The following is a 57,468-nucleotide window of genomic DNA, read 5'->3' on the forward strand; positions in this document are numbered from 1 at the left end:
AACGGGATGAATGCTTTTATGCTGCTTTTGCACTGCGAGAAAGAAGGGTACAAGATTCCCCGTTTCTGCACCTTCGATTGTGTTCAGAAGCTCAATAAGTCCGGCAAGGATGGAGAGGAACTGCCGCGTGTCTCCGTGCTTCGTGGCGAGAAGTCCTTTCCGGTCATGCTCACCACGTTCACTTGTATCCATAAGGAGACCAAGGAGAAAATCAAGTATGACGATTACAAGAAACTCTCCGATGACGAAAAGGAACAGTACAATGTTTATCCGAAGATGCAGGTTTTCAGGGTCTTCAATGTTGCGCAGACCAATTTGCAGGAAGCGCGACCGGAGCTGTGGCAAAAACTGGAGCAGGAAAATTCGCGTCCGGCAATCGAGGAGGGCGAGCATTACAGTTTTGCCCCAGTCGATACGATGATAAGGGATAACCTGTGGATTTGTCCGATTACGCCGAAATATCAGAATGACGCCTACTATTCCATCACGAAGAATGAAATCATCGTGCCGGAAAAGGAACAGTTCAGATCGGGAGAATCGTTTTACGGGACACTGTTCCATGAGATGACGCACTCGACCGGTGCGGAGGGTGTTCTCGATCGGTTCAAGCCGACTACCTTCGGTTCTCCTGAATATGCCCGTGAGGAACTGGTGGCAGAGTTAGGTAGCGCACTGGTCGCACAGCGTTACGGCATGACCAAGCATATCAAGGAAGAAAGTTGTGCATACCTCAAAGGATGGCTCGATGAGCTGAAGGAATCGCCGCAATTCATCAAGACAACGCTCCTGGACGTGAAAAGGGCAACCTCGATAATTACCCAGAAGGTGGATAAGATAGCGCAAGAACTGGAACAAAATGTCGGCGAGAAGCAGGAAAACGGAGCGGCGGCAAAGGAGAAGACATTTTATTCCTCTGTCGCGTATCTCCAATTTTCGGATGACACGAGGCCGCTTGACGAACTCCGGGAGAAAGGCGATTGCGAGGGATTGCTGACGCTTGCCAAGGAGTATTACGACGGCAACGGCATCAACGAACAGCATACTTATTTATCAGCCACGAACAACAAGGGTGACAGCCTAATTGCCGAGGATGAGAATTTCGCTGTCGTGTACAACGGGAGTGTCGGGGGAACCTACGAGGTGATGTTGAAATTCACGGAGCAGGAAATTCGCGACCATATCCGGCGTTACGGTGTCGATATTGCCGGAGAGACGATAAAAGAGGTTGCCAGGGAGATGGCGGCGGAACAGTTCTCCGCTTTGGCGCATCAAAAGATTCCGGCCTTCGAGATGCCGAACGGCGACGTGCTGTATGTCGAATATAACAAGGACTCCGATATGCTTGATGTCGGGCAGCCCACCAATGCCGGGCTGGTCGCGCAGCATCGTTTCCCTTACGACCACAATATCGGGTTGGATGCCAACCTGCAAGCCGTGAACGAGAAGCTGAACGAACTGGAAGAGTATCGGGCAGAGCTACAAGAGGCTGAATACAGCGTCGGTATGCGCCGGTAAGGATGGAAAGAAAAAGATGCGGAACCGGTTGGCTCCGCATCTTTTCTTGTTTTCGGTTTTTTATTCTTTCAGTAAATCATCCATCATGGACTGCAAATTTGCCATGTCACAATATTGGTTATATCCTCCTCTGTAGTCTTTTGCGTGTTGGGCTGTCCGTATCAGAAACGAATCAAGTTCAACTCTTACGCCGCCGCCCATTCGGGCTAACGTGGAAGAGTGACTGATGTAAACGAACTTGCCGTTGCGCTCGATGAAACATGAGGTATCATAATGTCCTTTTAAGTTGGATGCCACCTGTGCACCGACCGCCGTTGCATATTTGGAAATCTCACGTACCAATGCTGTCTGGAAACTGCGATACTCTTTTGAAACATAGCCTCCTGCATCTGCAAGGATAGCGTTCTGCCATTTGGTATAAAAATTCTGTGCCATATTGATATTTATTATTCGTTCCGCAAATAACTTTTCCACTTCTCGCCGTCAATGGTCAGTTTGCCCATTTCCCAATCGTATTCCACTTCCGGTATATTGGTATAAGGGAAATGAACGGTGTAACCTATCTGTCCGTAAGAGCAATGCAGAGGGGTAACACAAATCTCCCAACCGAAGTAAAGTTGCGGTGTGCAGTATTTCCGCCAGTTGAAACGACCTGCGGCAATATTGCCGCAAAGCCGTTTTAAGATTTTGTCTTCGTTTGTCATTCTGTACCTCCTTTGCTGAGTATGGTGAGTTGTCCGGGACGGTCTGGGAACCAATAGGCATCACTGTCGATATATACGCATCTACCGCCATTCCAAGGCTTTCTGAAAGCTAATACTTCTTTGGGGCCAAATACCACCCCGTAGTCGTTAGTAAACGCCACCATATCGCCTACAGCCAAATCATTGTCTGTTTCCATGACTTCGGAAAGACGGTTGAAAAACTCCATGCCCTCGGCTTCACGCTCTTTTTTCCAGCGCAAAAATTCCTCTTTGTGGCTTCTCGATGAGCCAATAGGTGATAGCTCCGATGCCAAGACTTCAATCTCTGAAGAACCTGTTGCGATTAAAATAATACTGTCGCTATCCACTTTTTCGGGAGTTGAGATAATTCGACATTCTACATCGTTATCGGCAGTGTGCCAATAAAGGAGGTTGCCTTGCTTGATGAAATCGTACTTGCTCATTGTCTTTTGATTTATTGATTTTTTATTTCCCTTTTCTTGAAGTCTTCTGACTTCGCCCAAAAGGGTTGTTTTCATGTGCGTTCCAAACGGGGGATACAAGAACGACGGACAAGGAACCTGCGATGAAATTTTATGAAATACCGTTATCTCCGATTACGGAAAGTTGTCATCAAATTTTATTTCAGGTAGCGATAGCGGTACTTGAACCATGTTCGTCCACCGTACCTTTGCACACGAAAACAAGCCTGTGGCGTATGTCGGGGTAGTGAAGGGATTATACCCTTAAAAAAGGAATATACCGGCAGTGAAACCGGTGGCGGAAGCTCTGCAGAGCATATTTATAAAAGTAACCGGTGAGCCTGTGCAAAAAAGAGAGTAACCACCCGCCTCAAAAGCGGGTGGTTGCCAATGTTTCGGACAAACATCAGAAGTGGTAATCAACAACTCCTCCGATGTAGAGTATCGTTCCCGGTTCAAGCCTACAAACAAACTCCATAAACGCAAAGGACTGTTCGGCAAAAGATTGGCAGCCGTCGCCATCCAAATAGAAATGATAGGCGACATCCAACGGATTTTCCACTGCCTGTTTGAGATAATAGGTCGACCCCCATTCCAACATATTATCTGCCGTAAGAGCATCCGCTCTCTTTTTGATATTGGCGACATACTCCTCTTTCCATTGCTCTATGCCACCATTATAGCGCATGGTGTCATCGGATATAAGCTCGAACATTCCGTTGGGTAAGGCATAATTGACCAAATTGGCAATATCCTCTTTACGGTTTTCCTCGTCTATTTCTGAACAATAGTCATAGAAGCTCCCGTCTCCTTGCTGGAGTGTGTCCTCATTCAGATAGTTTTCTTTGTCTATCGGCTCCGTTGAAATTTGAAAAATCCTGCTGTGCATAATTGTAAATTTTAATTTGTTAAACTTTTTATTTCCCTCTTCTTGAAGCTCTTTCGGCTTCTCGTTGGGGAATGATTTTTATGCAGGACTGACAGACGGATCGAGGCAAATAAGACAAGTGAACGGCGGGCGGATTTTACGGAATACCCCAATCTGCGATTTGCGGAAGGCTGCTGTAAAATTCGCAAAACGTTAGCATTTGCGGCTCTTGGCAATTGACCGAACGCTGTACCTTTGCATAAAAATCACCCGACAGGAATTGCCGACATAAGGGGAGAAGACGAATTAAAAAATAAATGATTGGGCAATGGCATATCGTTATTCGCAACTAAAAAATGGTAGAAAGAGTACATTTTTATATTCATAAAAGCTGTTATCAGAAAAAAATGGAGAAAAAAGAAATTATATAAAAAATAACTCTTAACTTTGCACCAGTTAAGTTTCCTATCGAAGTGTCGATTGGAATTAAAAGGGAATCCCGGTGAAAATCCGGAGCTGTACTCGCAGCTGTAAGTCCTATTAAAGTTTATCGCACTCTTTGCCACTGGTGAAAGCTGGGAAGGCGCGATAAGCGGGATGAGCCAGAAGACCTGCTTGATAAGATATGATTTAGTGACCACGGGATAATTGGCATTAGATCAAAATGAACAGAGGCTCATCCAAAGACCACCTGTATTCTTTTTGATAACCGGTTTCTCATTCGTTGCAAATCTATCGCAAGGAAAACGAATGTGTAATTAAACTTTTTGTTTAACTTTTAATACTTGAGTTATGAAAAAGAATTTTAGGTTTATGGCAATGGCCGTTGTAGCAATGGCCGCCACAGTGTTCACCGGATGTTCGTCCGACGATGACTTCCTTACTCCGTATGAAGAAAGTGCGATTCAAACCCGCGCAACACCTAACCCCGATGGAACGACTACCATCACGTTTGATGATTTTGCCTCTTCGATGATGGCTATGACAACTTCCTACGGTGCTAATTATTATGGAAATGTGGGTTCGTATACCCAAGTAAAAGAAATTGCTGATCCAGATGGAGTGTTCATGTCTGAGATTAACACTGTGACTAATAATTATGGAACATTCAACAATTTCTCTTGTGGTGGATTAGCATTGTCTAAATGGAATTACCGTACCAATCCATCTTCTGCCGAAGGAATTACGATTACCGGTGATACCATACCGAGTGATTGGTGGTATTCCTATAACAATCAAATGAGTGTTTATGATACGACTTCTGTTAATGGCTCTAACGAAGGTGCAGGTCATAGCGGAAATAATTTTGCTGTTGTTTATGGTTATTCTGATGAATATAATACCGAATGGATGGCTCAACCCGAATTCTATTTAACAGGCGAATATACTCTAAAAGGTTTATGGTTCTGTAATTCATCATATACCTATGGTGTAATCATGCATGGTAATAAATTCGGCGCATCCGGTGTAGCTACTCCGCTGTCAGCACAAGTCGATGCAGGCGGAAACCATATTGGGTATTTCCAAGTTGAACTTGAATGTTATGATTTTGCTGGTAATAAGTTAGCTACATACACCAAGGTATTAGCCGATTATAGAAATGGGAAGAACGAAAATCCCGTTACTACATGGACATATTGGCCTATTAATCAAGCTGGAGTAGGATTTGTGAAATTTAACTTTTCAGGTTCCGACACAGGAGAGTATGGCTTAAATACCCCTGCATACCTCTGTATTGATGATATTGTTTTTGAAAACTAATTTTATAACCACCCCTTTCAAGGAAATTTAAACTTGGAAGTGGTGGTTGTCTTTTAATCTAACCAGCTTGTATTCATGGTAATCAAAAATTTATTTTTTTTTACACTCGCTGTATTATTCATATCCTGCAATCGGGATGAGGTTGTCGTTGCAGAATCCGGACAAGCCCCAGTGATTGAACTCGATAGTGAAGACGGTATCTATGCAGTCAAGATTGGCCGGGAACTGGTCATCGCACCGACTTACCGGTACGCAGACCATGCCTTGTTTGCCTGGACCATAGAGGGGAAACTGATTTCCACAGACCCGACCCTGAAATACACGTGGGATGAATCGGGGGAGGTCTTTATTACGCTGCGGGTGGACAACGAAAACGGTCATGCCGAAGAAGAGGTGAAAGTGGAAGTGAGGGATTTGTTGCCCCCGGCCATCAATCTGTATGTGCCGGCCAAAGGATTGAAAGTACAAAAAGGCATAGAGAATACCCTGACTGCCGTGATTGCCCATCGCGACCTTGCCGGTTTCAAGGTGGAATGGGTACGTGCAGGGGTTGTGGTATCCACCGATACGACCTATACGTTTAAGGAAAATCAGGTGGGAGTTTTTCCGATTACCATAACAGCATCCAACGAGGATGGTGAAACCAAGAAAGAGTTGGAGATAGAGGTGGTCGAGAATATGCCTTATGAGGTTGTTTTCCCTGCCCCGTCTTATGAGCAGTCTGTTTCCACACGCTATACGTTTGCCGGGCGACCAGTGTTCTTGCGTCCATTGCTGGACTATTTCGAGAATCCGCAATACCGCTGGAGCATAGACGGTAAGCCCGTGGAAGGTGAAACCGGTCGGGTGTATAAGTTCACCCCTTCGTCCGCCGGAGAATACCGGATAACCGTCTCTGTCACCGAAATGCAAAATAGCATATCCGTGGAATCCGCCGTCACCGTAGTTTGCGTGAACGGGTCGGAATCTTCCGGATATCGTGCTGCTTCAGGTGCGAGTTCGGCCTATTCCAACAGAGTGTATGAATATACGCCGGCTCCCGGACAATTCATCAACGAAACCAATACTGGTGGTTTTACCGGTAGCGAATCGACCCGAGAAGCGGCCGTCGAATATGCTTCCAAGCGTATTGCCAAGCAAAGTTATGTATCTCTCGGCTCCTTTGGCGGTTACATCATAGTAGGGTTTGACCACAGCATTCAGAATAAGGGTGGATATGATTTTGCTATTCAGGGCAATGCCTTTGATTCTTCCAATGAACCGGGGATAGTGTGGGTGATGCAGGATGTCAACGGCAATGGACTTCCCGATGATGAGTGGTACGAACTGCGGGGCAGCGAAACAGGGAAACCCACCACCATTCAAGATTATGAGGTGACCTATTTCCGACCGGCCTCGGATGGTTCACACACTTATTGGATTGACAATTTGGGAAACACTGGCTGGGTCGATTTCAATGCCTACCACACGCAACCTTACTATTATCCGTTGTGGATTACGGCCGACTCCTACACTTTGTACGGTACTCGACTATTGCCACGCAATTCACAAAGTCCATCCACAGGTTACTGGAGTAACTCTCCTTATGACTGGGGGTATGTGGATAATTGCGGTTCCGATATGTTGGCTGGTGATTCGTATGACGGTTCTGGACAGAAAAACGGATTCAAAATATCTAATGCCATGTATCACGACGGCTCTCCGGTAAATCTCCAATACATCGACTTCATAAAAGTTCAGAATGGAGCCTTGGCTAAAAGCGGCGTTTTAGGAGAAATCTCTACCGAAGTATTTTCGTTCCAAGATTTAAACATAAAGTAAAAAACAATAATAACATATTACAAATGAAACCAATCAATTTTAACTTGCTGTTCGGCCTTTTCTTCGGTATTTTGGCTGTCGGCTGTTCCGATAAGAACGAAATTCCAGTTGATGCTGATGATAATTTCATCACATCCGTGGTACTGAGTGTGAATGATAAGACATATGATGCTGTCATTGAGAACAACACAATTACGATGACTGTACCATACACAGTTTCTCTTGATGGAGCAAAGGCATCTTTCATTTACACACCTTCTGCAAAGATATTCCCTGATCCAACATCCATAACTGATTGGAACACTGAACGTACTTTCCGTGTTACTTCTTTTAATGGAGCTACCAATGACTATACTTATGTTGTTGTGAAGGATGAGATAAGAAGTGAGGGTGATGTAGAACTGAAAAAAAACTCAGAAGTAGCTGCTTTTATTGAATCTGGCGTTACAATCATAAAAGGTAATCTTATTATTGGTTCGGACGCAGAAAATGCAGAAAATATCAGTGATATTTCTGGACTTAGTATTATTAAAGAAGTCGAAGGAACCATCACAATAAAGAACAGCTATACCGGTGGAACGCTGACCGGTTTGGACAACATTACCAAAATCGGCGGTTTGTCGATTGGTTCGGAGGAAAACCCGGCTGCGAACGAAACGCTGGAGATGGTCTCCATGACCAAATTGAACGAGGTAACGGGCAATATCCATGTGTACAACAATGGTGTAAAATTCGTTCAGTTTGATCTGCTAAAAGCTATTGAGGGTGATTTTGTTATCAGTTCGTCCACATTGACAACGCTTCAAATACCCGAACTGATAAACGTCGGAGGGGCATTAAACATTTTCGGTATGGGTAAAGGTGCAATTAGCACATTGGTATTTCCCAAAGTACAGACTGTTAAAAATTCGTTAAGCATTAATGAGATTTCGACTTTAAAATCTATCTCTTTCCCTGAGCTTATTGAAACAGGAAGTATTAATTTTTCATCTTTGCCTATCGAGTTTGAAAAATTATCAATGCCCAAACTTTCTGTTGTTAATGGAGATTGTTTTATTATTTCGAACTATATTCAAGGAGATTTGTTTTCCACTACAGGAAATGTTTCTCTTACTAATCTTGATGAAATGTCGAATCTGGCAACCGTAACAGGCCTTCTTTCAATTTGTTATTTCTATGAACTTTCATCATTATCAAATCTTAAAAACTTAAAAAGAATAGGATCGTTAAAATTAGAGAAGCTAATAAGTTGTTCTTCTCCTATAGACATTAGTGATGCTGTTTTTTCTAATGAAGATTCAGAGGAATCCATTATACGCATCTCGGAATGTAAGAAACTACAAAAACTTATAACGAAAGATGATCTTTCGAATGTTTCTATTTATATTGATGCCTGGGCGAATAACTATGTTGATTTCAATTTTAAAAAGGTAAAGAATTTATCATACATAACACCAGACAAAAAAGTTTTTACCCTTCCAATTGAAGAGGTACACGGCGACTTTTATTTTGGTGCAGGGATGAAATCTGGCATCGTTGCAAATAATCTCAAATTTGTTGACGGCTATATGCATCTCAAAATTAATATGATGGCATCAAACTTAGAATTTTCAAAACTTGAAAAAATTGGCGGTCAATTTTTTATGGAGGGGGCACTTAATACTCCTAAAATGGTTCATAATTTTAGTAATTTAAAATCGATTTGTTGCAATTCAAATCCATCATATGCAAAAGAAGGTAAGTGGTCAACCAACGACCTTCCATATGGAGGATTAGATATCCGTTCTACAACCACTTATGAGCTTTTTCCTGTGCTTGAAAAAGTTGGAGGAGCGGGAATAACGATTCATGGATTTTCCGCTTTCTCATGCCCTGAATTAGTCTCTATAGCTGGATCTTTAAGTGCAGATGCTGCTTCCAAATTAACATCTTTTGATATGCCGAAGCTTAAAAGTTTATCAGGAGTGAATTTCGTTAAGCTTACTTCTTTTTCTGATTTTTCTATATTTGAGCCTTTTATCAAGGATAATCAAATTACTGAACCAAATTGGATTGTAAGTGGCTGCAAATACAACCCCACCTACCAAGACATGATAGACGGGAAGTACAAGCCCGCTGAATAGATAACCAAACAATAAATTTTCTGCCAATCCTCGGTATGCTTGCCGTAAGGTAAGACTACCGGGGATTAACTATAAAAACAACGGTATGACCCATCACCAATTGAAATATCTGCTATGGAGCGTAGTTGTCGGAGCGACACTATCCTTAACCGCCTGCATGAAGTGGGACTACGGCGATGCCGTGGAGGATTTCAACGCCACGGGAGCCGGACTGTTCATTACCAACGAGGGCAACTTCCAGTACGGCAACGCCTCGCTGAGCTACTACGACCCAGAGACCAAACAGGTGCAGAACGAGGTCTTCTTCCGTGCCAACGGCATGAAGCTCGGCGACGTGGCACAGTCGATGACCATCTACGACAACAAGGGCTGGGTCGTGGTGAACAACTCCCACGTGATTTTCGCCATCGACCTGAACACCTTCAAGGAGGTGGGACGCATCGAGAATCTGACCTCCCCGCGCTATATCCATTTCCTGAGCGACGAGAAAGCCTATGTCACCCAACTGTGGGACAACCGCATCTTCATTATAAATCCGCGAACGTATGAAATCACCGGGCATATCCAAGTGCCGGACATGACGATGGAAAGCGGCTCGACGGAGCAGATGGTGCAGTACGGCAAATACGTCTATTGCAACTGTTGGAGTTACCAGAACCGTATCATCAAAATCGACACCGAGACCGACCAAGTTGTCGATGAACTGAAAATCGGCATCCAGCCCACATCGTTGGTCATGGACAAGTATAACAAGATGTGGACGATTACCGACGGCGGCTACGAGGGCAGCCCCTACGGTTACGAAGCCCCCTCGCTCTACCGCATCGACGCCGAGACCTTCACTGTGGAGAAGCAGTTCAAGTTCAAGTTGGGCGACTGGCCCTCGGAGGTGCAGCTCAACGGCGACAGGGACAAACTCTACTGGATTAACAAAGACATCTGGTGCATGGACGTGACGGCGAGCCGTGTGCCGGTGCGCCCGTTCCTCGAATACAGCGGTACGATTTATTACGGCTTGACGGTGAACCCCGCTAACGGGGAGGTGTACATCGCTGATGCCATCGACTACCAACAGCAGGGCATGATATACCGCTACTCACTTGACGGCGAACTGATTGATGAATTTTATGTTGGGATTATCCCTGGTGCATTTTGTTGGAAATAAGAAAGGAGGCAATATGAAAAGACTATATCTGTTATTCGCTTTGGCGGCATGTCTCCCCACGGCACTTTTTGCGCAGCAGACGGAAAGCAAAAAGCGGTCAGGCTGGCATCTCACCATACCGGAAGTCACGGTCATCGGACATCGGCCGATGAAAGAAATCGGCGTGCAGAAGACGAAGTTCGATTCACTCGCACTGAAAGAGAACATCGCCCTCTCAATGGCGGACATCCTGACATTCAACTCGTCCGTGTTTGTCAAAAGCTACGGCCGCGCCACGCTCTCGACCGTTGCCTTCCGCGGCACGTCGCCCAGCCATACGCAGGTGACGTGGAACGGGATGCGCATCAACAACCCCATGCTCGGCATGACCGACTTTTCTACTATCCCGTCCTACTTCATCGACCAAGCGTCGCTGCTGCACGGCACTTCGTCGGTGAACGAAACGGGCGGCGGACTGGGCGGTTTAGTCAAGCTCGGCACGGCTCCCGAAGTCGCCGAAGGGTTCAACGCCCAGTACGTGCAGGGCATCGGCTCGTTCAAGACCTTCGACGAGTTCGCTCGCTTCACCTACGGAAGCAAGCGGTGGCACGGCTCTACCCGTGCGGTCTATTCTTCCTCGCCTAACGATTACAAGTACACCAACCACGACAAGAAGATAAATATCTACGACGAGGACAAGAACATCATCGGGCAGTATCACCCCGTAGAGCGCAACCGAAGCGGTGCGTTCAAGGACCTGCACCTGCTTCAAGAAGTCTATTACAACACCCGCAAAGGCGACAAATTAGGCCTGAACGCATGGTATATCAACTCCAACCGGGAACTTCCGATGTTGACGACCGACTACGGAGATGCAACCGACTTCGAGAACCGCCAGCGGGAACAGACTTTCCGCAGTGTCCTTTCGTGGGATCATATCAAAAGCAATTGGAAACTTGGCGTGAAAGGCGGTTACATACACACATGGATGGCCTACGACTACAAGCGTGAGGTCGCACCTGATAACTGGGCGTCGATGACCCGTTCGCGCAGCAAGGTAAATACGTTCTACGGGCAGGCTGAAGGTGAATACAGTCCAACAAAACGTTGGTTTTTCACCGCTAACGTATCGGCTCACCAGCATTTGGTACGCAGTGAGGACAAGAATATCATTTTGCAGGACGGAGGCAAGGCCATCGTGGGCTATGACAAAGGACGCGTGGAACTTTCCGGCTCCGTATCTGCCAAGTGGCAACCGATAGACCGGCTTGGCATGTCGGTTGTGTTGCGAGAAGAAATGTACGGTTCCGAGTGGGCTCCACTTATACCGGCTTTTTTTATTGACGGCATCATTTCTCCGAAAGGGAATGTGATGCTCAAAGCTTCTGTTTCACGCAATTACCGTTTCCCGACGCTGAATGACCTCTATTTCCTGCCCGGTGGCAATCCCAATCTGAGAAACGAGCATGGTTTCAGCTACGATGCAGGTGTAAGTTTCGAGGTCGGCAAAGAAAATGCCTATAAGTTGAACGGCGGCGTGAACTGGTTCGATTCCTACATCGACGACTGGATTATCTGGCTGCCCACCACCAAAGGATTCTTTTCGCCCCGCAACGTGAAGAAGGTACACGCCTACGGCATCGAGGTCAAAGCGAACCTGGCCGTGCAGCCGGCAAAGGATTGGCTCATCGACCTGAACGGCTCTTATTCGTGGACACCCTCTATCAACGAGGGCGAGAAAATGTCACCTGCTGACCAGTCGGTGGGCAAACAGCTGCCCTACGTGCCGGAGCATTCCGCCTCGCTGACAGGACGGTTGTCGTGGCGGTCGTGGGCGTTCCTTTACAAGTGGGCGTTCTACTCGGAGCGTTTCACCATGTCAAGCAACGACTACACGCTGACAGGACACCTGCCCGAATATTTCATGAGCAACGTCTCCTTGGAGAAAAACCTGTTTTTCAAACCGGTGGACGTTCAATTGAAATTTGCAGTCAATAATCTCTTCAACGAGGACTACCTTTCGGTGCTCTCGCGCCCCATGCCCGGTATCAACTTCGAACTGTTCATCGGCATCACCCCGAAGTTCGGAAAAAATAAGAAGAAATCCGTAAATACAAATTTGTAACAATATGAAAGCATTGAAAAATCTGAGCCTGATATTGCTGCTTGTACTGACATTCACAGGCTGCCATGATAAGAGTTCCAAACTTGCCGATTTCAACCGAACGGCCTATACACCTGAATACGCTTCGGGGTTTAACATAAAAGGTGCTGACAGCAGAAAGAGCGTATTGGTTACCGTCACGAACCCTTGGCAGGGAGCCGACAGCATTACCACGTGCCTGTTCATCGCCCGTGACGGCGAAGCCGCTCCCGAAGATTTCACCGGTCAGGTACTCAACGGGAATGCCGGACGCATCGTCTGCATGTCTTCGACCCATATCGCCATGCTTGACGCGATCGGCGAAACGGGGCGCGTGGTCGGGGTATCGGGTATCGACTACATTTCCAATCCCGATATTCAGGCACGACGCGACAGCGTCGGCGACGTGGGCTATGAGGGGAACATTAACTATGAGCTGCTGCTCTCGCTCGATCCCGACCTCGTACTGCTTTACGGCGTGAACGGGGCCAGCTCGATGGAAGGGAAACTGAAAGAACTGAACATCCCGTTCATGTATGTCGGCGATTACCTGGAAGAGTCGCCGCTGGGCAAAGCCGAATGGCTGGTGGCATTGGCGGAGGTTGCAGGAAAACGGACAGAGGGAGAGAAAGTGTTTGCCGAGATTCCGGTTCGCTATAACGCTTTGAAAAAGCGAGTAACCGATGCAGCCATCGATGCCCCTTCAGTGATGCTCAACACGCCTTACGGCGACAATTGGTTCATGCCCTCGACCGAAAGCTATGTCGCCCGGTTGATCAAAGATGCCGGAGGCGATTACATCTACAAGAAGAACACGGGAAACGCTTCCGCGCCCATCGACCTCGAAGAGGCGTATCTGCTGGCCTCGCAAGTCGATATGTGGCTGCATGTGGGTATGGCGAACACGCTCGACGAACTGCGAGCCGCCTGCCCGAAGTTCACCGACACCCGGTGCTTCCGCAACGGATACGTCTATAACAACAACGCCCGCACGAATGCCGCCGGCGGCAACGACTACTACGAGTCGGCCGTGGTGAATCCCGACCTCGTGCTACGAGACCTCGTAAAGATATTCCACCCCGAACTGGTCGCAGAAGATTTCGTCTATTACAAGCAATTGAAATAAATGCGCTCCCGTTCCGTCCTATTATTTACCGCACTGGCTGCCCTCACCCTCTTCCTGTTTCTGCTGGATTTGGCGGTGGGGGCTGTCGCCGTGCCGCTCGGCGATGTTTGGGCGGCCCTGACGGGTGGCGATTGTCCGCGAGCGACGGCGAAAATCATACTGAATATCCGACTGATTAAGGCGGTGGTCGCGTTGCTGGCCGGAGCCGCCCTGTCGGTCAGCGGTCTTCAGATGCAGACCCTCTTCCGCAATCCCCTTGCCGGGCCTTACGTGCTCGGTATCAGTTCGGGCGCGAGCCTCGGCGTGGCACTCGTCGTACTTGCCGGTGTCGGCTCGTCGATAGGCATCGCTGGGGCGGCATGGCTCGGAGCGGCAATCGTGTTGGTTGTCATCGCCGCCGTCGGACACCGCATCAAAGATATCATGGTAATTCTGATTCTCGGCATGATGTTCTCGTCGGGAATCGGTGCGGTCGTCCAAATATTGCAGTATGTTGCCAACGATGAATCCTTGAAAATGTTCGTCATCTGGACGATGGGATCGCTCGGCGACGTGACCTTCAATCAGCTTGCGGTACTCATCCCGTCGATTATCGCCGGATTGTTGTTGGCCGTAATCACCATCAAGCCGCTCAACCTGCTGCTGTTCGGCGAGGAGTATGCCGTGACGATGGGGCTGAACGTCCGTCGCTCACGCGGACTGCTGTTCCTCTCCACGACGTTGCTGGCCGGCACGGTGACCGCCTTTTGCGGTCCGATAGGTTTCATCGGGCTGGCCATGCCCCACGTCACGCGGATGCTGTTCCGCAACAGTGACCATCGGGTGCTCGTGCCGGGCACCGTTCTTTCGGGTGCTTCCGTGCTGCTGCTTTGCGACCTCGTTTCCAAACTGTTCACCCTGCCGATCAACGCCATCACCGCGCTGCTGGGAATCCCCATCGTGGTGTGGGTGGTCTTGCGCAATAAATCCGTTACGGCATGATAGAATTACACGATTTATCCATAGGCTACGGGGATCGAACCTTGCTCAGCGAGGTAGAAGCCACAATCGAAAAGGGCAAACTGACAGCCCTAATCGGCCGCAACGGTACGGGCAAATCGACGCTGCTCCGGGCTATTGCCGGGCTGAACCGCCGTTATTCCGGTCGAATCCTGCTCGACGGACGCCCCGCCGCCGATACGCGAACCGCAGAGATGGCCCGAACGCTGGCGTTCGTCACGACCGAGCGCACACGCATCGCCAACCTCAAATGCGAGGACGTCGTGGCTATCGGCCGCGCACCCTATACCAATTGGATAGGAAGGATGCAGAAGGCCGACACGGAAATCGTTATGCGGTCGCTCGCCTCGGTAGGCATGGAGGACTATGCGGAACGCACGATGGACAGGATGTCGGACGGCGAGTGCCAGCGCATCATGATCGCGCGGGCGTTGGCGCAGGATACACCGATTATTCTGCTCGACGAACCCACCTCGTTCCTCGATATGCCCAACCGCTATGAATTGTGTACGCTGCTGGCACAGCTGGCACACGACGAAGGGAAATGTATCCTGTTTTCGACCCACGAACTCGATATCGCCATGTCGCTCGCCGATGCGATAGCCCTTATCGACCCGCCCCGACTGGTATGCTTGCCCACCGAAGAGATGCGCCGGAGCGGCTGCATCGAACGGCTGTTCCGCAATAAATGCGTGACGTTCGATACTGCGACAGGTGTGGTAAAAGTCCGATAAACAATGATCCGCATATGAAAACGCAGCAGGAACTTTGCGATATACTCGGTTTCATCGCCGAATACGCCACCTATCAGCTCGGCTCGGGGGTTCACACCTCGCGGGCGGTCCGCAATTCACGCCGGATCGGCGAAGCGCTGGGCGTGGACGTTCAGTTGTCGAGTTTCCAAAAGAGTACGATACTGACTGTGCTCGACCTCGGGAGCGGCGAGTCCGCAACCCGTGTGGTGGCAATCCCGTCGCTCCCCATCAGTTTCGAGCGGAACTCTGATTTGAGTGCCTTGAGCTGGGACGCATTGGACGAGGGCCTCTCGCTCGACGAAATCCGCAGCCGTTACCGGACGCTGGTTGACAAACCGCGCATGGACCCGATCTTCACGCTCGTGTTCGTCGGACTGGCCAACGCCTCGTTCTGCAAGCTCTTCGGCGGCGACTGGACGGCCGTGGGCATCGTCTTCACGGCGACACTCGTGGGCTTCGCCGTCAAACAGCGCATGCAGGCTCACGCAGTCAATCACTTTCTCGTCTTCGCCTGCTCGGCTTTCGTCGCGTCACTCTGCGCCACGGCCGCCTTGCGTTTCGACTGCACAGCCGAGATCACTTTGGCCACCAGTCCGCTGTTTCTCGTGCCGGGCGTGCCGCTCATCAACGGGGTCATCGACATCATGGAAGGACACGTCCTTATGGGTGTCAGCCGGCTGGTCAACGCCATGCTGCTGATCGTCTGCATCGCCGTCGGTTTGTCGGCCACTTTGTTAATGGTTAAAGATTCGCTGCTATGATCGTGACGGATATTCTGCTCGACGGACTCTTCGCCGCTGTCGCCGCCATCGGATTCGGGGCCATCTCCGATCCGCCGATGCGAGCCTTTCCACGCATCGCCCTGCTTGCCGCCATAGGCCACGCCTTGCGTTTCACGCTGATGCACTGTTCCGCACTGGATATCGCCACCGCATCGCTTTTCGCGGCCTTTGCAATCGGTATGGGCAGCCTATGGCTCGGCCGCGGTGTCCGCTGCCCGATGACCTGTCTCTACATCCCGGCTCTGCTGCCGATGGTGCCGGGCATCTACGCCTACAAGACGGTTTTCTCGCTCATCATGTTCCTCCAGTCGCTCGATCGGGCTGACGAAGGGATGCGCTACATGCAGCAGTTTTTTCTCAATGCCACCGTATCGCTGAGTGTCATTGCGCTGCTTGCCGCCGGTGCCACGCTGCCGATATTCATCTTCAAGCGCCGGGCCTTCTCTATGACCCGACGCACACGAAAAAATAGTTAGGTTATGGAAATTTTTTGGAACACGATCGCGGCCTACAATGCCGCAACCTGGCCTGCGCAGATTGTCTTTACGGGCATTGCAACCCTGCTGCTTCTGTTGCTCTGCCTGCGGCCGACAAACACTGTGCGCATCGCCATGAAGAGTTTCATGGCGATGCTCAACTTTTGGATTGCCGGAGTCTATTACATGATCTATTGCCGACCGCGCGAATATCACGGCATGTTAGCACTCTTCTGGGCCATCATGGGTGGAATCTGGATTTATGACCTGCTGGTGAAACACGCCTCGCTCGAACGCACCGGCCAGCACAACGCATTCGCTGTCCTGCTCCTTGCCATGCCGTTGATATATCCCCTCTGCTCGCTGGCGCTGGGCCACGAATTCCCCATGATGACCTCGCCCGTCATGCCCTGTTCGGTGGCGGTTTTCACCATTGGACTGATGCTCGCCTTCTCGGAGCAGGTCAATATCGTGCTGGCCATGTTCCTCTGCCACTGGGCGCTGATCGGACTGTCGAAAGTCTACTTCTTCGGCATACCCGAAGACTACCTGCTGGCGTGCAGTACCGTACCTGCACTCTACATCTTCTTTCGGGAGTATGTCCGAAGCAACGCCGACCGGCCGACGAAACCCTCGGCCCACGTACTCGATGCACTGCTCATTGCGCTGAGTCTGGTCGTCGGCATCTTCTTTACCGTCACGCTCCTGCACCAACTCGACCTATTCACCCAAATCATCTGATTTATACGCGCATGCTCAAACAAATATTTTACCATTGCAATGGACTCGAGCCGATAAACCGGCACATAACTCGATATTACCTTTATAGCCCTTTTCTCGATTTACCGGTTCTGCTGACGAAGGAGATGCGCCTGAGCGGCTGTATAGAACGGCTGTTCCGAAATAATTGCGTGAAGTTCGACACTACAATAGGATTCATTAAAGTGAAGCAATGACTGAAAAATATATCATAGAGAATTTCACGGCAGGCATCGGCGTGGATGAATATATTTCACGTTTCCGGGATGAGAAACGGTTTGTCGAGTTTTGCAGGCAATGCCCTAATTACGGTAACAGTTGGGGATGTCCGCCGTTTGATTTCGATACCGGAGAATTTCTGCGCCAGTACAAGTATGCCTATCTTATGGCTACCAAAATTATTCCTATCGAAAAAGGCATCCCGATAGACAAATCACAAGAGTTAATCAGACCAGAACGAATCAGGATAGAAAAAGAGTTGCTGGAACTGGAGCACAGATACGGAGGCAGGGCATTCGCCTATGTAGGAAAATGCCTATACTGTCCAGATTCCGAATGCGCCCGCAAATGCAACCGTCCTTGCCTGCATCCGGACAAAGTACGTCCCTCGCTTGAAGCATTCGGATTCGATATAGCACGTACCCTCTCGGAACTTTTCGGGATAGAACTGCTTTGGGGAAAGAATGATATTTTACCAGAATATCTTGTGCTCGTAAGCGGATTATTTCATAACTCGACAGAAAATATTATCAGTCATACGAAGCGTAATCCGGATTCAGGAAACCTATAATCTTATTACTCTCATTGATAACGTTATGATAGCCATTCACAAAAAAGTCCCTGCAATCCGGATTATAGATTGAGGGACTTGATGAAAGTTAATGTAAAAACTAAAAGAATAACTCCACTTTCGTATGCCTGTTGGCTTCGACCGGCACATGGTCAGCTATGCCGCCCCTGCTTACCTTGACGATGCGTTCGATCGGTATGCCACGCTTTTCTAATTCTGCAACGATATGATCCGCTCTCAATGTGCTTAATGAACCATTAAGCACGGGAGTTCCAGTCGAACTGTCGGCCGCGCCGGTCACTTTCACGGATAATCCGTATTTCTTGGCCACGCGAGCCAGTTCATCAAGGTTAAGCATTTGGGAAGCATCCGTCAGGTGCGCCGTATTGAGGTTAAAAAAGAAATAGACAGGCGACCCGATGCAATTTCCGGCTTGTATGAGTTCCGTCTTTTCAGAAACGATTATGCCCGGTTGTTCGGAATCATCTCCGTTGTTGCCATATATAATACTTGCAGAATCAAGTGGCGAGATTCCATCCCAATGCCGGTTTTTCAATCTTGCCCGAAGTGAGTTCAATCCGCTGTAATTATTTCTGGGATAACCTTGACGGCGGTCGGTCTCATCGTCATTAACCAGATGACCGTACTTGTCAAGCAAGCCTTCTATTTCCAGAATTTTCAACAATTCTGCGAGCGTCCGTCGGTTGCGGTCGTACCAGTCTTTATAACGCTTGTTTTCTCCGGACAAGACATTGGCATAATCCACGAGCCACTCATTCTGACGAATGTAAGGTGTTGCATCAACCGCGCGTTTCCAACCGACCTTTCCGAGATGAAACGTGAAACCGGCGGTCAGCGATACCATGTGGTCGCCGAGGCGGTTCGGGCGTCCGTAACCATCGAAGTCCTGAAAGGTGGTCGTGCCGGAGAGTTCCAACATGGCACTTACTCGTTTGGAAATCCGATATTCTCCCTGTACGCCATACGAAACAGCAAAGGGATTATTCCCGTTAGAAGCATTGTGCAACAGGCCGACACCGGCAAAGGGAGCAAGATTCCAGCGTACCTGTTCTTGCCGGGCATATCTGCGGCCAAGGACATTCCACAGCAGATCCGCATGGATATGGTGGTATTCCTGATTGGACAATGTTCCATCTTTGAACTGCACACCGCTGTAATTGATACGTGCACCGACGGACGGAGTGAACCATTTTCCGACTGCGAAACTGTACGAGGGTTTCAAGCGTCCGAAGAGGTCTTCGCAGCCGAGAGGTGTGCCGAGAAAGGCGGACGTACCCCCGGCAATGCTGACAAACCAGTTGCCAGTCCGGGATGCCGGAAGTACCACTCCGTCAAGATAGACGGGCTGTATCGGTTGCCGTTCCTCCGAGACATTATAGTACGGTGTATGTTGTACAGTATCCACCTGTACGGGTTGTACACTTGCCTGCGCCTGCAACGTGCAAAGCACGGCCAATATAAAAAAGATCTGTTTCGTCATATTCCAATGATATTATTCGTTATACTTTTTGATTTGTAATAAGGCGTACGCCACTTACCGTTTGGGTTTCTTGCCAATGGCCGGGCGCATCATGCGGCTCGCCATCCTCATGCAGCGGAGTGCCCATGCACGGTTGTCCTCGTCCTCGTCGCGTCCCCATTTCAGGTCGCTGCCGCCACCTCCGCCGCCACGAGTTTCGGCAAAAGTGGTGGCATCATCGACCATACCGAGAAACAGCATCGTCGCGCAGTGCATCACGTCTGTACCTTGTTCCGCTATGGACTGGACGAGCGAGCCGTCGAACAGTTGCCGTTCCGCCACGTCCATCTGTGCCGATACGTTCCTATACTCGCCGACCACATTTTCCAGCAGGACATCCTTGAGCAACGTGTCCACTTTGGAATGTACATCATGGGAGTATTTGTAGGCTTCCTCCTTGAGTTCCCCGGTACGTTCCTCAATGGCATCCATGTTCTCTTTCAGCTCGGCAAGCTGCCGGTCAGCCGTCTGTAACTTCTCCTGCTTATCTGCCAGTTGCCTGTTGATTCCGGCCAGTTCTTTTTCCAGACTTTTCACTTGTGCGGCTAATTGTTCAGCATCACCCTTGTTCGCTTTCAAATCCTGTTCGGCTGCCGATAGCAGGGCCTCTTTTTCGGCTTTCGACTTCTCAAGGTTATCGACCATTGTCGTAAGCCCCTTGACCCTGCGCTCTGCCAGACGGATGTCCGATTGGAGGTCAGCCAGAACTTTTTGATGACGGCTGATATTTTCCTCGATGGTCGTACATTCTTCCGATAGCATACGGCGGTATTCTTCGGTAGTCCTGTGCCGTGCGCCTGTTTCGGATATGCTTGTTCCTCTCGACATTCCCCACCTTGTATTGACTTCGGTGAAAAAGTCGGTATGAAGCTGTTTCATCCTTGCGCTGTATTCAAACTTGTCCTTACCGGCGAATATTTCCTTGTACGCAAAGCGACCGTCTTTGATTGGCAGGAGCGTACAGTGGACGTGCGGATTCAATTCGTCAAGGTGTACGATGAATGCGGCGATGTTCTGCTCGCCATATTTGCCACTCACGAATGAATAGACGTCTTTCGCCCAGCGTTCAATATCGCTTTCTCTTTTGATATGGATATTGTCCGCATCTTTCTCGAAATCCACTTTCTGCGTGCCGAATGCGAGTTCGTGCATCCGCTTACGGGAACCGCCGAAAATGAAGTTCACCACCGTGCGGTACTTCGGTTCTGCCAGTCCTTCGTTGGGGTCTTTGATTCCACGCCTCTCCAATATGTCCGCCATCCGTTCGGGAATGTTGCGGCTCGTGTCGATGGGACGTACCTTGCCTCCGGGTGCAATCTCGAAGTTCAGGTGTTTGCGTGTGGGGTCGTAATTCCCCTTATTCATAGCGTACTTTTCCGCCCTTTCACTGCGATCACGCAAGTGTTCGTTACTTTGGGCTGTGGTGATGCCTTTCGACACCTTCACATCAAGTACCTGTTTTTGATCTGCCATACTCTTTTCGTGTTGTTTCGGACAATCCGTCCTGTCCCAGCTTGCTGCTTGCCCGGACAGCCTCCCGACGGTCGATAGACGGTCGGGGTATTAGGCTCCCCCTTCCCTTTGTTTCGTGGCAGACGGGCAAGCCCGTGTGCCTCCTATAACCGGCAGGATGACCGTTAAGGGATGGAGGCGGATTGTTCGCGTTATACAATCTGTTTTCGACTCCCGGTTCAATCCACCATCGCCTGTGCCTTCGCCAGAAGCGATAAAAAGGGTTTGCGAAGCGATTTGAGGCGTTCTTGGTCTTCGTCCATGTCGAAGTCCGTCACTGATGCCTCGGTGTCGAGAATCAGCCCGGCGAGGTCTTTGGCGGACTCGATGAAAGCTGCCCATTCTTCGCCGAGGTCAAGCCGGAAGAAATCCACAAGCGGCGAACTGTCATCGAATCTCGACTTGTGCAGGATTTTTTGCAGGGCGGCGTGGGCGATGCAGCACAGGGCTGTTTCACGATGTTCCGTGACCAAAGTGCCGGAATGTGCGGAGGTCGTGATGGAATGGGTGTCCGAACAGTGTCCGGCGTCACGGTCGGCAATTTCAGCCTTTGCCAGACTTACGAGTTGTCCACACATTACGCCAGTTTCGGCAGCGGTCGTTTTGCCGATTACCCAATCGGACAATACCTCACGGAGCTGTCCGGCAAAGTCCGGCTGCTCCTGTGCATCGCGGGGCTGTGCTGCCTGACCGGATTGTACGGTCATGGTAATGACCACGCTTTTGGGAAGCTGGATGCGGGTCAGCAAGCCGAATGCCTCCATTGCACTCAAAAAAGAACGGACGGTAGCCCTGTGCCAATGCCACTCCGATGCGAGGTCGGAAACGGTCAGGTAGCACTGGTTGGGTTGCAGCACGTAGTCCTTCTTTCTTAAAAACGGGGAAACGAAACCTGCCAGTGATTTGTCCAACAGGTCACAGTACGCTTCGGTGCGTGTCTTGCGTTCATCCCCTTTCTCCTTGAGATATTCGAATACCTCCCTGTCTGCCAATATGGAAACAGGTATCTTTTGGTTATTTTTCATTTTCATTCGGTTTTAATGATTCATATTGTGCGGATATGTCAGTGTTGCCGCTGTCCGCTTCATGCGGCAGATTTGCGTGATGATTGTCGTGATAGGATTCTGACAGCATTCCGGGATGCTTTGCCCATCCGGAAAGTGTCCCCGTGTCCTTGCATTCGGACATGACCCGAACGGAGGGATAGAACAGGGCTGCCAGAAGAAGATAGGTAATGGTTATCGCCAAGGTGTACAGATGCGGCACAAAGCCGATGACCAGTGCGACCGATGCGAGTGTGACAAATGCACCGGGGCGGTCAAGCAACCTGCGTAACCAGTTGTCCGTCCATCGGAACGAGAACATTGCGGCACAGACACCGGTAGAGAGTAGGATTCCAAACTCACCCATATGTCCACAGGCATATACATAATGGAAAAGAAGCAGGCATATCAGCCATACTTGCACATACAGTTTACGGGCGTTGCCGCTTCGTGCCATTGCCATGTAAAAGGGTGTCATGAACCGCTTGTTGTTCTTGTACAATGACATTGATACCCCGAAAGGTATCGCGCAGAAAATGAGTAGCAGGATATTCAGTAACATAAGTAATAGGGCTTTTCGGGTATGGGAGTGGGGCGCACAATGAGTTCCAACTGGACAATACCGTATGTCGCCAGTCGGATAAGGGTTTCGGCATCCTTGGGCGAAAAGTACATGGCCGATTTCTTGATGCGCTGCTTGAATGTACTGTCTTGCTTTCGGTAGATGGCCAAAGCCTTGTCCAGTTCGTGTTCGGGAATAGTCCATGTCGTACCCTCGGCGTGTATGCCGTTCGTCTTGAAGGCACGCAGCACCAATGTACGGGAAACGAGGTAATCGGTGCGGTCGGTTCTTGAGATGATATGCTCCTTGTAGAGATTGTCATCGGCAACCTCTATCCACGTCCGGTAGGTGTTGATGCAATAGACCATCTGTCGGTATAAACTTTCTCTCATATGAAATTCATCAGCACGTCGGACTTGTCTTTCTTGTATTTCAGGAACCCGCTTTTGGAGTGAAGTTCCAAATCGAGGCATAGGTCCCCGTACATCTGCTCCAAAGAATCATAGATGGTAACAAGGATGCTGTTTACATTACCCTCCGTATCAGTCTTGGCGTTCATCTTGAACATCTGTCCGAAAGCGGGATTCGAGTATGCACAAGTGCTATGACCGAATTTTTCCGTCCGCATCGGGATATGGTGGTAAAGCGTGATCAACTCCATGTCGTCCTCGAACATATCCATTACTTCGTCCAGTTCGTAAGGGGTGCGCAACGGAAACGTAAGCAGCACATAGTCGCCGTAGAACTGCGGTTCTTCCATCGTCGTCACATCGAGCAACTGCGGAAGTTGCAGGGGGACGAATGCCATGAAGTCATTATAAAAATGTCGTAACATATTCATATATTTTTCTGTTGTCATATTTTACAGCGTGTGTATGAATGCTTCCATCAGCATTCCGGGCAGCTCGTCCAAGCGGTTGTCTCCTGGGTGCAGCATCCTGCCCAACTCTCTGAAAGCGTCGGGTGTCTGCGAGGCAAGCATATCGAGTTGCTCTCTTTCTTCGGCTGAAAGCAACGCCAAGCAGAAACCGTCCAACGACGAATAAGGCTGGAGAAGCATCCAGATGTAGGCTTGTGCCTGTGCCGGTGTCTTGACTTTTTGATTGCAGATGTCGTCGATACAGGTTCGGACATTCTGAATCAGCCTGCGGTTGGTGCGCATGGCCAAATAAATCATGGCATTGCGATAGGTGATGTCGTTCCGTTCGGCGGCAAGAAATACCTGTGCGCAGCATCGTTCCGTGTCATGCGTGATGTCGGAAAGATTCTCGCCGTCGAAATCAGGCAGACGTGAAAGGAATGCCCGGTACACAGCATCCTCCTTTTCGATAAAGGTCGTCAGGTCTGCCATACAATGAATACCGTAATCAATCGTTTCAGCAAGGGTAGCTCGATAAGTGGCAAGAATATGTTGTCGGTTTCTCTGACTGACGGGCTGGTTATCCAATGAGGCAAAGAACGGCCGGATTGTTTCAGCCACACGATGCAACTCTTTGTCTTCAAGATGCGGCGAGATTTGTTCTTTTACCCACAGTATATCCTTATAAGTGCGTGTTTGAGACAGCACCATCCGTGAAAATTCCATGCGGATGGAATCATGTATCTGTTCACACTCTTCTCTTACAGTGGAATGAAGCCGGCCAAGCGTATCACATTCGAGATACAGGAATACGGAATCCCTCAATGTTTGCCATTGCTTGAGGTGTCCGGTCAATTCTTTAATGGAGAGTCTTTTCTGCCTGCGTATGTCAGACAGGTATTCCCTGTATGTTCCGGCAGGGTCATTCTTGGCTTTCGCCAATCGTTTGCCATTGCCGTTGTCGCATGATGCGCATAGGAATACGGCAATCGAAACGGCAATTATTTTGGCAAAGATTATCGGCTGTTTTAAGTTCGATTTTGATGTTTTCATACTATATTATTTCGTACTATTTAGTGCAAAACTATATATTATTTTTGATACTTCGCATCCGAAAAACCGTATTTTGCGCATTTTTTAATATCGTACTTAATAGTATGATTACCAATGAAAACAAGTGAAGATAAAAACATGAAAAATGTACGATTTTCGTTTTTTAATATAGTATGATTCAGATACTCGAATAAAACTTGTATATTTGCACTTGTTATCATGAATATTGTATATTGATATGGCAAAAGTCGGTTATATATTCGAGGCGAATTCCTACGATGCGTTTGATGCGGATAAGGAATGGATGCGCCAGTACGGGTGTGTACAAGTGGTTGAAGAATCGGTCGGACACGAGACGCTCAGACCGAGATGGAAACAACTGATGTCGAATCTTGAAAGAGGCGACGAATTGGTGGTGTCAAAATTCAGCAATGCCGTGCGTGGTTTACGGGAACTATCGGCATTGATCGAGCTATGCCGCATCAAGGTCGTGCGTATTATCTCCATTCACGATAAAATTGACACCGACAACAAATTGTTTCCGGACACGACACCGGCGGAAGTATTGGCCATGTTCGGGGCATTACCGGAGGAAGTGGCTGTTTTGCGGAAGTCGTCAGATAAGATTATACGCCTGCAGCAGAGTATCAGTATTCCGATTACCAAAAAAAGTATGAGTAAAACTGAACGGGACAAAAAAATCGTGGATATGTATAACAATGGGTATTCAATCCGTGATATTTGGAAAGAGAGCGGTGTCCGGAGTAAAAGCACCGTGTACAGCATTCTCAATAAATACAAGGTTCAGCTTAACCGAACACCGGGACGCGTGCCGGGCATCCGGAAATAGAACTTATAAATCAAATATGGATATTGAAAATCAGTAGATTACTTGCGTAATTCATTATTTTTTCGTATCTTTAAGTTGGATATAACTATAAAAAATAAGACCTATGGGAGATATTATAATTTTATTGTTGGTATTTTTGGTAGTGGGCAGGCTCTTGAGGGGCGTCTTCGGCGGATTCAGTAAAAGCAGTTTTCGGGATGACAAATAAGTTTGGATTGTTATAACAGGCGGATATTTGTTAATTTTGCACCGTATTCATTAAAATCAAGAACAATATGACAAAAGCGGAAATTGTCGCTCAGATCTCACGGCAGAGCGGAATTGAGAAAACGGTTGTGATGACTGTGGTGGAATCATTCATGGAAAATGTAAAAGAGTCGATGGTTGCGGGAAACGAGGTGTTCTTGCGCGGCTTCGGCAGCTTTGTTATAAAACGGAGAGCTGAAAAGACGGCCCGGAACATTTCGAAGAATACGACAATTAAAATTCCCGCTCACAACATCCCTGCATTCAAACCTGCCAAAGCATTTCTGAATGCGGTAAAAGAGAACAAGTAGAGTATAAAAGTACAGATGGTGCAACAACACCGTAATGAGTAAAACAAAAGCGACCCAAAGGCCGCTTTTGTCGTGATAAGGCAAGGATTATTTCTTGCCTTTTTTCGCTGGTTTGGCCGGCTTTTCAGGAGTCTCCTCCTTCTCGACGGGCGGATAGAACTTGACGGCGACTATCACGATACGGTTGTGTTTCACACCGCTTTGGTCGCTCCATTCTTCGGGCTTGAAATACCCCTCGACGGTCAGCATCGTACCCTTGGTCAGTTGGTCGAACGACCCGGTGTTCTCGTTTTTACGCCACGCCTCAAAATTCATAAAGGCGGAAACGCGTTTGGATTCCTCGCCATTATTCTCCAGTCGGCTTACTGCCAGAGGGAAACGTGCTACACTTGCGTTGGTGAACTGACGGATTTCTGCATCCTTTCCTACGAAACCGGTTACTACGAAATTGTTTTCAATCTTTTTCATAATGAATTGTTTTTAGAAGTTATTAAATCAATTTTACGCTGCCTCAAAAAGTAGGTGCAGTTAAGGGAATGCACCAAGGCCGGACGCATCAATACTCTTTATTTTTGTCCGTAGGCAAAACCAGAAGGCTCGATAAAGGAAGATTGTACGGCTGTGCCATTGGTCAAGACTTCCAAAGTCGTTCCCGTCTGCATACTATCTTTGCATCGGAAAATGATGATGACTTCGGCGGAAAACTATTCTGAAAATGAGCGGAAAGCCGTAGTTGCAGGGGAAGTGAAAGAGCAATCCGTCCACCGGCACAATGGTGCGCGTTTCGGCTGTAAGTCCGCAGAATCGGCAGGGATTTTCGTGTAATTCGGTCGGACTGAATAGAGGTGGCTACAAACAGAACACTGAACTGACAACAGGTGGCGATACCGCAGAAGGGAATATCAACGAAGTGGCGACAAAAGGCGGAACGGGGTATCGGGGTGCTGCCATGTTCCCGTCCGGCAGAAAGAATAGGGGACAAAAGGGAAAAAGGAAAGAACCCTGCTTTTCGGAAAAGCGGACGGCAGCTTTTCACGAATGGCTGGTTTTTACAAAAGGATATGGCGCAGCCAAAAGAGAGAGATAGATGTAAAAAAGGGAATGCGGCGTGGCAGGAATGGAAGATTATCCCGTTCCTGCCTGTATCATCAAAATTCTGCCATGATTACCCGATGCTCGAAAATCTTTTTTTGATTACTGGGACGTCTTTGGCAGACCCATAGGTGATGCTTGCCATAGCCGAAGACGAAATAATCATCAAGACGTGTTTTTTCTTGTAGGCGTTCCATGCCGGTACGCAGTTCCGTTTCATCGGTTGAGAAAAGAATCGTGTTGATGATACGGAAGTAGAGTTCTGTTACCTCGTCACAATAAGGACAAAAGCTATGCTCAATCGTTGCTTTCATGTTTCTTTGATTTTAATTATACTTCTACTACGTCTTCTATTCGACCATACAAGACAGAGCGCAACGCAGTCTTGTCAATGGCGCAATACTCGGTGATATGTCCGTGCTGTTTCACGAAATATCGTTTGAGAACATCGGAGAAATCAAAGAAGTAGCCCATCAATGCGATACCTCTTTTGAAATGGATGCACTCTTTCACGTTTCGGGTAATCCAGTTCTTGTCTTCACGGCTCAACTTGTCTCCGTTATCAAGTTGTTCCCGTAACTGGTAAACCCTGCAGCCTTTCAGCTTTTCTAATTCGGGTACGTCCCATTGGACGAATTTCATTGCTACCTGTTGCATCGCTCTTGGATTTAATCGTAAATAATCACTTCATCACGGTACTCGACCACCTCTTTGCCACTGCTAAGACGTACCACTATTTTATTGCCGAAGTCGCCGACAACTGTTCCCTCGGAGTAGCCTTTATAGGGGGTAAGCAGGGTGCAGTGCGCACCTATAATTTCGCTATCTTTTTCGTATTCGTACATAGTCTTGTCATTTTAGGGTTACAACTTGATATCCCATTTACCCTGTGAGAAGATTCTGAAGCTCACGTATTCGTCTGCAAATTCGTAGGACAGAATTTTGATATAAGTTTTGTCTTTGGCTTCCAACGAAGCTATCAGCCTGTCGATTTCTTCTTCCGGATAAACCCAACGAGAGGTAAACTCCGCATCCACGCTATCGCTGTGTCTATTGACAAAGCCGTCAAAAGTGTCATCCAAGAATGCCTCTATCTTGTCGAGGTCTGCTTTGTTTTCCGTCCTTGCGTAGAAAATGTTTGTTGCATAGTTTGCCATAATCCTAAGTTTTAAGTTTTTTATTTTCCCTCTTTTAGCATTTCAGCTACTTTCGGGCTTGATTGAAAATTATGTCGCCTCAAAAGGTGTTATGGCTCTTTATGCAGGGTTTCACGACCAAATACGACCTCTGCAAAGCGGAGCGTGGAGATTTTGTCGGGAACCGTCAGGCTGTGACCTTGAATACAAGAAAGACATGACAAGTACCTTTGCGACACAATTCTCATCAGGCAGACCGAAAGTTGGGATGCGAGGATAAAATGCCTATGGCAGAAGTTACGATAAAAGGAACTTCCGTAAAATTGGGATGCAGCGAAAAAAGAAAATATCGGTGCGATTATCTTCTCTTTTGACTGTGAATATAAAAGTAAGGGGGAGAACTTCGGTAAAGGTTTAGTTTAGTCTATTAGCTTATATATATGCTAAACTAAAGTAAACTAAATATAGGCAGATATATTGGACTGCCTGTATAGGTGTTTTGAGGGAAATGGTTACCTTTGCAAAAAACAATGTTCCTTGAAAGAAACAGAGATTTGTCCTTTTTTCTTTTGGCTGTGGTTATTCATCCATAGATGACTGCAACAATCACTCTTGGCGAGAGGATGAAAATCGTGTGAAATGACTTGGAAAAATACTCAAAGTACGAACAAGTGAAGAGAAAGAAAGGTAGTGCAAATAAAAAAACAAGAAAATATGATAATTCGTGTTTCTGTTCCTAATTTGTTCCTTGATAAAAACACATCACAATATAAATTGTTAATTTATAAGATATTAAGATGTGAAATTTTGAGATATAACTAAATTTACCAGATTTTCGCTCGAAATGCCTTGCGGTCTTATGTCTATATCATCGGCGAAAAGTTACCCAATCGCCTGCTATTTTCTGAAATACAATTGCAAAGTTAATCAATTATTGCCATTTACAGCCATACTCCGGTCAGTTTTCTTCATTCAATCCATATTCTACCAATTTATTATACAGCGTTGTCCTGCCGATACCCAGTATCTTTGCAGCCATTTTCTTGTTACCGGCTGCTTGTTTCAAAGCACGCAGGATACGTCCTCTTTCTTCATCCCCGCTCTTCAATGTAAAACAAGCGGAAGTAGCGGACGGTTCATTGTCAAGTTCCAAATCGGCTTCGGTTATCATATCGCCTTCTGATTGCAGGACTGCCGTCTGTATCTTCTGTTTCAACTCGCGCACGTTGCCCGGCCACGCATGGGCGAGCAGGGCATTACGGGCAGATGCGGCAAAACCTTTTACTTCACGTTCCAACTCACGGTTTGCCATTTCACGGAAGAACTCGGCCAATGGCATGATGTCTTCCGGGCAGTCGCGCAAGGGCGGCATGGTTATCACATACTCCTGCAAGCGATAGAGCAAATCCTGCCGGAACCGCTTTTCCGTTACGGCTTTCTGCAAATCCTCGTTGGTTGCAGCCACTATCCTCACGTTGGCTGTTTTGTCCTCCTTTGCTCCGACGGGACGGTAACGGCGTTCCTGTATGGCGCGGAGCAGCATCTGTTGCATCTCCATTGTTAGGTTGCCCACTTCGTCAAGGAACAGCGTGCCGCCATCCGCTTCCAGAAAATACCCCGTCTTGTTTGCTTCGGCACCCGTAAACGCGCCCTTGACGTGTCCGAAGAAGGCGGATTGTATCAATGACGGGGACAAGGCTCCGCAGTCCACTGCCACAAAAGGTTTATCGGCAAGTTTGCTTTGTTGGTGTATATGTTGTGCGATATGTTCCTTGCCCGTACCGTTCTCGCCCAGTATCAGCACGCTCATCCGGGTGGTGGCTACAAGGCGCACACGTTTCTTGATTTTCTGATAGGCTTCGCCCTGCCGGACGAATATCGGAATGTTCCATTGTAGTCGCTTTTCATGTTCTTTTTGCAGGGTGCGGATAAGCGGTATCAGTTTATCCTCCAACAACTGTTTCTGTATGTAATCCTTTGAGCCGAGCTTCATACTTTCCACTGCCGTATGCACCTCCCCGTAATTGGTCATAACGATAAACACCTGTTGTTTGTCGTTGGCACGCATCCACCGTAACAACTCTATGCTTTCACCGTCGGGGAGGCGTAGGTCGGCAACGACAATATCATCCACCTCTGACTTTACCAATAGTTTCTTGGCAGTGGCAAGATTATATGCCGACATAGTATCGAAGCTGTCTTTCTTCAGCAGGTTGCAGACATAATCGTTATAGACGGGGTTGTCCTCAATCACAAATACTTTCATCCGACAACCTCCTTTCCTTTTGCGCAAGTTCTATGATAACTGTTCCCATACGAAGCATGGCATCCACGCATTTCCGCAATTCCATTTCGGAACATTCAGATTCTTGATGCAGCAGTTCATACAGGTTCCACAAGGGTTTGTCAGCACGGATAACAGCCCATGAACTTCGCTGACGGTGTATCCATTCGTCCAACGCCTTGCGGTCATTCCTCTCCATGATTTCCCGGACAGCCTGCATATCCTTTTCTGTTTCGGTTATCAAACGGTCAAGCATCGCCCGTTTGTCACCATATGCAAGCAGAGAGGACAAGTCGGGAAGTTCATCCTTGTCCGTACTTATCAAAAGGCATTTGTCTGATACAGCAACCAGTTCGGAAATGGAAAATGGCTTGAACAGGCAGGCGGTAAATCCATTTTCCAACAGCTCCTCTTCGCTGCAACTGCCGGAGGCGGTCGCCACGACAATGGGAATCTCTTTCGAGTTGCTGACACTTGACGAGCGTAACAACTCCAACACCTCATAGCCGTTAATCTCCGGCATCTTCATATCGGTTATCATGAGGTCGTATGTGTGCTGCCGCATGGCTTCCATTGCATCGCCAATAGTGGTGAACGTGTCGCAATGCACACCTATACCAGCATACATTTCCTTTGTCATGGATAATACCATCGGATTGTCGTCCAATACGATGACAGAATAAGGTCTTTCTATATGAGCCAGACTTTCTGCGGCTGTCTGTTCTTCAATACCAATATCGGCAGTGTTCATTGGCAACTCCACAGTAAAACGACTGCCTTCTCCTTTTTCGCTTTCCAAGCGTATAGTGCCGCCAAGCATCCCGACTATCTGTTTCACAATGCTTAACCCCAATCCGAAACCGTCTTGCGTGGCGGCGTTGGAAAGCCGCTCGAACGCTCCGAACACTCGCTGTTGTTCTTCCGCACTCATGCCGGTTCCGGTGTCCTCTACTACAAGGGTCAGCCTATTGCCGTCATAGCTTATGACAAGTGAAACGCTTCCGGCATTCGTGAACTTGACGGCATTGCCCAGCAGGTTGTCGCATATCTGTATGATGCGCTCCTTGTCGCCATTCAGGATAATACCCTCCGGGCACTCGATGGTAAGTTTAAGATCTTTTGCTTCTGCTTGTTGCGTAAACTCCGTTTGCAACAGCTCCGCGATGTTTTCCAAACGAAACGGACGGACATTCGCCTGTTCCTTGCCGCTGTCCAAGCGGAAGAAGTCAAGCAGGGAGTTGAGCATGTCGGTCATTCTCTTGGAGGCTTGCAGGATATTGTCCGCATAACCGCTTATCTTTTCTTCTTCGTTGTCCTGCATCAGTTCCGCATATCCATGTATGGCAGTCAGTGGTGTGCGTAGCTCGTGGGTGATGGTGTGCATCGCTTTCTTGCGTGAGGCTATCAACGATTCGTTTTGTTTTACGGACTTTTGCAGTTGCCCGATTAAATCTGTTGTCTTACGTTTGTACTGCTTGATGCGGGTGGCATAGCGGTGAATGATGATGTATGAAATAATGAGCAACAGCAGCATGACACCCGTTATGATACCTACCTGCAAGAACGACTTTTCACGCATAGCGGATATTTCCGCCTCACGTTCCTGCAAGTCAGCCTGCACCTTGTGGTCCATCTGCTGGATAAGGGTTTGCAGTTGGCGGTTCAGTTCCGCATTGCGGCTGGCAAGGCTGTCGGCATATTCCGACAGACGATGGCTTTGGGCACGTTGTTGCGCTATCATATCACGGTTCAGTGTGTAGAGCATCGTGGTGGTCGTCGTCGGAGGTGCTTCCTGTTTCTTGCCGAACAACCCGAGAAAACCTTTCCTCCTCTGTTTCTTCGGCTCTTCCTGCCTGCTCGTTTGCACTATCACCGGCACCTGCTTGGCTATCCGGCGGTTGATGTCCGCCTGTTGTTCCAGAGCCTCCATGATGGCGCACAGCCGCTTTTCCTTGTCCTCCAGCAAGTGGCGCACGCTGTCTATGCGCACCGATTCGTAATGGCTCTTGAAGCGGCAAAGCATACTATCCACCGTCATCCGTTGCCGCCGGTATGCCGCCACATCCTTATCGTCCCATTCCAGCACCGACTCGCCCAAAAGAGACAACTCCACCACACCCACATACGCATCGTGTGTTTCCTTGCGGAAGCGGTTGATTTCACGGTTCTCCCGTTCCAGCAACTCCAAGTCGCGCCATTCTCCGAGCCACGTGCAGATGATGCCGCCCACCAGCAGGACTATCAACAGATAGCCTGCGGCAAGCAGCTTGCGGAAATGCTTGGTAGTGGTAACGAATTGTTCGCTCATTTGCTGTTTGTGTAAATACCGTTATTTAAAATACGCATATAGGTCGTGGAACTTCGCAGGTTCATGGATGAGAATGGCGGCCATGCTGCCTATGACCGCCACCAGAATTATATATCCGAATAGAATTCTACTCCTCAATGAAACAACCATTCTTCCCTTATTTACAATTGTTATAATTATTAAGGCATCTGACCACCGGCGATAGGTGGAATTTCTGTTAGTATGGGATTTCTCGGGATTGAGTTAAAAATTCTTTGGCCACGTATGGCTTGACTTGGAGGAGCGTTTTCATTTACATCAAGCCGATAACATCTATCGTTAAATGTTATAATTCCCCAAATACCAATGGTTCCTGGGATTCTCGCCAATCCTTCAGTAGGTTTAAAAAGAACAACATTATCTATTATTCGATTTTTAACCGCCAGATTCCATGATGTTTTAATACTATTGTTAGGCGTTGGAATATGAGCAACATACCTAATGCCATTGTGCCTAAAACTGGCCATATAACACCCCGAAAAACCTGAACTTAAAGTATCTATGCCATTTGAAGCAACGACTGCTATTCCATCCGCAATATATATGACACAGGCATAGTCTAATCTAAGAAAACGATAGTTACGGGTATATCCTTTTATTTGAAATGTCAAATTACTTTGCGTGGCAATCGGAGGGGTCAAACCTACATTATAAATATTTTGATAATGAAACCGTGCAATATTTGTCATTACTGCTCGACTGTTTGGCAATCTTAATGCTTGAATCAAATTCATATATTTACTTACTGTTACTTTCGTTTGTTATAGGCTCGATACATGATGCCATTATATCCATCAGTTTAGACAGACCTTCGGTCTGCGGCTGCTGACTGGCTGTCACATGTATCTGGTATTTTGCCGTTTGGTTGGTCATGCGGGTGTTCTCGCGGGCGGTCGTGACTTTGCCGCTGATTTCCGCATTTATAAACCAATGTTTTGCAGAAGCTTTTGCCTCTACTTCTGCGTTGGTAGTGCTTTTTACGTTTGATGTATCGGTAACCTCCATCTGGAAATCGACATCCACGCGATCTATGAGCAGGGAAGGAATAGGCACCAATCCTATAAACGGAGCCTTGACACTTTGTGACATTGTTGTCATTTTTCCATCCTGCTGTATCGGTCTTTCGACATCGAATTCCAATATACGCGCTTTATTGCCGCTTTTACCATCAAATGCAATTTGCTGGTAGAAATTCCATGCTGTCGCTGCCAATTCCTGTTGTGCTTCGGCTGCTGCAATAAGTGGAGCTGCAATAAGTTCCCGCATGGGAAGCCCCTTGAATTTGTCAGTCACGTTTGAATCTGCTTTAAGAACTGGAGAAGTTTCTCTGTTTTGAGTCTCTTCCAATGCAGCGGAGATAATTTCTTTCGCCTGTCCGCTTACATTTTCATTCAAGTTTTCCGCATTTTCTTGTTGCCCTTGGTTCTTTATTTCTTCTGCCATAACATTTGAATTTTAAAATTGTTAGATATTTTTTACAAAATCGTCAATAATTCGGGAAATGCTCTCCGGAGTCTCCTGAACCTTAAAATTGACGCAAACCTCCATGACATCATCCGCATCCGGTTTTATGTTGCTCATCTGCATCTGGAGATTGGCTCTTTGTGGGCTGGATAACAATAAGTTGTTTTCCGGAATCTGTGATTCCACGCTTCCGACCTTCGCCTTGAACTTTATCTGCACATTATCCATCGCAAGATAATGATGGGATATCAAAGCTATAAGTGGAATATCAATAGTCTTGTCTCCAACCATGATTTTTTTCGATTGGAACGTATTTGCGTTATTTGCATTTGTTCCTTCAAAAAGTCTGGTCAGATTTTGTATCTGATGATTCTGCAATGTATCTTGTGCACAGTTTACGGCGTATTGCAAACCATTCATAATATCAGAGAATGAATTGGTTTGAACACTGTCCGGCTCATCGTCATTATTTTTCTTGTCTCTGTGAAAAAGTCCCATGTTTTTAATTTAATTACTTGATTTGTTGCCTTTAATGAGCACCAATCTTGGCAATGTCCGGCTTACAGCTTCCATATTTACACTGGAGTCTATATTATTATTAACAATGCCTTGATGCCAAAACCTATATGGTGGATTCTCCGTGTGTTCCATCACGTCCTCCTTTTTTTATTGGGGTTATACTTCGTTTAATGTTCGTTGCGGACGGAACATTTCCGCCCGCAACGGCTTACTGCTTCCTCAAGGTAGGCAATGCTCCGTTAAGTTCGTAACGCCACTTTGAGCCTGCGTTCTGCAAGGCGGTGTTCATGGCATCAACGGCGTTCTTCCAGGTAACGCCAGTGCCGTCCACCTTCGTGGCTTCGGTGCTTTTCTTATTGTAGCCGATACCTTGTTCATGATTGTTCTTCCAATAGCAGGCGGTCATCACGTTGGCGTAGTTATTTCCCAAAAAACCGCCGATATGTACATAGCCAGTGCTACTACCCGTACTGGTTACGTTGCCCGTGGCATAGCAGGCAAGGAGGCTGCTTCCTGCGTTCATTCCCACCAGACCGCCGCCAGCGATATTCTTTTTGGGGGCTATTTCTATGGTCACGTTGCCCGTGGCATAGCAAGCGGTCAGGGTGGCACTCGAATTCGTCTGACCTGCCACGCCGCCGACATCGACCGTTCCCTTCACTGTGGCCGAGGAGCTGCATCCGGTGATGGAACCGCCTATTTGAACACCCACCACACCGCCGACATACACCGTGCCGCTGACGCTGCCCGACACCGAGCAGTTTTCAATGGTGCCCCAGCCAGATCCTACCACGCCGCCAATACTGCCGCCATATATTTGATTGCTTGTTATCTGTACGCCCTCCATCACCACGTTCTTCACCGTACCAGCTCTATTGAGCCAGCCGAACAGACCCGCAAATTCGTCATTTGTCGTAAAGGTCAGCCCCGTAATGGTATGGCCGCCACCGTCGAAGGTGCCTTTGTATGAGTTGTCGTAGTCTGTGCCTATCGGTGTCCAGTCTTTGCCTGTGAGGTCAATGTCAGCGGTGAGGGTAATGTTTATGTCGGTCTTACCTCCGTTCACTAATTCGGCTACATTCAGCAGGCCGTCGGCGTTATAGACCGTGTAGCTGCCGTTGCTCTCTATGGTATAGCCCAGGTCTTTTGCCGCAGCGAGGGAGACGGTGTAGGTATATTCACCGCCCGCCTGCCAGTCGGTAGCATTCTTCATCTTATAAACGAAGGTCTTGCCGTTAGTGAAGGTGCTGGTAATGAAGGCTGTGCCAGCTGCCACACTTTGCGGGGCGACGATGGCGGTGTAGGTGTTGCTGCCCTTGTCATACGGGACGATTATATCCGGGTTGTCGCCTTCGGTGGAGAGACCCGTCAACTGCACGGATGCCAGCCCCTCGGTGTAGTCCGTCAGAACGACGGTCACTCGCGCCGTGCGGTGGGTGAAGCGGAGCGTGGGGCTACCGTAGATCACCTTCTGTCCGTCGGCTACGATGAGGTCGCTGGTCTCAAAGTCTTTCTGGGCACTTTGGTTGGCTTTTACCTTTACCGCAGGTGGGGTTGTCTCGCCAGCGGTGTAGGGCCACCACGCTGTGACGGTGATGTCGTTGTGGTTGGTCCAGTAGTACGGGTCGGTGGAGGTCAGCGTGGCGCTGGTGGGGTCGGCGGTGGAGGGCGTCACGTTGTACGTCTTCACCATGCCGTCCATCAGAACTGCCACGCTCTGCACACCCGTCCAATTGCCATTCGCGGGGGCACGGGTGCCGGCGATGGCTGTCGCAGCGGGGTTCAGCCCCGTGGCGGTGAAGACGATGGATGTGCCTTCCGCCCCTTCCGGCAGGAAGCCTGCTTCGTCCTGCGTGCAGGCGCCCAATAAGAGGGCGAGCGCTGCAAGTGCAAAAAATCTTGTCTTCATTATATCTGTTGTTTTATTACTCTGGTTCTTTCCGTTGTGGGCGGAACTTTTCCGCCCGACGGTTTACTGCTTCCTCAAGGTAGGCAATGCTCCTTTAAGTTCGTAACGCCACTCTGAGCCTGCGTTCTGCAAGGCGGTGTTCATGGCATCAACGGCATTCTCCCAGGTAACGTTAGTGCCGTCCACCTTCGTGACATTGGTGCTTCCCCTATTGTAGCTGATACCTTGTTCATGATTGTTCTTCCAATAGCAGGCGGTCACGGTAATGTAGTTATCTCCCAAAAAGCCGCCGATATGTACATGGCCAGTGCTACTACCAGTACTGGTTACGTTGCCCGTGGCATAGCAGGAAAGGAGGCTGATTCCGTCGTTGAATCCTACCAGACCGCCGCCAGAGATATCCTGTGTGCGGTCTATTTCTATGTTCACGTTGCCTGTGGCATAGCAAGCGGTCAAGGTGGCACCAAAAATCGTCTGACCTGCCACGCCGCCGACTTTGATCGTTCCCTTCACTGTGGCAGAGGAACTGCATCCGGTGATGGAACCGTCCCTTTGAACACCCACCACACCGCCGACATACATCGTGCCGCTGACGCTGCCCGACACCGAGCAGTTTTCAATGGTGCCCCAGCTATATCCTGCCACGCCGCCGGCATAACCCGACCTGTGATTGCATGTTATCTGTATGCCATCCATCACCACATTCTTCACCGTAGCGGCGCCATTATTGAAATTACCGAGATAGCCGAACAGACCCGCATATTCGTCATTTGTCGTAACGGTTAGCCCCGTGATGGTATGGCCGCCGCCGTCGAAGGTGCCGGTGTATGAGTTGTCGTAGTCTGTGCCTATCGGCGTCCAGCCTTTGCCTGTGAGGTCAATGTTTTTGTCGAGGGTAATGTTTATGTCGGTCTTACCTCCGTTCACTAATTCGGCTACATTCATCAGGCCGTCTGCGTTATAGACCGTGTAGGTCTTGGTGTTGCTGTCGTAGTTGTAGCCCAAATCCTCAGCCTCACCACTCTCGCCGCCGCCGTCAACCCAGCTGCCGATGGTGCAACCCTCTAACGTCAGGCCGGTGGCGTTCACCTTAACGGTGTAAGAATAGCGGTTGCCAGCCTCTAATACGACGTTGTTCTGCGGGCGGAAGTAGAAGGTGCCGCCGCCGAGTTCCACCCGGACGAACGGCTTGCCTGCCACAACGGTCTGCGGGGCAGTCAGTGCCTCGTAGGTGTTGCCGCTTGCGTTGTAGGTCTTGATGGCAGTCGGGTTGCCGTTATCGGCGGACAGGCTCACGAGGCTCACCGTGGCACCGTCCACGCTCGTGAATCCCGTGCCGGGCTTCAGTTCGATTGTCACGCGTGCCGTGCGGTGGGTAAATTCAAGAGTCGGGTTGTTAAATTCCACCTTCCGGTTCTCAGCAGAGATGAAATCGCTGTTTTGGAAGTCAGCCAGTTTGCTTTGGTCTTCTGCCACCTTCACGGCAGGCATCTGTGTGATGTCAGCCTTGTCGAAGGGGCACCATGCCGATACGGTAATCGGGGCGCGGCTGGTCCAGTAGTACGGGTCGTTCTCGCGTGAAAGCGTGGCACTCTTGAAATCGGTAGAAGCCGTTACGGTGTATTCCTTTACCGCATCGCCCATCTTGAGTGCCACGGAAGTGACGCCCTGCCAGTCGCCGTCCACAGAGGCACGGGTGGAAGGGGCTGCCAGCGGCGTTGCTTCTACGGACAATCCGGTGGCACGGATGACGACGGGGTATTCACCTTCGGGCAGACGGTTATCGCCAGCAAGTTCGTCCTGCGTGCAGGCGGCGAGGGCGAACAGCAGTGCGGTGGCTGCGGGGATAAATAATCTATGTCTCATAATTCTTCATTCTAATCGATTAATTATTAACATCCTACAGGTCAGCACCCACATCTCCACCGTCTATATCGTTCCACTTTGCAATGGTGGCTTCGCTGACTTCAAGGACTTTGTTGCGTACCTTGACGGTATAGGTATAGTTGTTGCCCGCCAGCAGTGCGCCATCGGGCATGGTGAGTGTGGCATGATATTCCTGACCTTTGTAATTCACAACCAACGGCAGGGATGCAACTGTCTGCGGGAAGAGGATGATCGATGACGTGAGATTGCCGTCTGCCAAATTCATGGTCAGTTCTCCGGTCTGTGCCCCGTTGTCTGCGGTGGCAATACCGTCGGCCGTGTTGAACGTACCGGTGAGTAACAATCCGTCCAGCGTGTAACGTTCAGGCTTGACCACACTGAAATTCACGCCGTCGCCCGCCTCGAAGGTAAGGGTTATCTGGCTCATGCGGTGGTGGAAGGAGTTGTCTTCACCGCCTTTGGCGGTTTTGTCGGTGAAGCTTACTACCGGGTTGTTTTTGTCTCCCGTGGCTCCTGAAGCAAAGAGGAAGTCGATGGCAGACTGGTTCTGCTGCGCCGTGGCATCGGTTGTGGCTGCGAGGATGCCTCCCGCCGCGTTGTACGGATAGTAGGCGCGGAAAGTATGGGTCTTTGTATCTTCGATATAGATAACCTTTCCTTCTGCCTCAAATTTCCCGTTTTTCAGGATGAAAGGCACGTTGCCGTACTGGGTGTCGTTGCCGATGTCGGTGATGCCGATACGGTCGCCGGCAGTCCAGGTGGTTCCGCTGGCGCGGGTGGCGGGGGCGATGTTGGCGGTAAACTGGGCGGCCACGGGGTCACCGTTCAGGTTCTCGTTGTCGTTGTTGCAGGCTACCAGTGCGAGGGCGAGCATCGCAAGTGCAAAAAATCTTGTCTTCATTATATTCTGTTATTATATTAGTTAAATTCCATTTCAATAATTGCTGCACCTTAGCAAAATCAAAGCAAGCTTTGCTTCTGCGTTCGGTTTGCTAATTATTTACAAATCGGCATTTACATCATCACCTTTCACTTCTTCCCAGCCGTTGATTTCGACTCCGTCCACTTCCATGCCTTCGGGAGTCTCAACCAGCGTTCCGCCGAGGGTCAGCGATTCGCCCTTTCCGGTGTTGAACCCCTTGAGGGCTTCCGTGATGTCGCTTTTCAGCGTCGTGGGGGTCGGGTTGCCGTCCGCATAGCGGATTTCACCCGTCAGCAGTTGTTCCGTGCCGGTCACACCCAGCAACCGCACCGTGGCTTTCCACTTGCCGGCATCGTCACCTTCGGTTATCTTGGTGAAGGGCAGCACGACGTTTGAAGCGGCTCCGTAGGTATCGGTAGCGAAATCGAGAGTTCTGGCTGCACCCGTCAGATGGGCAACAATCTCCGTGATGCGTCCGGCGGCATCCCCCGTCGGTTTGATGATAAGCGTCAGTTCGCGTACCTGCTGCTTCATTGCGGCGGTCAGCGGATAGTCCTTGTCTTTCTCGATGCTCACCTGTTTCGTATAGGTGAAGAACCATCCCGGGGCATTGTTCACAAAGGCATCCGTTCCTGCCCGGTTTCCCGTGGCTGCGGCAATGGTGGCGGTGGTACCATTTACCATGATTCCTTCAGCAGGGTTCCACACCGCAAGGGTGTAGCTGCCCGGAGCAAACAGATGGTTGGGGGCATGGGTGGCGGAAGTCTCCGTACCCGTATAGTCACCCATGGTAACCGTCCATGTGGCAGGTATGTCGATACCCTCACCGCGTGCCGACCAGTCGGCTGTCACCGCAATCTTCCCATAGTCGGGATGCGGCGTGTCATAAAGCGTGTCCTTCACGCAGGAAGAGAGCAGCACGGCGGCTGCCATTCCTACCATATTTATATATTGTCTTGCTTTCATACTCTATTCCTCCGTATTAGAATAACTTCCATACCAATGTCACACCGGCGTTGATGGGGCCACACCAATTTTTTGTCTCGTTGCCACAGCGCACGCGCACACCATCGATGACTTCATATTTTTCGAAATCGGCATTCAGGTAGCCCAAACCGAGGTTGAAATCAAGATCTAATGCCTTGTTTAGTCGCAGCTGATAGCCGGCGGTGATGCCGCCACCCATCAGGTCGCCCTGCTTGCCTGTTTCGGAAAGCTTGTAGTTGAACTGTCCAGCCTTGAACATCGCGCCCAGATGCCAGGCTTTCTTCTCACCCATATAGTAACGTACTTCCGGAGCCACTTCCCAGAGTGCATAGCGGCGGTCTTTGTCACTCCAGCTCCAAGAAGTCCACGAGCCGTTTACGGCAATGCCCCACGATGGACAGATGCGCCATTCAAGTCCTAAATCTGGTGTCAAGGTAGCCCAGCGCAGCAGGTTGGCACGCAGGGAGAGATGATAATCAGTTGTGATTTTGGTTTCCGACAGCGTGTCGGCAAGTGTATTTTGTTGAGCGGTTTTCTCGGCTTCTGCCTTTTCAGCGGCAAGTCGGGCTTCTTCCGCCTTGCGCTGCTCTTCGGCAAGCCGTTCCTGCTCGGCACGCTTCTCGGTTTCTAAGCGTTCGGCTTCCGCCTTGCGTCGTGCTTCTGCTTCCGCATCCGTCACGGCTGTTTCCTTTACCGGTACCGTCAGGCGCACGGTGACAAAATCACCCTCTGTCACATGATTGCGGGTAATGAAGTTTTCTTCCTTGATTTTCGCTCGTGTAATCAGTTCTGATTTCACACGGTTGGCACGAATCTTCGCTGTTGCAAGGTTCTTGACTTCACTGCTCTGCGAATTGCAATATCCGTCAACCAATAGCGGCAGTTTGCCGTCAAGAATTGTTGCTTTGTTGTTTTCGATACATTCCAACAGGCGGGCAAGTTCCGTGTCATTGCCATTCCAAGGCACGTAGAACATGTCCTTCTGCGTAACGAACCGGAAGGTGTAGGTCGTGTCTGCTTTCTGCTGCGCAATGACAGGAAAAGTTAGCGTCATCAGCCACAGAAACAGGGTAAGAAAAGTGATTTTTCTGCTCATATAAACTTGAATTCATTATCTTTGTCATCTCCAAAGGTAATAAATGCCATTCAGCGCCCAAAATATTACAAAAACTTTTTCTGTTGAAATACAGCGTTTTATAAAAAATTGTCGTTTGAGCACTTTTCAAATTGTCGTTTGAGCACCTTTTTGTCGAATTAGCACTTTTTTGTCGCTTGAGCACTTTTTGAAAATGGGCTTCTGAGACCTTTTTCATCGGCTTTTTACCACACAAATTATTCCAGATTTGCTTTTTTCCACTTGCCAGGCGTACATCCTTCCTTTTCGGTAAATGATTTGATAAAGTTACTGCGAGAAAGAAAGCCGGAAGACTCAGCCAGCTTCTGTATATTGATTTCCGGATGCTCCTTCAGTATGTTTTTCGCATACTCCAACCGGAGACCGGTTATCCATTCGCGGAATGTCATTTTATACGTAGTCTTGATATAAGCGGAAAGATAGGTACGGTTCGTATGAAGTATTTCGGACAGTTCTTTTATGGTAAGTCCCTGCTGGACATAGCCGTCTGTCTTTATCCAGTTGGCCACTTTCTCTATAATTTCTGTATAGGACACTGGAACTTCTTTCTCAGAAACTATTTTAGGTTCTGTTTCTGTATCTGTCAGAAGTTCTTCTTCAGACTGTATATCTTGCTCAAAAGCATTTTCCACCTGTTCATAGAACAGCAGGTAGTTCTGATAGCTGTAGAAAAGATAGCTGTAGAACGGTATTGACGACAAAATCCAGATAAAAACATATTTGTCTGGCAGAAATGTCAGCAATCCGCATCCGACACCGAAGATAACAGCCCAATAAGTGAATATGGAAAGCCATTCGATATATGTACCTATATCATCCGCCTGAGTTTCATTGAAAATCCGAATGGCTCTACGGTATGCAATTATGACTCTGCGAGCTAAAACGACTCCAAAAACGACTAACCATACAGCTAAAGCAAATAAAGAGAATTTTTGCATGATTCCGCTTGGCAACAGGAACAACACAACTCCGGAAAGAGTTGAAAATATAATCCATAAAATGATATGTGTCCACACACGCCGTTTGGTAATGTAAAAACGATCAAGCAACATTATCAATGCCGAACTGAACAGAGAATAGCACAGGAAGTATGTGGACATGTTCATCAATATGGCAGAATCCGCATTTTTGAATCGGATACCAAAGAAGAAATGTACCGAATAATTTGCCGAAAGCAGCAGCATAGCTATACCCATAATCTGTCGGGAGCGGAGATAATTCTTGAAAATTTTCTTTTCAGGAGTCTTTGCAAACAAAAAATAAAAGCCGAAGAATAACATCAACGGCAGTGCGGTATAAAGTGAAAAACTGTATATAGATATAGATGGCTCCATTGTTATGCTTATTTGATTTTGATACAAAGTTACGTCTTTTTCTTCACAAATAGACACATAATCTATGATTTAACGTTATAGATTCGGTCATATTAGATTGAAAAATTATTAGAATTAAAGCCAGTGGTGAAAAATTCAACCACTGGCTTTTTCTGTCAAGACTTCGATATTAAAGTTTTACACCTTTGGATTCCGATAAACCGAGTCTCCCTATAATTAAATGACTGCGTACAAAGTCCACGTGCGGGCTTTCCGGCTGTTGTTCCGTCTGTTTTTTCTCGTTGCCTTGCCGGTTCTCTTCCGTGTTTTCCTGAGCCGGAGCCAGCTCAAGCTGTATCTTGCGGTCCAGTGCGGCGAGTTCGGACTTCAGCTGTTTCAGCTCGTCCTCCTTCTTCCACACCTTGCCCGCTATCTCCTGCAACTGCGGAATCTCCTTTTCCAGCACTTCGTTCTTAGACTTGTACTGGTCGATGATGGTCGGAATCCTCTCCAATGCGTTCAGAAAGTTTCGTGCGGCAGCAATCGGGTCTGCCATCGCCAGATGCCCGTTGTTGTAGGTGTACTTGTAGTTCCCCTCCACCACGAAGCGGTTGTCGGTGAACTCCAGACCTTCTTTGAGTGTCCTCTCGCTGACCACCTTTATCGGAAAGCCGTAAAGTTCCCCGACAGCCTTGTACAGTCCACCAGTCGTGGCGTTCTTGGCGATTTCCTGCAAACGCTTACCGATGACCTTCTCATCCGTTGAATCCACGCCGTCCACCTTAACAAGATTAAGGCGGCTGCTTTCCTTATCAGTCTGCACAACGGAAAGAAAACGGTTCCAGTCTTCCGTCATGGCTTCGATGAAAGCCGTGTTGTTGCGCAGTTCTCCCGTCTTGGATTCCAGCTTGAACTCCGAATCGCGCTTGCCCTTGTTGAACGATTTGCGTTCCCCTTCGAGCGAGGCGATACGCTTCTCTAATTTCGCCTTATCCAAAAGGTCGGTATTGCCGGAGAGCAACGCCATATACTCCGAGAAGTTCATACCCGATTTTTCGTCCATTGCTCCCTCGTCGATGGTACGTGCGCCCATCGCTCCGCTTTTGAGCTGCGATATGAACGTCTGCTTGCAGTGCAGCAGATTGAACTTGTAGCTGTCCAGCGACTTTTCCACCGCGTAGATGATGACATCCACGTTGTTCTCGGCAAAATGCTTGGCAATCTCGTTCCCGGCTCTAACACCCCGTCCGTCACGCTGTTGCAGGTCGGACGGTCGCCACGGTGTATCAAGGTGATGGATGGCGACACATCTTTTCTGCGCATTCACGCCCGTTCCGAGCATACTTGTGGAGCCGAACAGCACGCGTACCGTCCCGGCGTTCATGGCATCTATCACCGCCTTACGAGCCTTATCCGTCTTACACTCCTGAATGAAGCGCACCTCACTTGCCGGTATGCCGTAATCCTCCACCAACTTGCGTTTTATCTCGCTGTACACGTTCCATCCTTCCCCCGGCTGGTATGTCCCCAAGTCGGAGAATACGAACTGCGTACCCTTGTGCGCCTCGTACTTGTGGTAATACTCTGCAATCATCTTGGCACAATGGCTTGCCTTGTTGTCGGGATGGTCCTCGTAGTTCGGGTCTATCATGCGCATATCAAGAGCCATCTTTCTCGCGTAGTCGGTGGCGATGAGCATCTTCGCCTTTTCCTCCGTTTCCGACAGGGGTAACCTGCCAAGCAGAGTGGCATCGCCGGTTTTGGCAAACTGCATCAGCTTCTGTATGAAGTCCTCCTGCTCCGGTGTGGGCGGTATGTGGTGCAGTATCTCATTCTTGTTTGGTCTGTCCACACCTACATCCTCCGCCGTGCGGTAGTCGGTAATCTCGTTGTAGAAGGCGGCAAGCTCCGGCACCTTGATGAAATAGCGAAAACGCTCCTTCTGAACGATATTGTTCGTTACGTTGAACTCAAAATCGGTCGTCTTTTTGGCGAAGATGGCAGCCCAAGCATCGAAACAGCGGATGTCCTGCCGTTCCAGTTCGTTGGGGCGCAGGTATTTGAAGAGCAGGTACAGTTCCGTCAGACTGTTGGAAATGGTCGTGCCCGAAAGGAACGTAGCCCCCAAGTCCTTGCCCGTGCGTTCCTGTATGGTACGGATGGCAAAGAGCATATTCAGGGCCTTCTGGCTTCCTTCCGAGTTTCCCAATCCCGCCACACGGTCATGACGGGTGTTGAAAGTCAAGTTCTTGAACTGGTGACTCTCGTCAATGAAGATGTGGTCGATGCCCATCTGCTTGAAGTCCACCACATCATCCGTGCGGGACTTGATAGCGTGTTCCACCTTCTCCAGCTTCGCCACAAGGTTGTGCTTGCGCTTCTCCAGCCCTTTCAGCATCGCCCGCGACACGTTCTTGCCCTGCTGCCGCAAGACTTCGAGGTTTTCCTCCACCGTATCAAGCTCCGCCTGCAGGATGCGCTGCTGCAACTCCGGTGACTGCGGTATCTTGCCGAACTGGTCGTGCGACATGATGACGCAATCGTAATCGTTATTTTTGATGTTGTTGAAAAAACGCACGCGGTTGGCGGTCGAGAAATCCTTTTCAGAAGCGTAGAGAATCCTCGCATTGGGATATGCCGCCTGATAGGTGGCGGCAATCTCCGCCACATTCGCTTTCAGCCCGATAATCATCGGCTTGTGCGCCAAGTTCAGACGCTTCATCTCATGTGCCGCTATGCACATTATCAGCGTCTTGCCGGTTCCCACCTCGTGGTCGCAGATCCCGCCGCCGTTCTGTTTCAGCATCCAGACGCAATCCTTCTGCGACGGATAAACGCTTTGAATACCCCGGCTTGCCAATCCTTTCAGATTGAGGTCGGGAAACGTCTGGTGCGAACCGTCATACTTCGGGCGCACGAAACAGTTGAACTTGCGGTTATACATTGTCACGAGCCGTTCCTTGAACTGCGGCGACTGCTCTTCCAACCATTCCGAGAACCCGTTGCGGATTTCGTCAATCTTGGCGTTGGCGAGCTGTATGCCCTCGCTGTCACGCACCTTGATGTCGTTGCCGTTCTCATCTTTGCCAATACTTTTCATCATGTCGGGACAGGTGTTGTGCAAAGCGTGTTTCAACAGGTGCATACCGTCATAGTTCCGGTAATAGCCCTTTACCAGAAACTCGTCCGTGATCTTCATGGTGCGGTAGCCGCACGCCACGGAAAACTCGTCCATGCTGGCGGAATAGGCGATTTTCACGTCCGTGTCGAAAAGATGGCTCATGTAGGCGGCATACACGCCCGTGGGAATCCAGCGTTCACCGAAGTTGAAGTCGAGGTCTTCAAAGGCGATACGCTGCGGCTCGGCTTCCTTCAAAGCCTCCAAAGCCTGTTTCACTTCCGGCAATCTTTCGCTTTCCAGATTATTTTCCATCCATGCCTCTATACGCTCCGCCTTCTCTATCACGTTTCCCGCGATGAAGCGGTCTTTAATCTCGTAACCGGTTACGAGCGGATTGTAGAAGATACGCCCCTTGAGGGCATTGAGAAGCTCCTCTTCCGTACTGTCTGTTATCCCCCGCATATAGTTGAGATTGACCGTACCATACTTGTTGAGCGATGCAGACAAGGCTTCTTCCGGAGAACCGACGTTGGCATGGTTCTCCACCGAGAAGGAAACGGGACGGTCGAAGATGTCCGCTTTGACGAACTTGCCGTCCTCCGCACGTTCCAGCGAAAGGATGTCGCGCCCTCCGGCGTCCATCATCACCAGTTTCACGTTCTGTTTGGCGTTGAGGTTGCCATAACGCATGACAAACTCGTCGTAACAGGTGTTCAGGTGTTCACGCCAAGGTACATTTTCCTCACGTCTGTTCGATTCATAGCGGTACAACCGCTCGTATGCGTCACGGAGCGATACATACAGCAACGCTTTCTCTTTCTGATAACCGGTTAGTCCAAGCGGCTGGAAGGTTGCACCGTAGGGAGTAATGTCCTTCAGATAACCGATGTCGCGTGCCCTGTTTGCCACCAGCGACCCTTCACGCAGGTGCATTTCCGGCGTGCGGTGATAGGGACGCGGCGTAAGGTCGAGGGCTTCTTTTTTCGGCTTTTCCGTTTCAAATTCCGGGAACAGGGAAGTGGCAACCGTTTCGGAAGTAGGCACAACTTCTGCCGGTGTTTCAGGTTGCTTTATTTCTTCCGTTTGTTCCGGCTTTTTATCCATATTGTCCGAAGAAGGCGCAAAAGCAGGGTTCAACGTGTCTTTGATACCCATCTTTTTCAGTTGTTCCTGCCTGTGCCGTTCTGCCTCAAGCCGTAGGGCCTTGCGCCGTTCCGCTGTCAGACTCATCATTGTCTCATAGAAGCCGTTGATGGGAGGATTGGTTTCCCAATCCAGAGTGGCGTAAATGTCGTCCGGGTCGTTTGGCTTTTCGGCATTTTCCGGCTTTTCTTCCTTATTACCGTTTACCGGCTTGGCGGCTTCAACGGGTGGAGTAACTTTGACCTGCGGTTTAGGCGTGGACGGCATAGGCTTCGGCTTGCTTTCCTTTTTCGCTGCCTTTTTCTTTTTTGCCGGTTCCTCTATGGGCATACCCCAAAGGTCGAGCAGGGTAAGCTGCACGGCTGACGAATGGTTGGGTTGGCGCGGCTCAATCTCCGGCTTTTCCTCTATGGGCTGTGCCTGCGGCTTCTCCACTCCCTTGACAGGCTCAATTACAGAAACGGGGGCTATTACAGAAGGTGATACCTTTTCTGTTTTCGGAGCAGGTTGCACTTCCGCAGCCGTGCTTTCCTCCTTTGTCGGATGCAGGCTGTGTTTCTCATACAGTTTCCTGTCAAGTTGTTGCAGTTCTATTTTCAGATGCTCCCGCAAGTCTTCCGCCAGTTGTGCGATGTCCCCACGGTGCAGGAGTTTATAGGCTGGTTTCCCGTACGGGTCGGTACTTCTGATCAAATCCGTGTGTGAAAGCGAGCCGATGCTCCATACATACCCATTTACGGAAGTGCCGATAGGGGTCTGTTCGGTCTGCACGAAGAGTTTTTCGTTGTAATACAGTTCACCATTCTTTCCGCTGTTCTTTTGCAGGATAATCAGGTCGCTGCCCACCTCCGTTCCCGCGTTATCCGTAAAGAGGTTGTTCGGCAGGCGGGCTACGCCCACCAGATTGGTATGGTTCATCATATACTCGCGTATGGGCGCGTTGGTCGGGGCATCCAGTACCCCCTGCGAGGTGATGAACGCCACGATTCCGCCTTCACGCACCGCGTCAAGGCTTTTCAGGAAAAAGTAATTGTGTATCGTCCGTGCCGCCGAGTGCCTTGCAGGATCCTTGCTGCCCGAAAATTCCGGGTCGAACACCGCCACATCGCCAAACGGTATATTGGAGACAGCCAAATCAAAATGGTTCATGAACGGCTTTTCTATCTTCTCGAAGCCCTGTACCCTTACTTTCTGTCCGGGATGCAGGTGCTTCAGTATCTTGCCCGTCATCAGGTCTTTCTCAAAAGCCATGATGTCCGCGTCCGGTCTGTTCTCCAGCACGGCGTCCACGAATGCACCGACACCTGCCGACGGCTCCAGCACCCGGTCGGGACGGATGCCGTGTTCATGCAGCACGTCCGCGATGGTCCCGGTTATCTCCGGCGGGGTATAGAAGGCGGTCAGCACGGACTGCTTCATGGCATCCATATACCGTTTGTACTCCGTCTCGTCTTTTGTGTTCTCCCGCAGCAACCTGTGCAGTTCCACGGTAGGGGCAAACAGTTCGAGGTCGGACTTCGCCCAGTGGACGGCATCCGTCAGTTCCCTTGCAGGGTTGAGTATGCTCTTCAGTCCCCCGAAACCGCAATAACGCTCTAACAAGAGCCGTTCGCGTGCGGTGGGTGTGCGCTGTTCCCTGTCAAGGAGGAATGCCGTCCGTATCGCCTCGATGTTGTCCCTCAGCCTCTGTTTGCGGTTAAACGCCATACTCTTCGATATAGAGGATGACGGCTCCCGTCAGCTCCGTGTAGAGCAGGTCATATTCGGGCGACAGGGCGAAATTGTCGTCCGAGAGGTCATAGATGGAGAATACGTTTCCGACAAGCGGTAGCAGCTTCTGGGTAAAGGCTTCACATTTTTCTCCCGGTACTTCACCCGCAAATTCGTTCTCCACGACTTCGCGCAGGATGGCGTGCCTGGAGTAGCGAAGGCCCTCCGTCAGCACCTTCATCGCCAGTTCCTGCGCCCCGTCGGCAGGATAGCCTTCGAGCCTTGCCCGTTCATACGCTTCGGCGGCACGGTCGGTTCTTTCTCGGATGAAGGCTTCATCGGCTGCCTGTTCGAACTTGTTCGTGGTGAGGTAGTCCAGCAGGTACAGACCGTAATAGGAAAAGTCGGTCCGACCCTCGTTTTTCTTCTTGTTGTTCATTTCTTTGGAATTTAGTGGATTGATAATGATGATAGGGATAATCGTTGGAAAACGAGAAGAAAAAGGCACCCGGTATCCCTCCGAGTGCCACCACTAAATCCAAAGTATGAGTGTAATCCGGTATCGAAGAACAATTCATTACTCTGAACCAGTGGCAAAGTTAAACATTTATTTTCTTCTTTTCGCAGAGGTCGCTTTACTTTTCCTTTCTGGGAACACGAAAACCGTGTTATAGTCCCCGTCAAAGGCGACTACGGCATCAAAACTCTTGCCCTGCTTGCTCTTGAATCCTTTGAGCAGTTTCGTGTGTCCGTCGGTGAGCAGGTTTTTGATTTCATCATCAGAGAGGGTGCGGTTTGCTTTCAGGCGGAACACGGGCAGACCGCACTCCGCGTTGTCGCAGCGGACGACCTTGCCGTAAAACTGCATCGTCCCCGCTCCGCACTTGGGACACTTGCAGCCGGAATCCCTGCGGGCGAACAGCTTGTCGCACGACAGCAGTTCGGAGGTAATTTCCCGTGTATATGCCTCAATCTTCCTGCGGAAGTCATCGGCGGGCAGTTCCCCACGCTCGATGCGTGCCAATTCCTTTTCCCATTCGCCCGTCATGGCGACATCGGCAATACGCATCGCCTTCACGACCGAGTAGAGGGCAAGCCCTTTTTCGGTGGGGACAAGCGACTTCTTGCAGCGTTCCATATAGCCGCGCTTGAAAAGCGTTTCGATGATGGACGCACGGGTGGCGGGCGTGCCGATGCCGCAATCCTTCATAGCCTGCCGCAATGCGTCGTCCTCTATCTCCTTGCCAGCCGTTTCCATCGCGGACAGCAGGGTGGCTTCGGTATGCAGCGGCTTGGGTTTGGTCTTTCCCTCCGTGATGGAGGCGGCTTTCAGTGCCAGCGTGTCGCCTTCCTGCCAACAGGGAATGGCGGCGGTTTCCTCTTGGCTGTTGTTCTCTTCTCCATTCTCCTTGCCATAGACGGCACGCCATCCGGCTTGCCTGATGATGCTGCCTTTTGCCACGAACTCCACTCCGGCACACTCTGCCGTGACGGTGGCAGTGTCCTTGACGCATTTTTCGGAGAAAGCCTCAAGCATGCGCCCGGCTATCATGTGATAGACGGTGCTGTCCTCTTTGGAGAGGAACAGCGGCTTCTCGCCCGTGACGAGCAGGGCATGGTGGTCTGTCACCTTGCCGCCGTCCAGGCTGCGGCGTGTCGGCACGGCTTTCGGCTGCAACTTGCCCTTCCATTCGGGCAGGCTGCCGATGAAGGCAAGCAGCTTGGGGATTTCCGCGAACACGTCTTCGGGAATGTAGCGGCTTCCGGTTCGCGGATAGGTGATGAGCTTCTTCTCGTAGAGCTTCTGCGCGATTTCAAGCGTCTGTTCCGCCGTGAAGCCATGCTTGGCGTTGGCTTCCTTCTGGAGCGTGGTCAGGTCGTACAGGAGCGGAGTTTCCTCTATCTTCTCCTTGCGTTCCACTTTCGTGACGGTGGCTGTGCCTGTTTCCTTTACCTTATTATATAAGACTGTGGCAGGCTCCATCTCCTTCCATTTCCCGGTGGAAGAGAATTTCACGGTATCACCATCGCCTCCGTCAGCGGCAATATGGAGTTGCCAGAAAGGTTCCACCGTGAAGCGGCGGTTCTCCCAGTAGCGTGCGCACACCATCGCCAGCGTGGGTGTCTGTACCCGTCCGACGGAATACGTGCCGTGTCCGGCGGCGATGGAGAGAGCCTGCGTGCCGTTGATGCCCACGAGCCAGTCGGATTCGCTCCGCGCTTTGGCGGCGAGGTAGAGGTTGTCATACTTGCTCCCCGCTTCGAGGTTGCGCAGTCCATCGCGGATGGCCTTGTCGGTAAGCGAGCTTATCCAGAGGCGCACGAAAGGGGTGGCGCATCCTATGTAATGGTAGAGGTATCGGAAGATAAGTTCGCCCTCGCGACCGGCATCGGTCGCCACGATGATCTGCTCACTGTCATTGAACAGGCGGGTTATGGTTTTTATTTGTGACACCACGCCGCTGTCGGGTTTGTAGCCCTTCTCAACCTTTACCTGACGGGGTATGAGCGTGAAGGAGTCGGGGATGACGGGCAGGTTGTCACGGACAAAGCCGCGTATGCCGTAACCGTCGGGCATGGCAAGCTGGACGAGGTGCCCGAATGCCCATGTCACGGCGTAGCCGCTTCCCTCGAAATATCCTTCCTCTCTCTTTGTCGCGCCCACGATGCGGGCGATTTCACGTGCCACGGATGGCTTTTCTGCAATGATTGTCTTCATGCTGATTACTTTTTTTTATGAATTGTTACTTTGGATTTAGTGGCGGACACGGGATGTTACATCTTCATGCCCTTGTTGTTTTTCTTCTGAGATTTCTCCTGCAGCTTTTGCTGTTTGTCGTCTTTCGGGGCGGTCTGTCCTTTCAGCAACGGCTCTTTCAGGTTCTTAGTCGCCTCGTTGGTCTTGCCTTCGCTGTTCACCGCCACCTGTGTACGGCTCTCGTTGGATGGGGCGACCTTCTGCGCATTGTCGGGGTTGGTGTCATAGCGGTACGGACGTCCCTTCTCCGGGTTGAACTTGATGTACATCGTGGCGTGGAAGCCTTGCTTGTCGGTCACGTTCTCCAGCTTTATCGCCTTACCCGCAGCGTAGTCGGCTTTCTGCTGGTCGGTGAAGTTCACACCGCTCCATTTGCTGATGGGGCGGATACTGCCATCAGCGTTCGTCCACGTGTTGCGGCGTTGCTCTTTCTGTGGGGCTGCGGAATTTTCCATGCCCTGAGCCTGTCCCTGCGTGGGATTGTTCTTGGCTTCCTGCGTCTGGGTGGTACGGGGCGACCTGCCAGTTCCCGGTACGAACTCCACGCCTCGCTGCTCTACATTCACTTGAAGAGTGGTGACGAACTTCCTGCCGTCGTTGCGTTCGATGAGCTTGTCGCGCACGGGCAACCCGGCACGCAGCATATCCTGTTCCTGCTTGGTGATTTCCGTCTTTCCGATGCGCTCCGGTATGCGTACCTTGTTTGCAGGAATGTCCGTGATTTCATTCGTCTTGCGGTCTATGCTGATGAACGAGGGGATGATTTCACCCGTTTCTTTGTCCACGATGTCCACGACCCTGCCGAGGTTACCCGTTTCGCGCAGGTTCTTACGGTCTTCGTCGGAGAACTTGTGTTCCTTGTACTCGTCGAGTTTCTGCTCCTTGCGGATGAAGTGCGGCACGAGGCTGACATTGCCTTCACCGTCCTTCTTGAAGGAAAGGCGGGCATCCAGTTCAAAAGCCTCGCCGCCGAACTTGGGCGACACTTTCACCAAATCGGACTTGCCGTAGTTGAGCATCTTGTTCAGATCACCAGACTTTTCAAGGTCGTCACGTTTCACGCCCCATTTCTCTTCCAGCTCCTGCCAGTTGATTTTGCTCTCGTCAATGGGTTGGTAGCCACGTCTTCCCTGCGCCTGTTGTTGCGGGCTTTCCTGATTCTGTTCCTGCTTCTTTTCCATTTCTTCCTGTTTTTGGGTTTCTTTGGGTTGTCCTTCCTGTTTTTGTTCCGGCATCCCGGCGGTCTGTTCTTCCTTTACCTGCTTTTCGTAGCCGGAAGTGTCCACCTTGTGGGGCGCAAGCAGTTCCTTGTTGGCTTCGGGGTCTTTCAGCAGGTCTTTCATCACCTCCATCAGTTTGTCGGCTTGGTCTGCCGCGAAACGGTAGAAACCGAAGCGACTGGGTTCCTTGCACTGCCGGAAGAAGTTTTTGAAGAAGTTGTCCAGCACGTCGCCGTGGCGGTCGAATTGCAGGAAACTCTGTGCGTTCTCCGCCTTTGCGGGGGTACGCTTGGGTGAGCCATCGGCGTTAAGCCCGGCTACCACACTGATCTCGCCCGTCTTCTCGTCGCGGACTATCAGCACGTCTTTTTCTGTTGTTTTCTTTGCCATTTGAAAAATGTTTTAATGGGTTATTTATTAAAGAAATTATGGATACGCGCCTTGTAGAAGGCTATATCTTCCTTGCGGAAATCCTTTACGTGTTCGGAGAGGAATGTCAGTACGTCCTCCTCGCTGTAATAGGTCTTTTTGCCGAGCGTCTTGTACGGCAATGCACCGATGCTGCGGTAGCGCTGCAGGGTACGCTTGCTTATCTGGAGCAGCATGCAGAGGTCTTGGTTGTCGAACATCCTGATACTTTCCATCGGGTTCGGGGCTTTGCCGGACGGTCGCAGGGAGAGCAGCAGCTCGTCCTGACGGTCGAGCCGTTCCATCAGCTTCTGCATCCAGTCCTCAAAATTGTTTCGTGTAAGCAGTTCCATATCTTATGTCCTCCTTCCTTTGGGTTTGCTGCCGCCCGTGCGCAGCGTGTGGTTGCGTTTCAGTTCCGTCAGTGTCGCTGCATCTTCTGCCACGGTGCAGTCTGCGAGCAGGCGGTCTATTTCCGACCGGCGGTAGCGGCATTTGCCGCGCAGCACGATATAGCCGATGCGCTGTTCGCTGCGCATACGTTGGAGGGTACGGGTACTCACGTTCAGCAGGTGCGCCGCCTCGCGGGTGGTGAGCAGCATGTCGGTAGACTCTCCCTTCCTCTCACCGGAAACGGCACGCACATAGACCGCTATCTCGGCTATCTGTTCCGTCAGGGCGGTGAAGGCGGAACTTTCAATCGTTATCACTTTCATATTTTGTCCTTTCTTTTGTTTCTCTGCGGCAAAATTCGGCAATAAACAAAAGGGGCTTTAACAACTCACTACGTGACTCACGTAAGATTTTCTTTGAAAGTGACTCCGTAACCCGGACAACCGGCGCAACAAGCTGCCGTATAGCGGAAAACGGCACGCATTCAAGGCGGCTGCGTTACCTTTGCGGTAAATCATTAAATGTTTTGGTATATGGAAATCGTATCTATCGAGAAAAAGACCTTCGAGATGATGCTGGCGTCATTCAACGCCCTCTCGGAGAAAGTCACCGCCCTCAGGCGCAAAAGCGACGGCGGGCGGCTGGAAAGGTGGCTCACGGGCGAGGAGGTCTGCGGGCAGTTGAGAATCAGCCCGCGCACGTTGCAGTCATTGCGTGACAGGCGACTTATCGGCTACTCGCAGATAAACCGCAGGTTCTATTACAGGCCGGAGGAGGTCAGGCGGCTGATTCCGCTTATCGGCACGATCTATCCCGATGGAAAATGACTCTGTTTTTATTAACCACTTAATCCGATGTTATGATGAACGAGAACAACGAGGTTTTCACAATGGAGGACGAGCCGGTTGCCACCGCGATACAGAATATGCTCAAAGGCTCCAAATGGCTCTCCGCATTTTTGGAAAGTTACCGTCCGCCACTGGACGGGGAACATTACTTGACGGACAAGGAGGTGGCGGAAATGCTCCGGGTAAGCCGCCGCACCTTGCAGGAGTATCGCAACAACAGGATGCTGCCCTTTATCCTTCTGGCAGGTAAGGTGCTTTATCCCGAATCGGGACTGCGTGAACTGTTGGAGGCGAATTACCTCAAGCCGCTGGAATAAGGCGGTTGCATGAAAAAAAGAGGAAGCGGACAGCACCCGATGGCGTTGTCCGTTTCCTTTTTCGTTGTCTGTATGCGTGTTCAGCAATATCCGGTTTTCCCGTTCTGTATGAACATCACGTATGCCTGCCTCTTTTCCTTTGAGAGTGCCTTCTCCACCAGCCACATGCGGAACACGTGTGTATAGTAGGTGTTCAGCCGGAAGGCTACTGGAATGATGATTTCAAGCGAGTAAACATCCGCGTACAGGCCGTTTTCAAGCTGTATGTAGCGGCATACCTCGTAGTCGTTCAGCACGTCCGACTTGCGGACGGCTTTGATGGCGGCGTTCACTGCCGGGACGGTGGCATGGAACTCTTCGGCGATTTCCCCGGCGGTCATCCATACCTCGTTACCAGTTACGCTGACCGTCTTGTCCTCTATAATGATTATGTCACGTTTCATGGCGTCTCTGTTTTAGATGGTACATCCTGCAAATTCCTCGATTTGGTTCAATCTCGCGGCAAGGTTCTCCATGTCTTGGTTGAGCTTCTCTTTGGTTACCTTCGCGTATATCTGCGTTGTCTTTATACTCTTGTGTCCCAGCATGGAACTGACTGTTTCGATGGGTACACCGTTGGAGAGGAACACCGTCGTGGCTGCCGTATGGCGGCTCTGATGCCACGTGATATGCTTGGTGATGCCGCAACGCTTGGCGACGGCACGGATTCCGGCGAGGCACGTGTTGTAGTGGGGAACAGGGAAAATCCTGCCGTTTTCGCACAGCCCGCGGTATTTGTCGATGATTTGTTTCGCAATGTCAAGCAGGCGGATGTTAGACACCACGCCCGTCTTCTGGCGGTTGATGTTTATCCACTCGTGTTCATCGAAGTAGGTGCGGATGTTCTCTTCCGTCAAATTGCGCATATCGGCGAATGACAAGCCCGTGAAGGCGCAGAACAGGTAGAGGTCGCGGTATAGTTCCTGTTTGGCGTTCTTCAGTTTACCTTCCATCAGCAGGCGGATTTCGTCTTTGGTCAGGAAACTGCGTGTCGTTTCCTCCTTCTTGATTTCATACTCTCTAAACGGGTCGCGTGTGAGCCATTCGTTGTTGATGGCGATGAACACCATCGTCCGAAGCGGGCATACATACAGCCACACGGTATTGGTGCAGCAGTGTTTGTCCGTGCGCAGAAACATCTCGAAGTCGGAAATGAAAGCGGGGGTAAGCTCTTTCAACGCGATGTCCTTCACGTGGTAACGGATGTTGAGAAACTCTTGCAGATGCTTGTAAACAGTCTTGTACTTCAAGAGCGTGCCTTTGGCTTTCATGCCTGCTTCCACCTGCTTGGCATAGTCCTCGTTGTGTTGCTGGAACACCTGCATCAGCATGTGATAGCGGTGTTCCAGTCCGAGAAAGGCGTTCTTCACCTTCTCTGCCGTGACGAAGTTGTCACGCTCCATGATTTCCTGATAGTGCTTGTTGATGCGCACCCGCATCTTGTCAAGCATGCGGTTCGTTTCGAGTGCCGCCGTGCTTCTGCCCATGACACGTCCCCCTTTGGTGTCCCACAACTTGGGATCGACGGTCAGTTTGCAACTGAATTGCGTCTGGCTGCCGTCCACCGTGATGCGTCCCATGACGGGAACCGTCCCGTCGTTTTTCACTACCTGACGTTTGAGGTAGTAAATAACTGAAAATGTACTCTTCATCGTCCTTAATTTTTTTTTGTTCAAAATTAGTTGGTGAAGAGCCCTCCTCTGATACGCAAATCGCGGAAGAACGGCGCAATCTTTTTTCGTTAACGGATTTTTTGCGTGAGTTGTCAGTAACTCGCTAATCCTTAAGGCCTTGTTTCGTTATTCGTGTCCATTTCGTCACCTATTGGGCGTGGTTACGAACAAGTAACGTAGCTCCGTCTTGATTTGGCTTCGGCGTGGATTGTAATGGCTCTCAGAATAATTGGCAGCGTTAATGAAACCCCTGTAAATCAAATCCATTACCATATTCTTCCGCATTTCACTTTTTTGTAGTAACTTTGCAGTGAAAACATACCAAATAAACTATACTGTTCATCAACCTTTCCTTCTGCTCTGTATTTAGCGGTATAACGAATTACTGCATTGCCAAATCCTAAATCAAGCATTGACAAATAAGCAATTACGGAAGCTGCAAGTGAATAAATTCCATATTCACCCTGTCCGAGCATACGCAACATAAAAGGTGTATATATCAGACCAAGCAGAGTATTGAGTCCTAAAACGACATAATTTAATGCTGCACCTGCTTTTAATTGATTAACTGCCATTTGTTTACCTCTGTATAGTTTATATAAGTTTATTCATTCCATTC

At 49.6% G+C, this 57,468-nt stretch carries 53 protein-coding genes, 4 pseudogenes and 1 riboswitch (1 of these 58 cut by a window edge); of the genes and pseudogenes, 20 read left to right on the forward strand and 37 right to left on the reverse strand.

Annotated features, from left to right (window positions below):
- A protein-coding gene (locus CZ225_RS14900; RefSeq protein WP_004301287.1) for a zincin-like metallopeptidase domain-containing protein crosses the window boundary here: on the forward strand, positions 1–1,515 show its 3' portion. It extends 174 nt beyond the left edge of the window; the window shows 1,515 of its 1,689 coding nt (coding positions 175–1,689); the start codon falls outside the window, past its left edge; it ends in the stop codon at positions 1,513–1,515.
- A 60-nt stretch (positions 1,516–1,575) separates the two neighbouring features.
- On the opposite strand, the gene CZ225_RS14905 is transcribed toward CZ225_RS14900, so the two are convergent.
- From CZ225_RS14905 to CZ225_RS14920, 4 genes are all read right to left on the reverse strand, one after another.
- Positions 1,576–1,950 carry a hypothetical protein gene (locus CZ225_RS14905; RefSeq protein WP_004301285.1) on the reverse strand — a complete coding sequence of 125 codons (375 nt, stop codon included), beginning with the start codon at positions 1,948–1,950 and terminating at the stop codon, positions 1,576–1,578.
- A gap of 11 nt (positions 1,951–1,961) precedes the next feature.
- Entirely contained in the window at positions 1,962–2,219 is a 258-nt protein-coding gene (locus CZ225_RS14910; RefSeq protein ID WP_004301283.1) for a hypothetical protein, read from the reverse strand.
- The gene (locus tag CZ225_RS14915; RefSeq protein WP_008759631.1) at positions 2,216–2,683 is read right to left on the reverse strand and encodes a hypothetical protein; all 468 of its coding nucleotides are present in this window, start codon (positions 2,681–2,683) and stop codon (positions 2,216–2,218) included. Before CZ225_RS14915 ends, CZ225_RS14910 begins: the two co-directional genes overlap by 4 nt.
- Before the next feature lie 424 nt (positions 2,684–3,107).
- Positions 3,108–3,590 carry a hypothetical protein gene (locus CZ225_RS14920; protein ID WP_004301275.1) on the reverse strand — a complete coding sequence of 161 codons (483 nt, stop codon included), beginning with the start codon at positions 3,588–3,590 and terminating at the stop codon, positions 3,108–3,110.
- Positions 3,591–4,010: 420 nt separating this feature from the next.
- Positions 4,011–4,202, forward strand: a riboswitch (cobalamin riboswitch).
- Positions 4,203–4,361: 159 nt separating this feature from the next.
- Here CZ225_RS14920 and CZ225_RS14925 point away from each other — a divergent pair.
- From CZ225_RS14925 to CZ225_RS14980, 13 genes and pseudogenes are all read left to right on the forward strand, one after another.
- On the forward strand, positions 4,362–5,330 hold the full coding sequence (locus CZ225_RS14925) for a DUF4465 domain-containing protein (RefSeq protein WP_004301268.1): 969 nt from the start codon (positions 4,362–4,364) through the stop codon (positions 5,328–5,330).
- A 75-nt stretch (positions 5,331–5,405) separates the two neighbouring features.
- Complete coding sequence (locus tag CZ225_RS14930) at positions 5,406–7,151, forward strand: PKD-like domain-containing protein (RefSeq protein ID WP_004301266.1); 1,746 nt, start codon at positions 5,406–5,408, stop codon at positions 7,149–7,151.
- Between the two features lie 23 nt (positions 7,152–7,174).
- Positions 7,175–9,274: a hypothetical protein gene (locus CZ225_RS14935; RefSeq protein ID WP_055256752.1), complete on the forward strand. Its 2,100-nt coding sequence runs from the start codon at positions 7,175–7,177 to the stop codon at positions 9,272–9,274.
- Between the two features lie 85 nt (positions 9,275–9,359).
- On the forward strand, positions 9,360–10,439 hold the full coding sequence (locus CZ225_RS14940) for a glutaminyl-peptide cyclotransferase (protein WP_004301261.1): 1,080 nt from the start codon (positions 9,360–9,362) through the stop codon (positions 10,437–10,439).
- 13 nt (positions 10,440–10,452) lie between these two features.
- Positions 10,453–12,543, forward strand: a complete 2,091-nt coding sequence (locus CZ225_RS14945) for a TonB-dependent receptor plug domain-containing protein (protein WP_008759628.1) — start codon at positions 10,453–10,455, stop codon at positions 12,541–12,543.
- 4 nt (positions 12,544–12,547) lie between these two features.
- Positions 12,548–13,687 carry an ABC transporter substrate-binding protein gene (locus CZ225_RS14950; protein ID WP_004301256.1) on the forward strand — a complete coding sequence of 380 codons (1,140 nt, stop codon included), beginning with the start codon at positions 12,548–12,550 and terminating at the stop codon, positions 13,685–13,687.
- Positions 13,688–14,668 (forward strand): FecCD family ABC transporter permease, encoded by a 981-nt coding sequence (locus CZ225_RS14955; RefSeq protein WP_004301254.1) that lies wholly within the window; start codon positions 13,688–13,690, stop codon positions 14,666–14,668.
- Positions 14,665–15,420, forward strand: a complete 756-nt coding sequence (locus CZ225_RS14960) for an ABC transporter ATP-binding protein (protein ID WP_004301252.1) — start codon at positions 14,665–14,667, stop codon at positions 15,418–15,420. Before CZ225_RS14955 ends, CZ225_RS14960 begins: the two co-directional genes overlap by 4 nt.
- A 14-nt stretch (positions 15,421–15,434) precedes the next feature.
- On the forward strand, positions 15,435–16,202 hold the full coding sequence (locus CZ225_RS14965; protein WP_004301249.1) for a threonine/serine exporter family protein: 768 nt from the start codon (positions 15,435–15,437) through the stop codon (positions 16,200–16,202).
- Positions 16,199–16,699 carry a threonine/serine exporter family protein gene (locus CZ225_RS14970; RefSeq protein WP_004301247.1) on the forward strand — a complete coding sequence of 167 codons (501 nt, stop codon included), beginning with the start codon at positions 16,199–16,201 and terminating at the stop codon, positions 16,697–16,699. Before CZ225_RS14965 ends, CZ225_RS14970 begins: the two co-directional genes overlap by 4 nt.
- Before the next feature lie 3 nt (positions 16,700–16,702).
- Complete coding sequence (locus tag CZ225_RS14975; protein WP_004301245.1) at positions 16,703–17,440, forward strand: DUF6064 family protein; 738 nt, start codon at positions 16,703–16,705, stop codon at positions 17,438–17,440.
- Positions 17,441–17,556: 116 nt separating this feature from the next.
- Positions 17,557–17,655 (forward strand): annotated as a pseudogene (locus tag CZ225_RS24710) (ABC transporter ATP-binding protein); the annotation flags it as partial.
- Positions 17,652–18,248, forward strand: a complete 597-nt coding sequence (locus CZ225_RS14980; RefSeq protein ID WP_008669449.1) for a DUF2284 domain-containing protein — start codon at positions 17,652–17,654, stop codon at positions 18,246–18,248. The pseudogene CZ225_RS24710 and the gene CZ225_RS14980, both read left to right, overlap by 4 nt.
- Positions 18,249–18,348: 100 nt before the next feature.
- Here the strand turns inward: CZ225_RS14980 and CZ225_RS14985 are convergent, their stop codons facing one another.
- The 7 genes from CZ225_RS14985 to CZ225_RS15020 form a co-directional block, all read right to left on the reverse strand.
- The gene (locus CZ225_RS14985; protein WP_004301238.1) at positions 18,349–19,749 is read right to left on the reverse strand and encodes an OmpA family protein; all 1,401 of its coding nucleotides are present in this window, start codon (positions 19,747–19,749) and stop codon (positions 18,349–18,351) included.
- Positions 19,750–19,803: 54 nt separating this feature from the next.
- Complete coding sequence (mobV, locus tag CZ225_RS14990; protein WP_004301236.1) at positions 19,804–21,261, reverse strand: MobV family relaxase; 1,458 nt, start codon at positions 21,259–21,261, stop codon at positions 19,804–19,806.
- Between the two features lie 218 nt (positions 21,262–21,479).
- Complete coding sequence (locus CZ225_RS15000) at positions 21,480–22,325, reverse strand: helix-turn-helix domain-containing protein (RefSeq protein WP_004320581.1); 846 nt, start codon at positions 22,323–22,325, stop codon at positions 21,480–21,482.
- Positions 22,315–22,905, reverse strand: coding sequence for a hypothetical protein (locus CZ225_RS15005; protein WP_004301229.1), 591 nt, complete (start codon positions 22,903–22,905; stop codon positions 22,315–22,317). The genes CZ225_RS15000 and CZ225_RS15005 overlap by 11 nt, the downstream gene beginning before the upstream one ends.
- Positions 22,896–23,297 carry a hypothetical protein gene (locus tag CZ225_RS15010; RefSeq protein WP_077154589.1) on the reverse strand — a complete coding sequence of 134 codons (402 nt, stop codon included), beginning with the start codon at positions 23,295–23,297 and terminating at the stop codon, positions 22,896–22,898. The genes CZ225_RS15005 and CZ225_RS15010 overlap by 10 nt, the downstream gene beginning before the upstream one ends.
- Positions 23,294–23,740 carry a hypothetical protein gene (locus tag CZ225_RS15015; protein WP_005680025.1) on the reverse strand — a complete coding sequence of 149 codons (447 nt, stop codon included), beginning with the start codon at positions 23,738–23,740 and terminating at the stop codon, positions 23,294–23,296. The genes CZ225_RS15010 and CZ225_RS15015 overlap by 4 nt, the downstream gene beginning before the upstream one ends.
- 27 nt (positions 23,741–23,767) lie before the next feature.
- The gene (locus tag CZ225_RS15020) at positions 23,768–24,817 is read right to left on the reverse strand and encodes a hypothetical protein (RefSeq protein ID WP_004301222.1); all 1,050 of its coding nucleotides are present in this window, start codon (positions 24,815–24,817) and stop codon (positions 23,768–23,770) included.
- A gap of 238 nt (positions 24,818–25,055) precedes the next feature.
- Here CZ225_RS15020 and CZ225_RS15030 point away from each other — a divergent pair, with 238 nt between their 5' ends.
- Both CZ225_RS15030 and CZ225_RS15035 read left to right on the forward strand, forming a co-directional pair.
- Positions 25,056–25,667 carry a recombinase family protein gene (locus CZ225_RS15030; RefSeq protein ID WP_004301218.1) on the forward strand — a complete coding sequence of 204 codons (612 nt, stop codon included), beginning with the start codon at positions 25,056–25,058 and terminating at the stop codon, positions 25,665–25,667.
- A 263-nt stretch (positions 25,668–25,930) separates the two neighbouring features.
- Entirely contained in the window at positions 25,931–26,224 is a 294-nt protein-coding gene (locus CZ225_RS15035; RefSeq protein WP_256596129.1) for an HU family DNA-binding protein, read from the forward strand.
- 87 nt (positions 26,225–26,311) lie between these two features.
- Here the strand turns inward: CZ225_RS15035 and CZ225_RS15040 are convergent, their stop codons facing one another.
- A complete protein-coding gene (locus tag CZ225_RS15040) occupies positions 26,312–26,692 on the reverse strand; it encodes a single-stranded DNA-binding protein (RefSeq protein ID WP_004301211.1) in 381 nt (126 codons plus the stop codon).
- 304 nt (positions 26,693–26,996) lie between these two features.
- On the opposite strand from CZ225_RS15040, the gene CZ225_RS23925 reads away from it, so the two are divergent.
- A complete protein-coding gene (locus tag CZ225_RS23925) occupies positions 26,997–27,311 on the forward strand; it encodes a hypothetical protein (protein WP_004301209.1) in 315 nt (104 codons plus the stop codon).
- Between the two features lie 61 nt (positions 27,312–27,372).
- On the opposite strand, the gene CZ225_RS15055 is transcribed toward CZ225_RS23925, so the two are convergent.
- From CZ225_RS15055 to CZ225_RS15070, 4 genes are read right to left on the reverse strand one after another with little or no spacing between them, the layout of a single operon-like run.
- Positions 27,373–27,630, reverse strand: a complete 258-nt coding sequence (locus CZ225_RS15055) for a hypothetical protein (protein WP_004301208.1) — start codon at positions 27,628–27,630, stop codon at positions 27,373–27,375.
- Positions 27,631–27,646: 16 nt separating this feature from the next.
- On the reverse strand, positions 27,647–27,973 hold the full coding sequence (locus tag CZ225_RS15060) for a hypothetical protein (protein ID WP_004301207.1): 327 nt from the start codon (positions 27,971–27,973) through the stop codon (positions 27,647–27,649).
- A gap of 11 nt (positions 27,974–27,984) precedes the next feature.
- Positions 27,985–28,161, reverse strand: coding sequence for a hypothetical protein (locus CZ225_RS15065; RefSeq protein WP_004301206.1), 177 nt, complete (start codon positions 28,159–28,161; stop codon positions 27,985–27,987).
- An 18-nt stretch (positions 28,162–28,179) separates the two neighbouring features.
- Complete coding sequence (locus CZ225_RS15070) at positions 28,180–28,473, reverse strand: hypothetical protein (protein ID WP_004301205.1); 294 nt, start codon at positions 28,471–28,473, stop codon at positions 28,180–28,182.
- A 71-nt stretch (positions 28,474–28,544) separates the two neighbouring features.
- Between CZ225_RS15070 and CZ225_RS24595 the strand changes: the two genes are divergently transcribed.
- Positions 28,545–28,673 carry a hypothetical protein gene (locus CZ225_RS24595; protein WP_004301204.1) on the forward strand — a complete coding sequence of 43 codons (129 nt, stop codon included), beginning with the start codon at positions 28,545–28,547 and terminating at the stop codon, positions 28,671–28,673.
- A gap of 737 nt (positions 28,674–29,410) precedes the next feature.
- Here CZ225_RS24595 and CZ225_RS15080 read toward each other — a convergent pair.
- The 18 genes and pseudogenes from CZ225_RS15080 to CZ225_RS15160 form a co-directional block, all read right to left on the reverse strand.
- On the reverse strand, positions 29,411–30,718 hold the full coding sequence (locus CZ225_RS15080) for a sigma-54-dependent transcriptional regulator (protein WP_004309733.1): 1,308 nt from the start codon (positions 30,716–30,718) through the stop codon (positions 29,411–29,413).
- Positions 30,699–33,044 (reverse strand): hybrid sensor histidine kinase/response regulator, encoded by a 2,346-nt coding sequence (locus CZ225_RS15085; protein ID WP_077154590.1) that lies wholly within the window; start codon positions 33,042–33,044, stop codon positions 30,699–30,701. The genes CZ225_RS15080 and CZ225_RS15085 overlap by 20 nt, the downstream gene beginning before the upstream one ends.
- Positions 33,045–33,223: 179 nt before the next feature.
- Positions 33,224–33,817 (reverse strand): hypothetical protein, encoded by a 594-nt coding sequence (locus tag CZ225_RS15090; RefSeq protein ID WP_053397350.1) that lies wholly within the window; start codon positions 33,815–33,817, stop codon positions 33,224–33,226.
- 4 nt (positions 33,818–33,821) lie between these two features.
- Positions 33,822–34,526: a DUF2589 domain-containing protein gene (locus tag CZ225_RS15095; RefSeq protein ID WP_007749099.1), complete on the reverse strand. Its 705-nt coding sequence runs from the start codon at positions 34,524–34,526 to the stop codon at positions 33,822–33,824.
- Positions 34,527–34,547: 21 nt separating this feature from the next.
- Complete coding sequence (locus CZ225_RS15100; protein ID WP_005680436.1) at positions 34,548–35,045, reverse strand: DUF2589 domain-containing protein; 498 nt, start codon at positions 35,043–35,045, stop codon at positions 34,548–34,550.
- Positions 35,046–35,274: 229 nt separating this feature from the next.
- Positions 35,275–36,975, reverse strand: coding sequence for a fimbrillin family protein (locus CZ225_RS15105; RefSeq protein WP_077154591.1), 1,701 nt, complete (start codon positions 36,973–36,975; stop codon positions 35,275–35,277).
- Positions 36,976–37,038: 63 nt separating this feature from the next.
- Positions 37,039–38,841, reverse strand: a complete 1,803-nt coding sequence (locus tag CZ225_RS15110) for a fimbrillin family protein (RefSeq protein ID WP_077154592.1) — start codon at positions 38,839–38,841, stop codon at positions 37,039–37,041.
- A gap of 34 nt (positions 38,842–38,875) precedes the next feature.
- Positions 38,876–39,763, reverse strand: a complete 888-nt coding sequence (locus tag CZ225_RS15115; protein ID WP_077154593.1) for a fimbrillin family protein — start codon at positions 39,761–39,763, stop codon at positions 38,876–38,878.
- Between the two features lie 99 nt (positions 39,764–39,862).
- Positions 39,863–40,750, reverse strand: a complete 888-nt coding sequence (locus tag CZ225_RS15120) for a FimB/Mfa2 family fimbrial subunit (RefSeq protein ID WP_077154594.1) — start codon at positions 40,748–40,750, stop codon at positions 39,863–39,865.
- A gap of 16 nt (positions 40,751–40,766) precedes the next feature.
- Positions 40,767–41,867, reverse strand: a complete 1,101-nt coding sequence (locus CZ225_RS15125) for a DUF3575 domain-containing protein (RefSeq protein WP_008645876.1) — start codon at positions 41,865–41,867, stop codon at positions 40,767–40,769.
- 236 nt (positions 41,868–42,103) lie between these two features.
- Positions 42,104–43,186, reverse strand: a complete 1,083-nt coding sequence (locus tag CZ225_RS15130) for a helix-turn-helix domain-containing protein (RefSeq protein WP_053397352.1) — start codon at positions 43,184–43,186, stop codon at positions 42,104–42,106.
- Positions 43,187–43,409: 223 nt separating this feature from the next.
- Positions 43,410–47,408: pseudogene (locus tag CZ225_RS15135) on the reverse strand (helicase-related protein); the annotation flags it as partial.
- Positions 47,409–47,524: 116 nt separating this feature from the next.
- Positions 47,525–49,190, reverse strand: a pseudogene (locus tag CZ225_RS24885) (N-6 DNA methylase); the annotation flags it as partial.
- On the reverse strand, positions 49,180–49,632 hold the full coding sequence (locus CZ225_RS15140; RefSeq protein ID WP_005830224.1) for a DUF1896 domain-containing protein: 453 nt from the start codon (positions 49,630–49,632) through the stop codon (positions 49,180–49,182). The pseudogene CZ225_RS24885 and the gene CZ225_RS15140, both read right to left, overlap by 11 nt.
- A gap of 168 nt (positions 49,633–49,800) precedes the next feature.
- On the reverse strand, positions 49,801–51,912 hold the full coding sequence (topB, locus tag CZ225_RS15145) for a type IA DNA topoisomerase (protein WP_077154596.1): 2,112 nt from the start codon (positions 51,910–51,912) through the stop codon (positions 49,801–49,803).
- Between the two features lie 56 nt (positions 51,913–51,968).
- The gene (locus tag CZ225_RS15150; protein ID WP_077154597.1) at positions 51,969–53,561 is read right to left on the reverse strand and encodes a DUF3945 domain-containing protein; all 1,593 of its coding nucleotides are present in this window, start codon (positions 53,559–53,561) and stop codon (positions 51,969–51,971) included.
- Between the two features lie 20 nt (positions 53,562–53,581).
- Positions 53,582–53,932 (reverse strand): helix-turn-helix domain-containing protein, encoded by a 351-nt coding sequence (locus CZ225_RS15155; RefSeq protein ID WP_004308425.1) that lies wholly within the window; start codon positions 53,930–53,932, stop codon positions 53,582–53,584.
- A 3-nt stretch (positions 53,933–53,935) separates the two neighbouring features.
- The gene (locus CZ225_RS15160) at positions 53,936–54,295 is read right to left on the reverse strand and encodes a helix-turn-helix domain-containing protein (RefSeq protein ID WP_077155842.1); all 360 of its coding nucleotides are present in this window, start codon (positions 54,293–54,295) and stop codon (positions 53,936–53,938) included.
- Between the two features lie 210 nt (positions 54,296–54,505).
- On the opposite strand from CZ225_RS15160, the gene CZ225_RS15165 reads away from it, so the two are divergent.
- Both CZ225_RS15165 and CZ225_RS15170 read left to right on the forward strand, forming a co-directional pair.
- A complete protein-coding gene (locus CZ225_RS15165; RefSeq protein ID WP_077155843.1) occupies positions 54,506–54,799 on the forward strand; it encodes a helix-turn-helix domain-containing protein in 294 nt (97 codons plus the stop codon).
- Positions 54,800–54,831: 32 nt separating this feature from the next.
- Positions 54,832–55,137: a helix-turn-helix domain-containing protein gene (locus tag CZ225_RS15170; protein ID WP_077154598.1), complete on the forward strand. Its 306-nt coding sequence runs from the start codon at positions 54,832–54,834 to the stop codon at positions 55,135–55,137.
- A gap of 80 nt (positions 55,138–55,217) precedes the next feature.
- Here the strand turns inward: CZ225_RS15170 and CZ225_RS15175 are convergent, their stop codons facing one another.
- The 3 genes and pseudogenes from CZ225_RS15175 to CZ225_RS15185 all read right to left on the reverse strand — a co-directional run.
- Positions 55,218–55,580: a virulence RhuM family protein gene (locus CZ225_RS15175; RefSeq protein WP_004308431.1), complete on the reverse strand. Its 363-nt coding sequence runs from the start codon at positions 55,578–55,580 to the stop codon at positions 55,218–55,220.
- Positions 55,581–55,592: 12 nt separating this feature from the next.
- Positions 55,593–56,828, reverse strand: a complete 1,236-nt coding sequence (locus CZ225_RS15180) for a site-specific integrase (protein WP_077154599.1) — start codon at positions 56,826–56,828, stop codon at positions 55,593–55,595.
- 329 nt (positions 56,829–57,157) lie between these two features.
- Positions 57,158–57,424 (reverse strand): annotated as a pseudogene (locus CZ225_RS15185) (oligosaccharide flippase family protein); the annotation flags it as partial.
- Positions 57,425–57,468 lie beyond the last annotated feature (44 nt).

Source organism: Bacteroides bouchesdurhonensis (genome assembly GCF_900155865.1).
Lineage (GTDB): Bacteria > Bacteroidota > Bacteroidia > Bacteroidales > Bacteroidaceae > Bacteroides > Bacteroides bouchesdurhonensis.

Excerpts from the sequence above, each read along its gene's own strand:
- CZ225_RS14945 (WP_008759628.1), top strand. The coding sequence starts at position 10,453 with ATGAAAAGACTATATCTGTTATTCGCTTTGGCGGCATGTCTCCCCACG.
- CZ225_RS14980 (WP_008669449.1), top strand. The coding sequence starts at position 17,652 with ATGACTGAAAAATATATCATAGAGAATTTCACGGCAGGCATCGGCGTG.
- CZ225_RS15165 (WP_077155843.1), top strand. The coding sequence starts at position 54,506 with ATGGAAATCGTATCTATCGAGAAAAAGACCTTCGAGATGATGCTGGCG.
- CZ225_RS14920 (WP_004301275.1), bottom strand. The coding sequence starts at position 3,590 with ATGCACAGCAGGATTTTTCAAATTTCAACGGAGCCGATAGACAAAGAA.
- topB (WP_077154596.1), bottom strand. The coding sequence starts at position 51,912 with ATGAAGACAATCATTGCAGAAAAGCCATCCGTGGCACGTGAAATCGCC.
- CZ225_RS15090 (WP_053397350.1), bottom strand. The coding sequence starts at position 33,817 with ATGAATTTGATTCAAGCATTAAGATTGCCAAACAGTCGAGCAGTAATG.
- CZ225_RS15020 (WP_004301222.1), bottom strand. The coding sequence starts at position 24,817 with ATGAAAACATCAAAATCGAACTTAAAACAGCCGATAATCTTTGCCAAA.
- CZ225_RS15010 (WP_077154589.1), bottom strand. The coding sequence starts at position 23,297 with ATGAGAGAAAGTTTATACCGACAGATGGTCTATTGCATCAACACCTAC.
- CZ225_RS14940 (WP_004301261.1), top strand. The coding sequence starts at position 9,360 with ATGACCCATCACCAATTGAAATATCTGCTATGGAGCGTAGTTGTCGGA.
- CZ225_RS14965 (WP_004301249.1), top strand. The coding sequence starts at position 15,435 with ATGAAAACGCAGCAGGAACTTTGCGATATACTCGGTTTCATCGCCGAA.
- CZ225_RS24595 (WP_004301204.1), top strand. The coding sequence starts at position 28,545 with ATGTCGCCTCAAAAGGTGTTATGGCTCTTTATGCAGGGTTTCACGACC.
- CZ225_RS14905 (WP_004301285.1), bottom strand. The coding sequence starts at position 1,950 with ATGGCACAGAATTTTTATACCAAATGGCAGAACGCTATCCTTGCAGAT.
- CZ225_RS15115 (WP_077154593.1), bottom strand. The coding sequence starts at position 39,763 with ATGAAGACAAGATTTTTTGCACTTGCGATGCTCGCCCTCGCACTGGTA.
- CZ225_RS15055 (WP_004301208.1), bottom strand. The coding sequence starts at position 27,630 with ATGAAAGCAACGATTGAGCATAGCTTTTGTCCTTATTGTGACGAGGTA.
- CZ225_RS15040 (WP_004301211.1), bottom strand. The coding sequence starts at position 26,692 with ATGAAAAAGATTGAAAACAATTTCGTAGTAACCGGTTTCGTAGGAAAG.
- CZ225_RS15150 (WP_077154597.1), bottom strand. The coding sequence starts at position 53,561 with ATGGCAAAGAAAACAACAGAAAAAGACGTGCTGATAGTCCGCGACGAG.
- CZ225_RS14950 (WP_004301256.1), top strand. The coding sequence starts at position 12,548 with ATGAAAGCATTGAAAAATCTGAGCCTGATATTGCTGCTTGTACTGACA.
- CZ225_RS15140 (WP_005830224.1), bottom strand. The coding sequence starts at position 49,632 with ATGAACAACAAGAAGAAAAACGAGGGTCGGACCGACTTTTCCTATTAC.
- CZ225_RS15080 (WP_004309733.1), bottom strand. The coding sequence starts at position 30,718 with ATGAAAGTATTTGTGATTGAGGACAACCCCGTCTATAACGATTATGTC.
- CZ225_RS15015 (WP_005680025.1), bottom strand. The coding sequence starts at position 23,740 with ATGTTACGACATTTTTATAATGACTTCATGGCATTCGTCCCCCTGCAA.
- CZ225_RS14955 (WP_004301254.1), top strand. The coding sequence starts at position 13,688 with ATGCGCTCCCGTTCCGTCCTATTATTTACCGCACTGGCTGCCCTCACC.
- CZ225_RS15130 (WP_053397352.1), bottom strand. The coding sequence starts at position 43,186 with ATGTTATTCTTCGGCTTTTATTTTTTGTTTGCAAAGACTCCTGAAAAG.
- CZ225_RS15175 (WP_004308431.1), bottom strand. The coding sequence starts at position 55,580 with ATGAAACGTGACATAATCATTATAGAGGACAAGACGGTCAGCGTAACT.
- CZ225_RS14930 (WP_004301266.1), top strand. The coding sequence starts at position 5,406 with ATGGTAATCAAAAATTTATTTTTTTTTACACTCGCTGTATTATTCATA.
- CZ225_RS15180 (WP_077154599.1), bottom strand. The coding sequence starts at position 56,828 with ATGAAGAGTACATTTTCAGTTATTTACTACCTCAAACGTCAGGTAGTG.
- CZ225_RS15160 (WP_077155842.1), bottom strand. The coding sequence starts at position 54,295 with ATGAAAGTGATAACGATTGAAAGTTCCGCCTTCACCGCCCTGACGGAA.
- CZ225_RS15100 (WP_005680436.1), bottom strand. The coding sequence starts at position 35,045 with ATGGGACTTTTTCACAGAGACAAGAAAAATAATGACGATGAGCCGGAC.
- CZ225_RS23925 (WP_004301209.1), top strand. The coding sequence starts at position 26,997 with ATGGTGCGCGTTTCGGCTGTAAGTCCGCAGAATCGGCAGGGATTTTCG.
- CZ225_RS15085 (WP_077154590.1), bottom strand. The coding sequence starts at position 33,044 with ATGAGCGAACAATTCGTTACCACTACCAAGCATTTCCGCAAGCTGCTT.
- CZ225_RS14970 (WP_004301247.1), top strand. The coding sequence starts at position 16,199 with ATGATCGTGACGGATATTCTGCTCGACGGACTCTTCGCCGCTGTCGCC.
- CZ225_RS15095 (WP_007749099.1), bottom strand. The coding sequence starts at position 34,526 with ATGGCAGAAGAAATAAAGAACCAAGGGCAACAAGAAAATGCGGAAAAC.
- CZ225_RS14925 (WP_004301268.1), top strand. The coding sequence starts at position 4,362 with ATGAAAAAGAATTTTAGGTTTATGGCAATGGCCGTTGTAGCAATGGCC.
- CZ225_RS15120 (WP_077154594.1), bottom strand. The coding sequence starts at position 40,750 with ATGAAAGCAAGACAATATATAAATATGGTAGGAATGGCAGCCGCCGTG.
- CZ225_RS15105 (WP_077154591.1), bottom strand. The coding sequence starts at position 36,975 with ATGAAGACAAGATTTTTTGCACTTGCAGCGCTCGCCCTCTTATTGGGC.
- CZ225_RS15155 (WP_004308425.1), bottom strand. The coding sequence starts at position 53,932 with ATGGAACTGCTTACACGAAACAATTTTGAGGACTGGATGCAGAAGCTG.
- CZ225_RS15030 (WP_004301218.1), top strand. The coding sequence starts at position 25,056 with ATGGCAAAAGTCGGTTATATATTCGAGGCGAATTCCTACGATGCGTTT.
- CZ225_RS14960 (WP_004301252.1), top strand. The coding sequence starts at position 14,665 with ATGATAGAATTACACGATTTATCCATAGGCTACGGGGATCGAACCTTG.
- CZ225_RS15005 (WP_004301229.1), bottom strand. The coding sequence starts at position 22,905 with ATGTTACTGAATATCCTGCTACTCATTTTCTGCGCGATACCTTTCGGG.
- CZ225_RS15110 (WP_077154592.1), bottom strand. The coding sequence starts at position 38,841 with ATGAGACATAGATTATTTATCCCCGCAGCCACCGCACTGCTGTTCGCC.
- CZ225_RS15065 (WP_004301206.1), bottom strand. The coding sequence starts at position 28,161 with ATGTACGAATACGAAAAAGATAGCGAAATTATAGGTGCGCACTGCACC.
- CZ225_RS15170 (WP_077154598.1), top strand. The coding sequence starts at position 54,832 with ATGATGAACGAGAACAACGAGGTTTTCACAATGGAGGACGAGCCGGTT.
- CZ225_RS14975 (WP_004301245.1), top strand. The coding sequence starts at position 16,703 with ATGGAAATTTTTTGGAACACGATCGCGGCCTACAATGCCGCAACCTGG.
- CZ225_RS14935 (WP_055256752.1), top strand. The coding sequence starts at position 7,175 with ATGAAACCAATCAATTTTAACTTGCTGTTCGGCCTTTTCTTCGGTATT.
- CZ225_RS15070 (WP_004301205.1), bottom strand. The coding sequence starts at position 28,473 with ATGGCAAACTATGCAACAAACATTTTCTACGCAAGGACGGAAAACAAA.
- CZ225_RS14985 (WP_004301238.1), bottom strand. The coding sequence starts at position 19,749 with ATGACGAAACAGATCTTTTTTATATTGGCCGTGCTTTGCACGTTGCAG.
- CZ225_RS14915 (WP_008759631.1), bottom strand. The coding sequence starts at position 2,683 with ATGAGCAAGTACGATTTCATCAAGCAAGGCAACCTCCTTTATTGGCAC.
- CZ225_RS15060 (WP_004301207.1), bottom strand. The coding sequence starts at position 27,973 with ATGCAACAGGTAGCAATGAAATTCGTCCAATGGGACGTACCCGAATTA.
- CZ225_RS15000 (WP_004320581.1), bottom strand. The coding sequence starts at position 22,325 with ATGAAAAATAACCAAAAGATACCTGTTTCCATATTGGCAGACAGGGAG.
- mobV (WP_004301236.1), bottom strand. The coding sequence starts at position 21,261 with ATGGCAGATCAAAAACAGGTACTTGATGTGAAGGTGTCGAAAGGCATC.
- CZ225_RS14910 (WP_004301283.1), bottom strand. The coding sequence starts at position 2,219 with ATGACAAACGAAGACAAAATCTTAAAACGGCTTTGCGGCAATATTGCC.
- CZ225_RS15125 (WP_008645876.1), bottom strand. The coding sequence starts at position 41,867 with ATGAGCAGAAAAATCACTTTTCTTACCCTGTTTCTGTGGCTGATGACG.